This window comes from Dyella sp. 01L423, assembly GCF_056399945.1.
Map to the genome: position 1 here is coordinate 170185 of NZ_JBFTSI010000002.1, position 55801 is coordinate 225985.

59 protein-coding genes, 2 tRNA genes and 1 other RNA gene (2 of these 62 running past the window's edge) are annotated in these 55801 nt (G+C 64.4%); 54 read left to right on the forward strand and 8 right to left on the reverse strand.

Going from position 1 to position 55801, the window contains the following annotated elements; genetic code table 11:
• The 10 genes from AC1DMY_RS07370 to lpxK form a co-directional block, all read left to right on the forward strand.
• Window positions 1–679 carry the 3' portion of a succinate dehydrogenase iron-sulfur subunit gene (locus AC1DMY_RS07370; RefSeq protein WP_109125947.1) on the forward strand. The gene continues 104 nt to the left of window position 1, outside the view, so the window shows 679 of its 783 coding nt (coding positions 105–783); its start codon lies off the left edge, out of view; the stop codon is at window positions 677–679.
• 201 nt (window positions 680–880) lie between these two features.
• Window positions 881–1129, forward strand: coding sequence for an FAD assembly factor SdhE (locus AC1DMY_RS07375; protein WP_114823390.1), 249 nt, complete (start codon window positions 881–883; stop codon window positions 1127–1129).
• On the forward strand, window positions 1101–1556 hold the full coding sequence (locus AC1DMY_RS07380; protein ID WP_477164336.1) for a protein YgfX: 456 nt from the start codon (window positions 1101–1103) through the stop codon (window positions 1554–1556). The genes AC1DMY_RS07375 and AC1DMY_RS07380 overlap by 29 nt, the downstream gene beginning before the upstream one ends.
• A gap of 70 nt (window positions 1557–1626) precedes the next feature.
• Window positions 1627–2874 carry a lipoprotein-releasing ABC transporter permease subunit gene (locus AC1DMY_RS07385; protein ID WP_477164337.1) on the forward strand — a complete coding sequence of 416 codons (1248 nt, stop codon included), beginning with the start codon at window positions 1627–1629 and terminating at the stop codon, window positions 2872–2874.
• Window positions 2867–3577: a lipoprotein-releasing ABC transporter ATP-binding protein LolD gene (lolD, locus tag AC1DMY_RS07390; RefSeq protein ID WP_477164338.1), complete on the forward strand. Its 711-nt coding sequence runs from the start codon at window positions 2867–2869 to the stop codon at window positions 3575–3577. Before AC1DMY_RS07385 ends, lolD begins: the two co-directional genes overlap by 8 nt.
• A 111-nt stretch (window positions 3578–3688) precedes the next feature.
• Window positions 3689–5986, forward strand: a complete 2298-nt coding sequence (locus tag AC1DMY_RS07395) for a DNA internalization-related competence protein ComEC/Rec2 (protein WP_477164339.1) — start codon at window positions 3689–3691, stop codon at window positions 5984–5986.
• 148 nt (window positions 5987–6134) lie between these two features.
• Window positions 6135–6785, forward strand: coding sequence for a MotA/TolQ/ExbB proton channel family protein (locus tag AC1DMY_RS07400; RefSeq protein WP_477165000.1), 651 nt, complete (start codon window positions 6135–6137; stop codon window positions 6783–6785).
• 3 nt (window positions 6786–6788) lie between these two features.
• The gene (locus AC1DMY_RS07405; RefSeq protein WP_477164340.1) at window positions 6789–7220 is read left to right on the forward strand and encodes an ExbD/TolR family protein; all 432 of its coding nucleotides are present in this window, start codon (window positions 6789–6791) and stop codon (window positions 7218–7220) included.
• Window positions 7217–8989 (forward strand): lipid A export permease/ATP-binding protein MsbA, encoded by a 1773-nt coding sequence (gene msbA / locus AC1DMY_RS07410; RefSeq protein WP_477164341.1) that lies wholly within the window; start codon window positions 7217–7219, stop codon window positions 8987–8989. Before AC1DMY_RS07405 ends, msbA begins: the two co-directional genes overlap by 4 nt.
• 9 nt (window positions 8990–8998) lie before the next feature.
• On the forward strand, window positions 8999–9976 hold the full coding sequence (lpxK, locus tag AC1DMY_RS07415; RefSeq protein ID WP_477164342.1) for a tetraacyldisaccharide 4'-kinase: 978 nt from the start codon (window positions 8999–9001) through the stop codon (window positions 9974–9976).
• A 62-nt stretch (window positions 9977–10038) separates the two neighbouring features.
• Here lpxK and AC1DMY_RS07420 read toward each other — a convergent pair whose 3' ends face one another.
• The gene (locus tag AC1DMY_RS07420; RefSeq protein ID WP_477164343.1) at window positions 10039–10515 is read right to left on the reverse strand and encodes a glycine zipper 2TM domain-containing protein; all 477 of its coding nucleotides are present in this window, start codon (window positions 10513–10515) and stop codon (window positions 10039–10041) included.
• 165 nt (window positions 10516–10680) lie between these two features.
• Between AC1DMY_RS07420 and AC1DMY_RS07425 the strand changes: the two genes are divergently transcribed.
• A complete protein-coding gene (locus tag AC1DMY_RS07425; RefSeq protein ID WP_477164344.1) occupies window positions 10681–11079 on the forward strand; it encodes a DUF6165 family protein in 399 nt (132 codons plus the stop codon).
• Between the two features lie 92 nt (window positions 11080–11171).
• Here AC1DMY_RS07425 and AC1DMY_RS07430 read toward each other — a convergent pair whose 3' ends face one another.
• The gene (locus AC1DMY_RS07430; RefSeq protein ID WP_477164345.1) at window positions 11172–12215 is read right to left on the reverse strand and encodes a glycosyltransferase family 9 protein; all 1044 of its coding nucleotides are present in this window, start codon (window positions 12213–12215) and stop codon (window positions 11172–11174) included.
• A 56-nt stretch (window positions 12216–12271) separates the two neighbouring features.
• Between AC1DMY_RS07430 and AC1DMY_RS07435 the strand changes: the two genes are divergently transcribed.
• From AC1DMY_RS07435 to AC1DMY_RS07480, 10 genes are all read left to right on the forward strand, one after another.
• Window positions 12272–12997 (forward strand): 3-deoxy-D-manno-octulosonic acid kinase, encoded by a 726-nt coding sequence (locus tag AC1DMY_RS07435; protein ID WP_477164346.1) that lies wholly within the window; start codon window positions 12272–12274, stop codon window positions 12995–12997.
• Window positions 12994–13752, forward strand: coding sequence for an MBL fold metallo-hydrolase (locus AC1DMY_RS07440; RefSeq protein ID WP_477164347.1), 759 nt, complete (start codon window positions 12994–12996; stop codon window positions 13750–13752). Before AC1DMY_RS07435 ends, AC1DMY_RS07440 begins: the two co-directional genes overlap by 4 nt.
• Before the next feature lie 24 nt (window positions 13753–13776).
• Window positions 13777–14280, forward strand: a complete 504-nt coding sequence (locus tag AC1DMY_RS07445; protein WP_477164348.1) for a DinB family protein — start codon at window positions 13777–13779, stop codon at window positions 14278–14280.
• Window positions 14281–14381: 101 nt separating this feature from the next.
• Window positions 14382–14474, forward strand: a tRNA-Ser gene (locus AC1DMY_RS07450).
• 60 nt (window positions 14475–14534) lie between these two features.
• Window positions 14535–14631, forward strand: an RNA gene (ffs, locus tag AC1DMY_RS07455) — signal recognition particle sRNA small type.
• 134 nt (window positions 14632–14765) lie between these two features.
• The gene (dnaX, locus tag AC1DMY_RS07460; RefSeq protein ID WP_477164349.1) at window positions 14766–16448 is read left to right on the forward strand and encodes a DNA polymerase III subunit gamma/tau; all 1683 of its coding nucleotides are present in this window, start codon (window positions 14766–14768) and stop codon (window positions 16446–16448) included.
• A 20-nt stretch (window positions 16449–16468) separates the two neighbouring features.
• Window positions 16469–16792 carry a YbaB/EbfC family nucleoid-associated protein gene (locus tag AC1DMY_RS07465; RefSeq protein WP_046970131.1) on the forward strand — a complete coding sequence of 108 codons (324 nt, stop codon included), beginning with the start codon at window positions 16469–16471 and terminating at the stop codon, window positions 16790–16792.
• Window positions 16793–16928: 136 nt separating this feature from the next.
• Window positions 16929–17522, forward strand: a complete 594-nt coding sequence (gene recR / locus AC1DMY_RS07470; RefSeq protein WP_477164350.1) for a recombination mediator RecR — start codon at window positions 16929–16931, stop codon at window positions 17520–17522.
• 4 nt (window positions 17523–17526) lie between these two features.
• The gene (locus tag AC1DMY_RS07475) at window positions 17527–17934 is read left to right on the forward strand and encodes a GNAT family N-acetyltransferase (protein WP_477164351.1); all 408 of its coding nucleotides are present in this window, start codon (window positions 17527–17529) and stop codon (window positions 17932–17934) included.
• A 17-nt stretch (window positions 17935–17951) separates the two neighbouring features.
• Window positions 17952–18296 carry a histidine triad nucleotide-binding protein gene (locus tag AC1DMY_RS07480; RefSeq protein WP_477164352.1) on the forward strand — a complete coding sequence of 115 codons (345 nt, stop codon included), beginning with the start codon at window positions 17952–17954 and terminating at the stop codon, window positions 18294–18296.
• A 61-nt stretch (window positions 18297–18357) separates the two neighbouring features.
• Here the strand turns inward: AC1DMY_RS07480 and AC1DMY_RS07485 are convergent, their stop codons facing one another.
• From AC1DMY_RS07485 to AC1DMY_RS07500, 4 genes are read right to left on the reverse strand one after another with little or no spacing between them, the layout of a single operon-like run.
• On the reverse strand, window positions 18358–18975 hold the full coding sequence (locus AC1DMY_RS07485) for a Slp family lipoprotein (RefSeq protein ID WP_477164353.1): 618 nt from the start codon (window positions 18973–18975) through the stop codon (window positions 18358–18360).
• Window positions 18976–19022: 47 nt separating this feature from the next.
• The gene (locus AC1DMY_RS07490) at window positions 19023–20990 is read right to left on the reverse strand and encodes a transglutaminase TgpA family protein (protein WP_477164354.1); all 1968 of its coding nucleotides are present in this window, start codon (window positions 20988–20990) and stop codon (window positions 19023–19025) included.
• On the reverse strand, window positions 20990–21946 hold the full coding sequence (locus AC1DMY_RS07495) for a DUF58 domain-containing protein (protein ID WP_477164355.1): 957 nt from the start codon (window positions 21944–21946) through the stop codon (window positions 20990–20992). The genes AC1DMY_RS07490 and AC1DMY_RS07495 overlap by 1 nt, the downstream gene beginning before the upstream one ends.
• Entirely contained in the window at window positions 21946–22887 is a 942-nt protein-coding gene (locus tag AC1DMY_RS07500) for an AAA family ATPase (RefSeq protein WP_046970138.1), read from the reverse strand. Before AC1DMY_RS07500 ends, AC1DMY_RS07495 begins: the two co-directional genes overlap by 1 nt.
• 41 nt (window positions 22888–22928) lie before the next feature.
• Here AC1DMY_RS07500 and AC1DMY_RS07505 point away from each other — a divergent pair, with 41 nt between their 5' ends.
• Window positions 22929–24524, forward strand: coding sequence for an ArnT family glycosyltransferase (locus AC1DMY_RS07505; RefSeq protein ID WP_477164356.1), 1596 nt, complete (start codon window positions 22929–22931; stop codon window positions 24522–24524).
• Between the two features lies 1 nt (window position 24525).
• Here the strand turns inward: AC1DMY_RS07505 and AC1DMY_RS07510 are convergent, their stop codons facing one another.
• Both AC1DMY_RS07510 and AC1DMY_RS07515 read right to left on the reverse strand, forming a co-directional pair.
• Window positions 24526–25110 carry a Maf family protein gene (locus tag AC1DMY_RS07510; protein ID WP_477164357.1) on the reverse strand — a complete coding sequence of 195 codons (585 nt, stop codon included), beginning with the start codon at window positions 25108–25110 and terminating at the stop codon, window positions 24526–24528.
• A complete protein-coding gene (locus AC1DMY_RS07515) occupies window positions 25107–25562 on the reverse strand; it encodes a hypothetical protein (protein WP_477164358.1) in 456 nt (151 codons plus the stop codon). The genes AC1DMY_RS07510 and AC1DMY_RS07515 overlap by 4 nt, the downstream gene beginning before the upstream one ends.
• Window positions 25563–25735: 173 nt before the next feature.
• Between AC1DMY_RS07515 and AC1DMY_RS07520 the strand changes: the two genes are divergently transcribed.
• From AC1DMY_RS07520 to nusA, 32 genes are all read left to right on the forward strand, one after another.
• Window positions 25736–26215, forward strand: a complete 480-nt coding sequence (locus AC1DMY_RS07520; protein ID WP_477165001.1) for a YceD family protein — start codon at window positions 25736–25738, stop codon at window positions 26213–26215.
• Window positions 26216–26233: 18 nt separating this feature from the next.
• Entirely contained in the window at window positions 26234–26428 is a 195-nt protein-coding gene (gene rpmF, locus AC1DMY_RS07525; RefSeq protein ID WP_046970143.1) for a 50S ribosomal protein L32, read from the forward strand.
• A 146-nt stretch (window positions 26429–26574) separates the two neighbouring features.
• On the forward strand, window positions 26575–27549 hold the full coding sequence (locus AC1DMY_RS07530) for a beta-ketoacyl-ACP synthase III (protein ID WP_046970144.1): 975 nt from the start codon (window positions 26575–26577) through the stop codon (window positions 27547–27549).
• Window positions 27550–27845: 296 nt separating this feature from the next.
• Entirely contained in the window at window positions 27846–28793 is a 948-nt protein-coding gene (fabD, locus tag AC1DMY_RS07535; protein WP_477164359.1) for an ACP S-malonyltransferase, read from the forward strand.
• Between the two features lie 67 nt (window positions 28794–28860).
• A complete protein-coding gene (gene fabG, locus AC1DMY_RS07540; protein ID WP_477164360.1) occupies window positions 28861–29604 on the forward strand; it encodes a 3-oxoacyl-ACP reductase FabG in 744 nt (247 codons plus the stop codon).
• A gap of 304 nt (window positions 29605–29908) precedes the next feature.
• Entirely contained in the window at window positions 29909–30148 is a 240-nt protein-coding gene (gene acpP / locus AC1DMY_RS07545; RefSeq protein ID WP_019466215.1) for an acyl carrier protein, read from the forward strand.
• A 207-nt stretch (window positions 30149–30355) separates the two neighbouring features.
• Window positions 30356–31594: a beta-ketoacyl-ACP synthase II gene (gene fabF, locus AC1DMY_RS07550; RefSeq protein ID WP_477164361.1), complete on the forward strand. Its 1239-nt coding sequence runs from the start codon at window positions 30356–30358 to the stop codon at window positions 31592–31594.
• A gap of 5 nt (window positions 31595–31599) precedes the next feature.
• Window positions 31600–32952 carry an aminodeoxychorismate synthase component I gene (locus tag AC1DMY_RS07555; protein ID WP_477164362.1) on the forward strand — a complete coding sequence of 451 codons (1353 nt, stop codon included), beginning with the start codon at window positions 31600–31602 and terminating at the stop codon, window positions 32950–32952.
• Window positions 32952–33776 carry an aminodeoxychorismate lyase gene (gene pabC, locus AC1DMY_RS07560; RefSeq protein ID WP_477164363.1) on the forward strand — a complete coding sequence of 275 codons (825 nt, stop codon included), beginning with the start codon at window positions 32952–32954 and terminating at the stop codon, window positions 33774–33776. The genes AC1DMY_RS07555 and pabC overlap by 1 nt, the downstream gene beginning before the upstream one ends.
• The gene (gene mltG, locus AC1DMY_RS07565) at window positions 33773–34810 is read left to right on the forward strand and encodes an endolytic transglycosylase MltG (protein WP_477164364.1); all 1038 of its coding nucleotides are present in this window, start codon (window positions 33773–33775) and stop codon (window positions 34808–34810) included. The genes pabC and mltG overlap by 4 nt, the downstream gene beginning before the upstream one ends.
• Complete coding sequence (gene tmk, locus AC1DMY_RS07570; protein WP_477164365.1) at window positions 34801–35439, forward strand: dTMP kinase; 639 nt, start codon at window positions 34801–34803, stop codon at window positions 35437–35439. Before mltG ends, tmk begins: the two co-directional genes overlap by 10 nt.
• Entirely contained in the window at window positions 35436–36371 is a 936-nt protein-coding gene (holB, locus tag AC1DMY_RS07575) for a DNA polymerase III subunit delta' (protein WP_477164366.1), read from the forward strand. The genes tmk and holB overlap by 4 nt, the downstream gene beginning before the upstream one ends.
• A gap of 133 nt (window positions 36372–36504) precedes the next feature.
• Window positions 36505–38076, forward strand: a complete 1572-nt coding sequence (locus AC1DMY_RS07580; RefSeq protein WP_477164367.1) for an ArnT family glycosyltransferase — start codon at window positions 36505–36507, stop codon at window positions 38074–38076.
• A gap of 1 nt (window position 38077) precedes the next feature.
• The gene (locus AC1DMY_RS07585) at window positions 38078–39007 is read left to right on the forward strand and encodes a PIG-L deacetylase family protein (protein ID WP_477164368.1); all 930 of its coding nucleotides are present in this window, start codon (window positions 38078–38080) and stop codon (window positions 39005–39007) included.
• Between the two features lie 213 nt (window positions 39008–39220).
• Window positions 39221–39577, forward strand: coding sequence for a PilZ domain-containing protein (locus AC1DMY_RS07590; protein ID WP_046970154.1), 357 nt, complete (start codon window positions 39221–39223; stop codon window positions 39575–39577).
• Window positions 39578–39848: 271 nt separating this feature from the next.
• On the forward strand, window positions 39849–40205 hold the full coding sequence (locus AC1DMY_RS07595) for an NADH-quinone oxidoreductase subunit A (RefSeq protein ID WP_121880989.1): 357 nt from the start codon (window positions 39849–39851) through the stop codon (window positions 40203–40205).
• A complete protein-coding gene (locus AC1DMY_RS07600) occupies window positions 40196–40753 on the forward strand; it encodes a NuoB/complex I 20 kDa subunit family protein (protein ID WP_046970156.1) in 558 nt (185 codons plus the stop codon). Before AC1DMY_RS07595 ends, AC1DMY_RS07600 begins: the two co-directional genes overlap by 10 nt.
• A 17-nt stretch (window positions 40754–40770) precedes the next feature.
• On the forward strand, window positions 40771–41499 hold the full coding sequence (locus AC1DMY_RS07605) for an NADH-quinone oxidoreductase subunit C (RefSeq protein WP_477164369.1): 729 nt from the start codon (window positions 40771–40773) through the stop codon (window positions 41497–41499).
• Between the two features lie 2 nt (window positions 41500–41501).
• Window positions 41502–42755, forward strand: a complete 1254-nt coding sequence (locus AC1DMY_RS07610; protein WP_441604064.1) for an NADH-quinone oxidoreductase subunit D — start codon at window positions 41502–41504, stop codon at window positions 42753–42755.
• A gap of 18 nt (window positions 42756–42773) precedes the next feature.
• On the forward strand, window positions 42774–43301 hold the full coding sequence (nuoE, locus tag AC1DMY_RS07615) for an NADH-quinone oxidoreductase subunit NuoE (RefSeq protein WP_477164370.1): 528 nt from the start codon (window positions 42774–42776) through the stop codon (window positions 43299–43301).
• 12 nt (window positions 43302–43313) lie between these two features.
• Window positions 43314–44624, forward strand: a complete 1311-nt coding sequence (gene nuoF, locus AC1DMY_RS07620; protein WP_477164371.1) for an NADH-quinone oxidoreductase subunit NuoF — start codon at window positions 43314–43316, stop codon at window positions 44622–44624.
• On the forward strand, window positions 44621–46942 hold the full coding sequence (gene nuoG / locus AC1DMY_RS07625; protein WP_477164372.1) for an NADH-quinone oxidoreductase subunit NuoG: 2322 nt from the start codon (window positions 44621–44623) through the stop codon (window positions 46940–46942). The genes nuoF and nuoG overlap by 4 nt, the downstream gene beginning before the upstream one ends.
• A gap of 4 nt (window positions 46943–46946) precedes the next feature.
• On the forward strand, window positions 46947–47975 hold the full coding sequence (gene nuoH, locus AC1DMY_RS07630; protein WP_477164373.1) for an NADH-quinone oxidoreductase subunit NuoH: 1029 nt from the start codon (window positions 46947–46949) through the stop codon (window positions 47973–47975).
• 6 nt (window positions 47976–47981) lie between these two features.
• Entirely contained in the window at window positions 47982–48473 is a 492-nt protein-coding gene (gene nuoI / locus AC1DMY_RS07635) for an NADH-quinone oxidoreductase subunit NuoI (RefSeq protein WP_046970163.1), read from the forward strand.
• A gap of 12 nt (window positions 48474–48485) precedes the next feature.
• On the forward strand, window positions 48486–49139 hold the full coding sequence (locus AC1DMY_RS07640; protein ID WP_477164374.1) for an NADH-quinone oxidoreductase subunit J: 654 nt from the start codon (window positions 48486–48488) through the stop codon (window positions 49137–49139).
• Window positions 49136–49441 carry an NADH-quinone oxidoreductase subunit NuoK gene (gene nuoK, locus AC1DMY_RS07645; RefSeq protein WP_046970165.1) on the forward strand — a complete coding sequence of 102 codons (306 nt, stop codon included), beginning with the start codon at window positions 49136–49138 and terminating at the stop codon, window positions 49439–49441. Before AC1DMY_RS07640 ends, nuoK begins: the two co-directional genes overlap by 4 nt.
• Window positions 49442–49445: 4 nt before the next feature.
• Window positions 49446–51527 (forward strand): NADH-quinone oxidoreductase subunit L, encoded by a 2082-nt coding sequence (gene nuoL, locus AC1DMY_RS07650; RefSeq protein ID WP_477164375.1) that lies wholly within the window; start codon window positions 49446–49448, stop codon window positions 51525–51527.
• A gap of 13 nt (window positions 51528–51540) precedes the next feature.
• Complete coding sequence (locus AC1DMY_RS07655) at window positions 51541–53049, forward strand: NADH-quinone oxidoreductase subunit M (protein WP_477164376.1); 1509 nt, start codon at window positions 51541–51543, stop codon at window positions 53047–53049.
• A gap of 12 nt (window positions 53050–53061) precedes the next feature.
• Window positions 53062–54501: an NADH-quinone oxidoreductase subunit NuoN gene (gene nuoN, locus AC1DMY_RS07660; RefSeq protein WP_477164377.1), complete on the forward strand. Its 1440-nt coding sequence runs from the start codon at window positions 53062–53064 to the stop codon at window positions 54499–54501.
• 124 nt (window positions 54502–54625) lie between these two features.
• A tRNA-Met gene (locus AC1DMY_RS07665) sits at window positions 54626–54702 on the forward strand.
• A 222-nt stretch (window positions 54703–54924) separates the two neighbouring features.
• On the forward strand, window positions 54925–55440 hold the full coding sequence (locus tag AC1DMY_RS07670; protein ID WP_477164378.1) for a ribosome maturation factor RimP: 516 nt from the start codon (window positions 54925–54927) through the stop codon (window positions 55438–55440).
• A gap of 49 nt (window positions 55441–55489) precedes the next feature.
• Window positions 55490–55801 carry the 5' portion of a transcription termination factor NusA gene (nusA, locus tag AC1DMY_RS07675; RefSeq protein WP_477164379.1) on the forward strand. Its footprint extends 1194 nt past the window's final position, so the window shows 312 of its 1506 coding nt (coding positions 1–312); its start codon is at window positions 55490–55492; its stop codon lies beyond the right edge, outside the window.

The window sequence follows — 55801 nt, forward strand, 5'->3', positions numbered from 1 at the left end:
CCCGGACGATGGCCAGAACCCGCGCATCGATACGTATGAAGTCGACATGGCTTCGTGCGGCCCGATGGTTCTGGACGCGCTGCTGAAGATCAAGAACGAGATCGATTCGACGCTCACCCTGCGCCGCTCGTGCCGCGAAGGCATCTGCGGTTCGTGCGCGATGAACATCGATGGCACCAACACGCTGGCCTGCACCAAGGCCATCGAGGATTGCGCCTCGGGCGACGTGAAGATCTACCCGCTGCCGCATATGCCGGTGGTGAAGGATCTGGTGCCCGACCTCACGCACTTCTACGCCCAGTTCGCCTCGATCAAGCCATGGCTGCGTACGCAGAGCCCGGCGCCGGCCGACAAGGAGCGCCTGCAGTCGCCGGAAGACCGCAAGAAGCTCGACGGTCTGTACGAGTGCATCCTGTGCGCCTGCTGCTCGACCAGCTGCCCGAGCTACTGGTGGAACGGCGACCGCTACCTCGGTCCCGCCATCCTGCTGCAGGCTTATCGCTGGATCATCGACAGCCGCGATGAGGACACCGGTGCGCGTTTGGACGATCTGGAAGATCCGTTCAAGCTGTATCGCTGCCACACGATCATGAACTGCGCCCGCACCTGCCCGAAGGGTTTGAACCCGGCGAAGGCGATTGCGGAGATCAAGAAGTTGATCGTCGAGCGTCGGACCTGATGAAAACCTCAAATCCTTCGTCATTCCCGCGAAAGCGGGAATCCAGTGCCTTCGGTCACAGAAGCAAAGGCGCTGGATCCCTGCTTTCGAAGGGATGACGGGGGAAAGACGACGGTTCTCAAGATTCTCTACTGCTATTGTTACCTCTTCCTGGGGCTCTGCCCAAGGAAGAGGTACTTACGCTAGGAGGCGCCGCGTTTTATGGACGAAGCCCGCATCAAACGCCTCCGCTGGCGCACCCGCCGCGGCACCCGCGAGCTCGATGCCCTATTTGGCGGCTGGCTCGACGAACGCTTTGCCAGCGCCGACGAAGCCCAGCGCCAGGCCTTCGATGAACTGCTCGACGTGCAGGACCCGGACCTTTGGGACTGGGTGATGGGACACGCCAAGGCGACGCGTCCGGACTGGCAGGCGATCATCGATGACATCCGCGCCCGCCATCGGCTTTGAATACCGGCCCTCGCGCTGGCTGGGCCGTCTGCTCTTCCTGGTTTCAGTCCTCGCCACGCTCGCCGTATGGATAAGCGCTGCGCCGTGGCTGGCCAAGCTCGCCATCAGCGTCGCGATAGGAGTGGCTCTCTGGCGGGCGCTGCTGCGCTGGACTGGCGTACCGGTGCAGGCAGCTGGCTGGGGGCGTGATGGCCGCTGGAGCCTCAGATTACGGGGCGACCAGGACTGCACTGCGACCCTGGCGTCGTATCGCGTGATCGGCACGCAAGCCGTATGGCTGCGGCTGTCGCAGGCCGACCGGGGCCACGCCACGCTGCTGCTGGCGCCCGACAATAGCGATGCCGATATCCGCCGCCGGCTGCGCATGCGTCTGGCCCAGGTCGAGGCCTCGGGCACTTATGCAACTGGCCGCGGTCCTACGGTTTAGCCGCGTTACAGGCGATAATCGTCAGCATTCGGGCGGCCAGCCCCTTCGATACCCATAAGCGACTGCCCTAATGTTCCGACCGCTAGAGCTTTTTATTGGCCTGCGTTACACCCGCGCCAAGCGTCGCAATCAATTCATCTCCTTCATCTCGACCGTCTCCATTGTCTGCATCGCCATCAGCGTGACCGCGCTGATCACGGTGATGTCGGTGATGAACGGCTTCGACGACGAGTTGCGCTCGCGCATCCTCGGCGCCATTTCGCATGCCACGGTTTCCGGCATGCCGGGCGAAGCCGTGCAGGATTGGCCGCGCGCGGTGAAGATTGCTGGCGCCAACAAACACGTGCTTGGCGCCGCGCCCTATGTGGAAAGCGAGGCCTTCCTGCAGGCGCGCCGTTCCACCGGCGGCTTGCTGCGCGGCATCGAGCCGGCGCAGGAGCCCAAAGTCTCCGACCTCGACCAGCACATGGTCGAAGGCAAGCTCACCGAGCTGACGCCCGGCAGCTGGCACATCGTGCTGGGCCGTGAGCTGGCGATGCAGCTGGGCGTGGCGGTGGGCGACAAGGTCATCGTCGCCGTGCCGGCGTTCCAGTCTTCGCCGATCACCGGCAGCGTGCCGAACCTGCGCACCTTCACCGTGTCGGGCGTGTTCGAGATGGGCATGCAGGAGTTCGACTCCGGGCTAGCGCTGGTCAACATGACCGACGCCGAGCGGCTCAATCGCCTGGGTGGCCCCACCGGTATCCGCCTGAAGCTCGACGACATGTTCAATGCACGCGAGGTCGCGCGCGAACTGGCCGACCAGCTGGGGCAGGTCTACCGCGTGGACACGTGGATGGACAGCCACGCCAACTTCTTCTCCGCCATTTCGATGGAGAAGAAGGTGATGTTCATCATCCTCTCGCTGATCATCCTGGTGGCGGTGATCAACCTCATCTCGATGCTGATGATGCTGGTGACCGACAAGCAGGCCGATATCGCCATCCTGCGCACACTCGGGTCGACACCACGCAGCATCATGGGCATGTTCATGGTGCAAGGCGTGCTGGTGGGCTTCGTGGGCATTGGTTTCGGCGTGGGCCTGGGTTCGCTGCTGTCCTGGAAACTGCCCGGCATGGTGAAGTGGATCGAACACGTCACCGGCGTCACCTTCCTCTCGCCGGACGTCTATTACATCAGCGAGCTGCCGAGCAAACTGCTGGCGAGCGACGTGGGTTGGGTGGCGCTGATCACCTTCCTGTTCTCCTTGCTGGCCACCCTTTATCCCGCTTGGCGTGCGTCGCGCACCCAGCCCGCGCAGGCGCTGCGTTATGAATAAGCCGAATCCTCCCGCCAATGACGTGGTGATGCGCGCAAGCCATATCGCCAAGACGTACGAAGAAGGCGATCTGAAAACCGATGTGCTGTCCGACGTGAGCTTCACCCTGAAGCGCAGCGAGACGCTGGCCATCGTGGGTGCATCCGGTTCGGGCAAGAGCACGCTGCTGCATATCCTCGGCGGCCTGGACACGCTGACGCGTGGCGAAGTGGAAGTGGACGGGCGCAACCTGTCCAGCCTTTCCGATGCGGAGCGCGGCCGCGTGCGCAACCGCTCGATGGGTTTCATCTACCAGTTCCACCATTTGCTGCCGGAATTCACCGCGTTGGAGAATGTGTGCATGCCGCTGTTGATCCGCGGCGTGTCCATCAGCGAAGCGGAACGCCAGGCAGCGGCGCTGCTGGGTCGGGTAGGCCTGGGCCAGCGCTTGCATCACAAGCCGTCCGAACTCTCGGGCGGCGAGCGCCAGCGCAGTGCGGTGGCGCGCGCGCTGGTGACGCGTCCGGCCGTGGTGCTGGGCGATGAGCCCACCGGCAATCTCGACGAAACCAACGCGGCACAGGTCTACGACCTGATGATCGAACTCAATCGCGAGATCGGCACCAGCTTCATCCTGGTCACGCACGACAATCGCCTCGCCAAGCGCATGGATCGCACGCTCGAACTGCACAACGGCAGCCTCGTGGAAAAGATCCACGCCTGACGACCGAGGCCGCCGCAAGGCGGCCTTTGTGTTTCAGGCCTACAGGTTTTTCGGCGACGTCGTTGCTTCGCACGCATTAACCTGATCCCCTCCGCACGGAAGGGGACGGCATTGCGCAAGGACGGCGCGCTGGTACCGGCAATCATGTTGCTGCTTGGCGTGCTTGCCGTGCAGTGGCTGGTGGTGTTGCCGCCGGCCTGGATCTGCGGCGCACTAGCTGTATTTGCGTGCATCGCGCTTCGTCTAGGCGCCTATGGGCGGGCGTTGGCCTGGTGTTTGTTCGGTGTCGCGTGGGCATGCTGGCGCGGCGGCGCCGCCATGGATGCGCGCCTGCCGCGCGAGCGGGAAGGGCAGGACATCACCGTCGTGGGTCGTGTCGCCGATCTGCCGGTCGTCGGCAACGACACCACCGGTTTTTTGCTCAACATCGAACATGCCGCACTCGGCGAAGCGCCGTTGCTCTTGCACGGCCGCGTGCGCGTGAATTGGTACCGCGACGTTCCGGAGATACAGCCATGTAGCCGCTGGCAACTCAGCTTGCGCCTCAAGCGTCCACGCGGGCTGGTCAATCCCGGCGGCGCCGACGGCGAACGCAGCGCGCTCGAACGCCACATCGTGGCGGTGGGCTATGTGCGCGAGGGTGCGGACAATACGCCGCTGGAAAGCGCGGGTTTCTGCATCAACAGCATACGGGCTGCGATCAGTCGCGCGATTGCCGCGCGCGTTGGCGATCCGCACGATGCGGCCTTGCTGCAGACGTTTTCCGTGGGCGATACGCGTGGTTTGAGTCAGCATGATTGGGAAGTCGCGCGGGCCAACGGCATCCCCCACTTGATCGCCATTTTGGGTTTTCACGTGGGCGTGTCTGCCTTGTTCGGCGTGTGGTTTGCGCGTCTCGTCTATCTGTTGATGCCGCGCTGCGGATGGCGATTTCCCCGAGTGCAAGCGCGAGCCATGGCGGCGATGGCAACGGCAGGGGTGTACAGCGCATTGGCGGGCTTTGGCCTGCCGACTGTGCGCACTTTGCTGATGATTGCCATTGTGGCGCTGGCCCGTTGTTCCCGGCGTCATCCGACGGGCGCGCAGACGCTCTCGCTCGCGCTGATGGCCGTGCTGTTGGTTGATCCTCTGTCGGTGCTGTCGGCAGGATTCTGGCTGTCGTTTATCGGCGTGGCGTTCCTGATGGTGAGCATGTCGATGCGCGGCAAGGGACTGCGCGGCTTTCTGCACGAGTTGTCCGCCGGGCAGCTGGTGATGACGCTGTCGCTGTTGCCGTTGACGATGTGGTTCTTCGGCGAATCGTCCCTCGTTGGTGCGCTATCGAACCTGATCGCCGTTCCGTTCGTGAGCTTCGTCATCGTGCCCGCCGCATTGATCGGCATGATTGCGCTGGGGATCTGTCCGCCGCTGGCGCAGCCGGTGTTTGTCGTTGCGGGGTGGCTGGCGCATGCGCAATGGTGGCTGCTCGAGCGGATGGCGACCTGGCCGGGTGCGCATTGGTATCTGCCCGAAGTCAGCGCATGGGCGCTGGTGCTGGCGACCTTGGGCGCGCTGTGGTTGTTCGCGCCGCGCGGCATGCCCATGCGATGGCTCGCCGGTGTGTTGTTCCTGCCACTGCTGTTTCCGCAGCGAACGCTGCCCACGCAGGGCGGCTTCCAGCTGTGGATGCTGGACGTGGGGCAGGGCCTGTCGGTGGTGATTCGCACCGAGCATCACGCACTCGTCTACGACGCGGGTGCGCGCTATCCGTCGGATTTCGATCTGGGCGAGGCAGCAGTGCTTCCTTCGCTGCGTGCGCTGGGCATCGAACATCTCGATCTGCTCATCGCCAGTCACGCCGATAACGATCATGCGGGCGGCATCCCGGCCGTGGCAGCAGCGTTTCCCGCGGAGGAACGCCTCTCGGGTGAGCCCGAACGACTCTCCATCGCGATGGCGGCGTGCGAGGCCGGCAAGACGTGGCAATGGGATGGCGTGAGCTTGCGAGTGCTGCCCTCGGGCGCGGCCGGTGGTCCGGCGAACGACCGCTCCTGCGTTCTGCTGGTGGAGGGGCGGGGCGGCCGCGCGCTGCTGACCGGCGACATCACGGCGGCCGTTGAACCGACGGTGGCCGCATCGCTGCCGCCGGGACCTGCGCTGGTGATGACGGTGCCTCACCACGGCAGCAAGACATCATCAAGTGCCAGTTTCATCCAGGCGATAGCGCCCGCGCTGGCCCTGGATTCGGCAGGCTGGCACAACCGCTTCCACCACCCCAGCCCGATCGTCATCAAGCGCTACGACGAGGCCGGCGTGCCGTGGCTGAACACCGCGACCGCCGGGGCCATCCAGGTCGACGCGCCGCCGGATCGGCCGCCCCATGTCGCAGCCACCTGGCGGCAACGCCAGTCTCGCTACTGGCGCGAATAAGCCTGGGACCTTGCCGGAAGCCATCGGAGGCCCCAAAAAGGCGACTTTCGCAACTGCCACCGGTGCCGCGGAACCGCGGGACGAGACTGTTATGATGCGTCCCTCCTGACTGGCGAAGTGGCTCGGAGTCGTTGTGCTGGATATCTTGATGGCTGGTGGCTGGGCGATGCTGCCCATCCTGATCTGTTCGGCGGTCGCCCTGGCGATCGTGCTGGAGCGTTGCTGGACCCTGCGCCGCAAGTCGGTGCTGCCGCCCGGCCTGGGCGAGGAAGTGCGCAACTGGGCGCGCTCGGGTCAGCTCGATCCGAGCCACCTCACCACGCTCGCCAATGGTTCGCCGCTGGGCGAGCTGCTGGCCTCTGCGCTGGCTGTGCGCAACCGCCCCCGTGAGCTCATCAAGGAGCGCATCGAGGACACCGGCCGCCATGTCGTCCATCGCATGGAGCGCTATCTCAATACCTTGGGCACGATCGCCCTGATCGGCCCGCTGCTTGGCCTGCTCGGCACCGTGATCGGCCTGATCCGCATGTTCATGGAAGTGCTGCACGGTGGCGTGGGCGATCCCATGAAGATGGCCGGCGGCATCGGCGAGGCGCTGATCTGCACCGCCACCGGCCTGATCGTGGCGATTCCGGCTTACGTGCTGCATCGCTATTTCCGTTCCAAGGTGGCTGGCTACTGCGTGGATATGGAAAAGCAGGCCACCGAGTTGCTCGACGAGCTCACCGTCAACCAGCCGGCTCCTGCGCCCCGCACGCGTACGCCGCGCGCTGCCGCCGCCGAGTCGAGCGCGAGCTGACGCATGCGTATCGGCAACGACCGTCGGCAAGACGACTTCGAGATCAACGTGATCTCGCTGATCGACGTGCTGCTTACCCTGCTGATGTTCTTCGTGTTGACGACGACCTTTATCCAGCACTCGCGCCTGCAGGTGACTCTGCCCAAGGCCAGTGCGGAAGAGCGCGACATGCAGGCTCCCGCGCTCACCGTCGTGGTGGATCGCGACGGCCACTTCTTCGTGGGCAGCGATGAAGTGCATGGCGAAGGCGTCGAACCGCTCAAGCAGGCTATTGGCAATGTGGTTGGCGACGATCGCGAGCGCCAGGTCACCATCCGCGCGGACGCGATGACCCCGCATCAGAACGTTGTCACCGCCATGGACGCGCTGGGCCAGCTTGGCTTCACCAAGTTGTCCATCGCCACGACCCCCAGCCAGGCGGATAGCGCTCAGTGAGCAACGGCAAGGTAAAGATCTGGGACGCGCATACGCGCCAGATCTACAAGCGCCTGTTCGGTTACACCAGGCGCTTCTGGGTGGTGGGTGTGATCGCCATCATCGGCATGATCGTCGACGGCGGCGGCCTGGCGGTATTCACCAAGCTGCTGAAGCCGATGATCGACAAGCTGTTTGTCGACAAGGATCCGGTGCTGATTTTCTGGATGCCGATCTGGATCGTGCTGATTTTCCTGGTACGCGGCATCGGCACCTTCGCCAGCAGCTACGGCGTGTCCTACATCGGCCGCAACGTGGTCAACGCGATGCAGCGCGACGTGTTTGGCGCGTATCTGCGCCTGCCGGCGACGTTCTTCGGCCAGGAGCATTCCGGGCACCAGGTTTCGCGCATCACCTATACCAGCGAACAGGTGGCGTCCGCCTCCACCGATTCGGTCAAAGTGGTGGTGACCGAAGGCGTTACCGTGATCGGCTTCATCTACGTGATGTTGAGCACCAGTGCCTACCTCACGCTGGCGCTGTTCGTGATGGTGCCCCTGATCATGCTCATCGCTAGCATTGTCAGCCGTCGCTATCGTGCGATCAGCCGTCGCATCCAGGGCATGATGGGTTCGGTGACCGGCACGGTGGAAGAATCGGTCGAGGCGCATCGCGAGATCCGCATTTACGGCGGCCAGGAGCAGGCGGCTGCGCGTTTCAGGGATGTCACCGACAGCACGCGTCGACTGAATCTCAAGATTGCTTCCACCAATGCGCAGTCGAGCACCGCGATCCAGACCGTGGCGGCGCTGGCGCTTGCGGTAATGGTGTTTCTGGCGACGCGGCCGTTCGAAATCCAGCACATGACCGCCGGTGTGTTCATCACCGTGCTGACCGCCATGGGCGGCTTGATGCCGTCGCTGAAGCGGCTGGCGAATATCCAGTCGAACATCCAGAGCGGCATTTCCGCGGCCGAAAACCTGTTCGAGATCATCGATACGGCGCCCGAGGTTGATGTGGGCACGCGCGTACTGGAGCGCGCCCAGGGCGACATCCGCTTCGAGAACGTGGGGTTGGTGTATCCGCGCGGCGAGTTCGAAGCCTTGCGTGGCATCAACCTGCACTGCGCGCCGGGCACGGTCACCGCCTTGGTGGGGCGATCGGGCAGTGGCAAGAGCAGCCTGGTCAGCCTGCTGCCTCGCTTCAACGCGCCGACGACGGGACACATCCTGCTCGACGGCGACGACTACGAGAGCATCACGCTGGCCTCCTTGCGCCGGCAAATTGCCTGGGTGGGGCAGAGCGTCGTGTTGTTCGACGGCACCGTGGCGGAAAACATTGCGTATGGCGAACTCGCCGGTGCGAGCGAGGCCGACATCATCGCCGCCGCGCAGGCAGCCAATGCGTGGGAATTCATCCAGAAGATGCCGCAAGGCATCCATAGCGTGATCGGGCAGGGCGGCAATCTGCTTTCCGGCGGCCAGCGCCAGCGCCTGGCCATCGCACGCGCGATCCTCAAGAACGCACCCATCCTCGTGCTGGACGAAGCGACCAGCGCGCTGGATACCGAATCCGAGCGCCTGATCCAGCAGGCACTGCAGGGGCTGATGAAGGACCGCACCACGCTGGTCATCGCCCATCGTCTGTCGACCATCGAACACGCCGACCAGATTGCCGTGATGGACCAGGGCCGCATCGTCGAGCGTGGCACGCACGCGGACCTGCTGGCCTTGAACGGCCACTACGCCGCGCTGCATCGCATGCAGTTCCACAGCCAGGCCAGTGACTGAGGCCATGGCATGACGACGGCCGAACGTCTCGAATCGGCTTGGTACGGCACAGCGCGTGCACCTTGGTGGACCGGGCCATTGTCGCTGCTCTACGGCGCGCTCACCGCGCTGCGGCGCGCGCTGTATCGCATGGGCGTGCTGCGCAGCGTGCAGCTGACGGTGCCGGTGATCGTCATCGGCAACTTGAGCGTGGGCGGCACTGGCAAGACCCCCTTGACCATTGCCCTGGCCGAAGGGCTGCGCGAGCGCGGCTACACGCCTGGCGTGGTGAGTCGCGGCTACGGCGGCACCCAAAAACTTCCTCTGTTGCTGGATGCGTCGGCCACGCCCGCACAGGTCGGCGATGAGCCATGCCTGATCCGCGCCAGCGGTGTGCCGGTGGCCGTGGGACGCGACCGACCCGCGGCGGCGAAGCTGTTGATCGACGCCGGTTGCGACGTCGTGATCGCCGATGACGGCCTGCAGCACTATGCGCTGGCGCGCGACCTGGAGATCTGCGTGATCGACGGTGTGCGCCGCTTCGGCAATGGCCGCCTGTTGCCGGCCGGTCCCCTGCGCGAGCCTATGTCGCGTCTGCAGCAGGTCAGCTACCGCGTCTGCAACGGCGGTGCGGTGGCGCCCGGCGACATCCCGATGGAACTGCACGGCGGCATGGTTCGCGCTCTGGTCGACGATCACGCCCAGCCGCTGGCGGATTTCGCCGGCCAGGCCGTGCATGCGGTCGCCGCGATCGGAAATCCGGCGCGCTTTTTCGCCAGCCTACGTGCGCACGGTTTGCAAGTGACCGAGCATCCGTTTCCAGATCACCATGCGTTTGTGCCGAACGATCTTCCGTTCGACGGCAAGCCAGTGCTGATGACGGAAAAGGATGCCGTGAAATGCAGATCCTTCGCTCAGGCCCATTGGTGGTCGGTGCCGGTGCGGGCGGTACTGCCGACAGCGTTCTTCGACGACATCGGTGCGCGCCTGCGCGGCCAAGAGCGCTGACGTCAGACACAAAAAAAGCCGGCCTTCGCAGGCCGGCTTTTTTGTTTGCATCGTGCAGCGACTTACTGGATGCGGGTGATATTGCCCTGCGGGTCGATCTGCACCAGATCGCCGGTGCGGATCGCGCTGGCGTCAGGCACCGTCACATTGGCATAGGAGCCATTGCCCATGCGGATGCGCAAGCTGTAGCTGGCGTTCGGGCGGCCGCTGTTGGCGCCGATGCGGTTGCCCGCGTAGCCGCCGCCGACGGCGCCGGCCACGGTGGCCAGGGTGTTGCCCTTGCCCTTGCCGACCTGGTTGCCCAGCACGCCACCGGCGATGCCGCCGATGATGGTGCCGGCCATGCTGTGGTCATTGCCCTGGGTGATGTTCTGGTCGATCGCTTCTACCGTGCCGCACTGGTCACAGCGGATATAGATGCCGTCGTTGCGGACCAGTACGCCGTTGCGCGCCGGCTGCTGGGACTGGGCGCTGGCGGCAAACGGGCTGATAGCCAGCAGGGCTGCCAGGGACAACACGGCGATACGGGGGGTGAACATGGACTCTCTCTCTCCATTGGGTGGGCGTTGCGTGGCCAGTCTAGCGAGGCAGGCTGAATGGCGGACTGAATGAATCGACCAAGACCCTCTATCATGTGCACTTTTCCGCCCGCCCGCCGTGACCCCTGCGGCACGTTGCGCAAGCCCTGCACCTTCGGAGCTGTCATGAGCCTTATCCAAGTCCCGGTTTCTTACGGCGAGCTGATCGACAAGATCACCATCCTGGAAATCAAATCCAAGCAGATCACCGACGCCGCCAAGCTGGCCAACGTGCGCACCGAGCTTGATCTGCTCAACACCACCTGGGCAAGCCATCCGGCCTCGCAGACTGACATCACCGCCGAACGCGCCCGCCTACTGGCCGTGAACGAGTCGCTGTGGGACATCGAAGACCGCATCCGCCTGAAGGAAAAGGCCCAGGCCTTCGACGCCGAATTCATCGAACTGGCCCGCGCGGTGTACTTCGAGAACGACGACCGCGCTGCGGTGAAGCGCGAGATCAATATCAAGCTGGGCTCGCAGCTGGTGGAAGAAAAGTCGTACCAGGATTACAAGGCGAAGTAACTCGCCTCACCCCCTTGTGGGAGCGCACCCTGTGCGCGACTGTCGCAACGTGCCAGTCGCGCACAGGGTGCGCTCCCACAGGGAAGATCGACTCAGAAGAGGCCTAGGTGCTCTGCGCACGCTTCGAATCGATCGATCACCTCATCGACGGCGATCAGATCCATCACGCCGGGCTTCTCGATCTTCGTGCCCCACGGTATCTCGCTGGCGGGTTTGCCGAGAAAGGCGAGTGAGGCTTCGTTGTATTTGTCCACGCACCAGCGGCGGTCGGAATAAGGACCCGAACGATTCGGGTTGCTGGCGGCGTGCAGGCCCAGCACTTTGCAGCCCACCGTGTTGGCCATGTGCATGGGGCCGGAGTCGGGGGTGAGCAGGATGGGGGCGCGCACCAACATGGCCATCATCTTCTTCAGCGTGTCCTTGCCGGTGAGGTCGAGCGGTGCATGGCGGCAGGCGGCGAGCACGGCGTCGGCCATGCTCCGTTCGAGTGCGGATGGGCCGCCCACCAGCACGACGCGCCAGTTTTTCTCAGCCGCGTGATCCATCACGGCGGCGTAGCGCTCGGGGCGCCAGTTGCGCACCGCGTGGCTGGAGGTTGGGCTGACCAGCAGCGTCGGCTGCTCGCCGGGTAGCTGTTCGGCGGCCCAGGCATGGGCGTCCTCGGGGATGGGAATATCCCAGCGTACCTGCGTCTGCTTGAGACCCAAGGGTTCGCAAAAGCTGCCCATCGCATCCAGCACGTGTTCGCCGGTGCGGGCGGGTATGCGCTCGCCGATCACCAGGCCGTGACCATCCTTGGCGCGTGCCTGGTCGTAGCCGATGCGGCGATCGGCTTTGATGAACAGGCTCAGCAGGTTGGAGCGCAGCGCCACCTGCATCTGCAGCAGGGCGTCAAAGCGTTGCCCTTTCAATTCCGTGCCGACGGCACGCATGCCGGCAATGCCCGCGCCCTTGTCGAAAGTGACGAAGTCGACCCCGGGCAGGTCGCCCACCAGCTTGCGTTCGAGCTTGCCCACGATCCAGCTCAGCTTGGCTCGTGGCCACGCCGCCTGGAGGGTGCGCACCAGCGGTACGACGTGGGTCACGTCGCCGATGGCGGAGGTTCGCAGCAGGCAGATCGAGGCAGGCGTGGGCATTAGGCTAGAATCATCGGACTTAGGGCTCGGGGCGTGCGTCTGAAGCGTAGAGGGCGATGCAGGAACGAATTCGCGAGAGCTCCGCTGGTGTGATTCTGTTCGACGCCGCGGTGTCCCCACAAGTCGAAGACGATTGGTTCGAGCCCGAAGCATGGCGCGAACGTGGTGGCTTGCGCCAGCAAGCGGGTGGCCGCGGTGGCGTGGCCATCATCGACACTTCGGTGGGTGAATGCGTGCTGCGGCACTATCGACGCGGCGGCATGGTGGCCAAGCTGATGGGCGACCGCTACTTCTGGCGCGGCGCGCAGCACACGCGTTGCTTCGCCGAATTCCGCCTGCTGGGCTTTATCGCCTCGCGCGGATTGCCCAGCGCACAGCCGGTCGCCTGCCGTTACCAGCGTCGTGGCTGGTTCTATACCGCCGACCTGATCACCCGCCGCATCGCCCATGCGCAGACGCTGGCCGAGTGTCTGGCGGCCGGGCAGCTGGACGGTGAAATGGCTGAGCTGGTCGGCGCGCTGGTGGCGCGCTTCCATCGCGCCGGCATCTGGCATGCCGATCTCAACGCCCACAATGTGCTGGTGACGAGCGATGAGCTTTACCTCATCGACTTCGACCGCGGCTGCCTGCGCGAGCCCGCCGAGAGCTGGCAGCAGGCCAATCTGCTGCGCCTGCGCCGTTCGCTGCTGAAGCTTGGGGCGGCGGCGCAAGGCGAGGCCGCGTTCGACGAGCAGTTGTGGAAACCCCTGATCTATCGCTACGAGCGTACGCTGAGAGCATGAACTGGTCCCTGCATTTCCTGGGTGTGGGTGCGGCGCACGCCGTGGAACTGGGTTCCTCGGCCGTCGTGCTTGAGCGCGACGGCAAGCCGCTGTTGCTGATCGACTGCGGCCCGGACACGTTGGATCGCTATGTCGCCGCGTATGGCGAGCCGCCGCGTGCGCTCTACATCACGCATACGCATATGGACCACATCGGCGGCATGGAGCGGCTGTTCTTCCGCCTGTGGTTCGACGAGCAGTGGCGGGGACGCACGCAGGTGTTCGTGCACGCCGGGCTGCTGCCCTGGCTGCAGGCGCGGGTGGCGGACTATCCGAACGTGCTGGCCGAAGGCGGCGTCAATTTCTGGGAAGCCTTTCGGCTGGTGCCGTGCACGCGCGGCTTCTGGCTGGACGGGCTGTGGTTCGACGTATTCGGCACGCGCCATCACATGGCGGGCACCTCCTACGGCGTGGCCCTGGCGGGCAGTTTTGCCTATACCGGCGATACGCGCCCGATCCCCGAAGTGCTTGCCCGCGTCGCGGCCGGCACGGAACTCATTGCCCATGATTGCGGTCTAGTAGGCAACCCCTCCCATACCGGCATTGACGACATCGAGCGCGAGTATCCGCAAGCATGGCGTTCTCGACTGCGGCTGTATCACTACGGCAGCGAGGCCGATGGACAGGCACTGGCGGCGCGCGGTTACACCGTGGCTCGCACAGGCGAACGTGTTGCCTTGCCTGCGCCGATGCCGCCGCGTCCCGAAGCCGGTTGACTCCACTGCAGGACCCTCCAATCCATGTCCACGCCACACCTGCGCAAGCTGCTGCGTTATCGAGCCTGGGCCGACGAGCTGATCTATGACGCCGTGGCCGCCCTGCCGGAAGGCGCGTCCACCGCGCCGCGCGCCACCATCTTCGGAAACATGTTGCGCACCCTCAGTCATAGCTGGGTGGTCGACGATATCTTCCAGGCTCACCTGCAAGGGCGTGTTCACGGCTACACGAGTCGCAACACGCCCGAGCCGCTGCCGTTTGACGAGCTGAGGGTGCGCCAGAACGCCATGAATACCTGGTATCTGGAGTACGCCAGCGCACTCACGCCGCAACAGGCCGCCGAGGTCGTCACTTTCGAGTTCATCGGCGGTGTGGAAGGGCGGATGAGCCGCGAGGACATGGTGCTGCACGTGGTCAATCACGCCACTTATCACCGAGGTTTTGTCGCGGATATGTTCTACCAGGTGCCTGTCAAGCCGCCGGCGACCGACCTGCCGGTTTTCCTCCGGGACGTGCCCCAGGAATGAGCAAGGTGGCGGGCGGCTATCTTGTGTGAACGCCCCCGTCCCGTTATCCTCTCGCTTCTTTGCCGGGGCCAATGGGCTGTGGCAAGGGGTTTCACCATTGCGGAGAGGTGTCCGAGTGGTTGAAGGAGCACGCCTGGAAAGTGTGTATACGGCTTATCCCCGTATCGCGGGTTCGAATCCCGCCCTCTCCGCCAGTGAGTGAAACCTAGCGCCGGCCTTGAGCTGACGCACAAAGTACGTCTCTATGGTGGCCCTGTCGGTCCCCCCGCGACGATAGTTCGTAAATTCCGCCAGGCCCGGAAGGGAGCAACGGTAGCGAATGATTCGGGTGCCGGGGTGTGGCTGGCAGGGCCGCCGCCTTTTCAGGCCCTCGATCCTCCAATCCCCCTCGATCCCGTCGCGTCATACTGCTGGATGAGCCGGCCGTTACTGACTTGCTGTCCGCGACTTGGCACAATCGACTTTCGCCCAAAGATAGGCACGGTATGTCTTATCAGGTACTCGCTCGCAAGTGGCGCCCCCGCAAGTTCGCCGAACTGGTCGGGCAGGAGCACGTGGTGCGCGCGCTCACCAATGCGCTCGACACCGGTCGCATGCACCACGCTTATCTGTTCACCGGTACCCGCGGCGTGGGCAAGACCACGATCGCGCGCATTTTTGCCAAGTCGCTGAACTGCGAACGCGGCGAATCGGCCGATCCCTGCGGAGAGTGTGCGGTCTGCACGGCGGTGGACCAGGGCCGCTTCGTTGACCTGCTGGAAATCGACGCGGCCAGCAACACCGGCGTGGACGACGTGCGCGAAGTGATCGAGAACGCGCAGTACGCACCGGCGCGCGGCCGCTTCAAGGTTTACCTGGTCGACGAAGTGCACATGCTCTCCAAGCCGGCGTTCAACGCCTTGCTGAAGACGCTGGAAGAGCCGCCGCCGCACGTCAAATTCCTGCTCGCCACCACCGACCCGCAGAAGCTGCCGGTGACGGTGCTGTCGCGCTGCCTGAAATTCAACCTCAAGCGCCTGCTGCCGGAACAGATCTCCGGCCAGATGCGCCACATCCTCGGCGCGGAAAACATCGCGTACGAAGACGCGGCCATTGCCGAACTCGCGCGCGGCGCGGATGGTTCGCTGCGCGACGGTCTCTCGCTGCTCGACCAGGCCATTGCTTACGGCGGCGGTTCGCTGCGTATCGACGATGTGCGCGCCATGCTGGGCAGCGTTGCGCGCGGACAGGTGCTTGGCCTGCTGCAGGCGCTGGCCGCCGGCGACGGCGAAGCGCTGATGGCCGAGTGCACGCGCATTGCCTCGTTCTCACCGGATTTCGGCGGTGTGCTGGACGATCTCGCCAGCGTCCTGCATCGCATCCAGCTGATCCAGCTGGTGCCGGGCTATCGACCGGAAGAGAACGGCAACGACGATAGTGCGCTGGTTGATCTGGCGCGGCAGCTGGCGCCGGAAGACGTACAGCTGTACTACCAGATCGCCACCAGCGGTCGCCGCGATCTGGCCCTGGCGCCCGACGCGCGTACGGGTTTCGAAATGGCTCTGTTGCGCATGCTGGCGTTTCGCCCCGCCGATGCGGGGGGAGCACCGGCTGAACGGCCGTCGGCAGGCGCCGCCGCGCGTACGGCCACGCCGCCGCGTGCCGCCGCTCCAGTCGCCAACGAACGCATGCACATGGCCAGCGTGGCCGAGCCGTCGCCTGCACGCGCTACGCCGCCGCCTGTGGCTGCACCGGTGGCCGCCGCTCCGGCGCCGCGCGCCCCGCTGGCCGTCGATGCACGCGGCTTGCCGCATTGGGAAAGCCTGATCGAGCAAGCCAATCTGCGCGGACCGCTGGGGCAGCTTGCCCAGAATGCCGTGCTGCGAGATCGCGAAGGCCACACCCTCGTGCTCGCCCTGCAACCCATGCACATGCATTTGGCGGTCGAGCCCATGATCGGCCAGATGGAAGAACGCGTCGGCCAGGCGCTGGGCGAACGCATCAAGCTGCGTTTCGTCGAAGAACACGGCGCCGCCGGCCAGACCCCTGCGGCACGCGCCGCCACCGCCCGCGTCGCAGCCCAGTCGGCTGCCGAGCAGGCCATCGAGGAAGATCCCCTGGTGCAGTCGCTCAAGCGTGAATTCGGCGCGCGAGTGGTGCCACAGTCGATCAAGCCGTTTGAACACTGAACGAGATAGCGGAGTTACCCATGAGAGGACAGATCGGTCAGCTGATGCAGCAGGCCCAGCGCATGCAGGAAGAAATGAAGCGCGCGCAGGAAGAGATCGCCAAGCTCGAAGTTACCGGCAGCGCCGGCGGTGGCCTGGTCACCGTGCTGATGACCGGCGTGCATGAAGTGCGCCGCGTGCAGATCGACCGCAAGCTGTTTGCCGATGATCCGGAAATGGCCGAAGACCTGGTGGCTGCCGCGATCAACGACGCGGTGAACAAGGTGGCGGACGTCAGCAAGAACAAGCTCGGCGGCGTGACCTCGGGCATGAATCTGCCGCCCGGCTTCAAGATGCCGTTCTGACGCACTCTTCTGTGGGAGCGCACCCTGTGCGCGACAGCCTACGGAGCGGGGATGCCGTCGCGACAACCGATGACTGGTTTAACGCTGCATCTCCGCGGCCGCGCACAAGGTGCGCTCCTACAGTGACTTTGGAATCATGAGCAAGCTCCTCACCGACCTCATCGAAGCGCTGCGTTGCCTACCCGGTGTGGGCGGCAAGAGTGCGCAGCGTATGGCCTTCCATTTGCTGGAGCGCGACCGCGAACGCGGCCAGCGTCTGGCTCAGGTGATGGAGCAGGCCATGCGCGAGATCGGCAACTGTTCCCGCTGCCGCAATTTCAGCGAGACGCCGGTGTGCAACCTCTGCTCCAGCAGCAGCCGCGATCGCCAGGTGTTGTGCGTGGTGGAGTCGCCCACCGAATTGGCCGCCATCGAACAGGCCACCGGCTTTCGCGGCCAGTACTTCGTGCTGCTGGGTCGTTTGTCGCCGCTCGATGGCCTGGGCCCTGAAGAGCTCGGTCTCGATCGCCTGGCCGAGCGCCTGGGCGAAGGCGAGATCGAGGAAATGATCATCGCCACCAACCCCACCGTGGAAGGCGAAGCCACGGCGCACTATCTGGCGCAGCTTGCGCGTGCGGCGAACGTGCGGCCGACGCGTTTGGCCCACGGCGTGCCGCTGGGTGGCGAACTGGAATACGTCGATCGCGGCACCCTGGCCCACGCTTTTGGCAGTCGCCAGGCGCTGGACTGAGGCGATGACGCCTGCGCTCAGCCTGGAAATTCCAGGCAACCAGGAATACCGCGCGCTGCGCAGCGCGGCCGGCCTGAGCATGATGTCGGAAGAGGGCGCTGCGCTCGGTCTTCCGGCCAGCTGGTGCTCGGTCTGCGTGCGCCACGAGGGCGAATTGATCGGGATGGGGCGCGTCGTTGGCGATGGCGGCCTGTTTCTGTTCGTGGTCGATATCGCCGTGGCGCCGGCGTGGCAGGGTCAAGGCCTGGGGCGACGCATCATGCAGGCGCTGATGGATGAAGTGCATGCGCGCGCGCCGCTGCGCACCATGGTGGCGCTAATTGCTGACGGCACGGCGCACGAGCTGTACGCAAAATTCGGATTCAAGCTGGTGGCGCCGGGCGCGCAGGGTATGCTGTTGCGGTTGTCATAAAGGCTAAGGAACCAGACATGGGCGACACTATCTTCGGCAAGATCATCCGTCGTGAAATCCCCGCCGATATCGTCTATGAGGACGATGAGGTGCTGGCGTTCCGCGATCTCAATCCGCAAGCACCGGTGCATGTGTTGTTCGTGCCCAAGAAGCCGATCGCCACGCTCGATGGCGCCACGGCGGCCGACGCGGAGTTGCTGGGCAAACTGCTGCTGGCTGCTGCCGCGTACGCGCGTCGCGAAGGCCTGGCCGATGAAGGCTATCGCACGGTGATCAACTGCAATGAGCATGGCGGCCAGACGGTGTTCCACCTGCACGTGCACCTGCTGGGCGGGCGCCAGATGCACTGGCCGCCGGGCTGAGCCGGCACGGCTTCGGGCACAAAAAAACGCCGGCGATAGCCGGCGTTTTCTTTAGACGCGATCAGTGGTGCGGCGCCGGGGGCGGACGCACGATCACGCGCGTGCGGTAGTAGCCGCCGTAGTAGCCGCCGTAGCCGCCGTAATAACCACCCCAGCCGCCCCACGGACCCCAACCCGGACCCCAGTAGGGACCCCAGAACGGGTCGTAGTAGCCCGGGCCGTAGTTCACGATCACGCGCTTGGGCCACAGGTAGACCACGTTGGCTTCGATGCGCGGATAGGCGTAGTTGTACTCGCCGATCTTCTCCGACATCGTGCCCTGGATAACGCCGGTGACGGTGATGTCGCGGCCAGCGGTAAACACTTCCGGATCGTAGAAGCCGGCGCGGCACGCCACGAAGCGGCCCTGCGTTTGGCCATCCGTGCTCGCCGACTCCGGGCGCGCCTGATCATCCAGCGGGCGCTGCAGCACGTAGAAGCAGGTTTCCTGCGGACCGGGTTTGGTCTCGATGATCTGGCCGCCCCAGCGAACCTGGGCGCCGGCGGCTCCATTGCCTTCCTGCTGGGCGGCAACAGAATTGACTTGGGTGAACGTGCCCTGCAGCGGTTGCGGCACCGTTGCGCAGGCCGCCAGCGTGGCCACGGCGGTCGCGAGAATCAACGGCTTGTACATGGACATGACGCTTCTCCATCGTGTGGTGGATGCGGCGCATCCACGGTTCAATATCATTTGACCACGCGACGCGGTCGAAAGTCCCGCGCCGCCTGTCGAAAGTTTTTAAGCAAGTCAGCTGGCGGTTCGTCGTGCGCGTAACGCAGTTCCAGATACGTCCTCATCAGGTGTTCCAGCTGGTCGCGTTGGCTGGGGAGGGCCCGCGCGGCGCGGCTGAAGTAGTGCTGCGGTCCTTCGCTGTGGCGACGGGTTACGCCCGCCGCGGCCAGCCGTTTTTCCAGCAACCGCATGCTTGTATGTGCTCGATCCGCTTCCGGACGTTGCCACATGGCCCATAGCAAACCGCCTACAGCAAATAGCGAACCGCCCACGGCAAGCAGCAAACCCAGGATGCCGACGTTGGTGTCCTGCACACCGAACGGCGTCAGCAGGCCGCGCTGCCGCAGCGTGTCAAAGCCGATAACGCCTTGGTTCCACCACTGGTTGACGATGTCCCAACGGTTGCGCCACGACAGCCACCACTGGTTGGGGGCCCAGTCAGCTGCCGTGGCATTGGCTGCCGCGGATCCCTGGCTCACCCGTTCCGGACGCACGGCAGCGGTGGGGTCCATGCGCACCCAGCCACGTCCCGGCAACCAGACTTCGCTCCATGCGTGGGCATCGGCTTGGCGCACGAGCAGGTAGTTGCCCATGCTGTTCCAGTAGCCGCCCTGATAGCCGGTGACGACGCGGGCGGGGATGCCGGCCGCACGCATCAGCACCACGAAGGACGACGCATAGTGCTCGCAGAAGCCTTCGTGCGTACCGAACAGGAAATCATCGACCGTGTTGTGCCCCAGCGGAGCGGGCGCCAGCGTGTAGCTGAAGCCGCCGTCATGGAACAGCGTCATGGCGGCTTGGACAATCGCCCCGTCGTTGCTGCCGTATTGCGTACGCCATCGTTGCCCCAGTGCGCGCGCCTGCGGATCGAATCCCTGCGGCAATTGCAGGGCACGGCGCCGTTCGCGTTCGCTGAGCTGCCCTTGCATGCGGTAGCTGGGAGCCGAGCGCAGCGAGTAGACCAGGGGATCGTTGACCGGACGATCGGCACGCATTTCGCGGTCCGCGCTCATGCTTGCCTGGGCAGGCGCCTCCAGCGGCACGTCGAGCGCGGGCAGCACGCGTTGGCCAGTGGCCTCCAAGGCCACGGTGTATTGAGTGACCGGGCCGTGTTCGACCGTTGCCGGGCTGCCATGGCGCTCACTGCCGCTCCAGGTGCGGCCGTCATAATTCAAAAGGACGTAGGCGCGAAAGTAGCGCTGCTGATTGGGCGGCGGCGTACCGACGAAGGCCACGCGCATGGCGGGTCGTTCGTCCTCGAAGAGTGCGGCGAAGTCGCCGGGCGACATATCCTCACTCAAGCCGGTACGGCCTTGCGTGCTATTGGGTGCGCCCCATAGCGGCGAGCTCAAGCGGGGAACGAAGACAAACGCCAGCAAGGCCAGCGGTAGCGAGGCAGCCAGCAGTTTGAGCGCGGGCAGCAACTCGCGCGGAAGACTGCTGGCGGGCCGCGCCGGCTGCAGCGCGCGCAACGTCGCCAAGGCAGGCAGCAAGCCAAGCGCCACCAGCACGGTGGCCACCATGCCTTGATCGAACAGCAGGGCCGTCATCAGCGCAAAGCAAGAGAACGCTGCGCCAACGCGGGCATCCCGCGGTGTCTCCGTTTCGAACAGCTTGAGCACCAGCAGGCCGGCCACCAGCGCTGCGCCAGGCTCGCGTCCAAACAGCGTGCTGTAGTGGGAAATCACCGCCGCGGTCAGCAGCGCCAGCAGCGATAGTTTCAGATAGGCCGGCGCACGGCCCGGCCGCTGGCGGCGCTGCCACCAGCGCAGGCCGAGCATCACTGCCAGCGCGAGCGTGAACCACGCCGGCAGGTGAGGGGCATGCACGCCGAGCACCACGGTGACGGTGATGCACAACAGGTCGAATGGGCGCCGATCCAGCGGCGCCTGGTGTTTGTGCCGGAACAGGGAAAGACGCATCACGGCATCCGGGCCAGCGCATTCATGCAGTGGCTGTAGTGACTGCGGCCATGTCCCAGCCCGATCTCTTCAGTGGGCAGCCACAAACTGGTGGGCCGTCCGACCGTCTCCGCTTCGCCCAGCCAGCGGGCCAGGCGTTCGATGCGTGCCTCCGGACTCAATTGAGCGAGCTGGCGCCAATCGAGGTGCCACTCCTCCTGCGCTTCGGGTTGCTCGAAATCTTTCACCAGCAAGCTGTCGTGGCGCGCGCTGTGCTTCCACGAGATATGCCGCTGCGGGTCGCCCGCGCGATAGGCGCGCAAGGCTGCAATATCCTCGCCCTGGTGCAGGCGTTGCCGCTGGCTGGCATCGCCGGGCAGCAGCGGCGGTGGGCCGCCGGTTTCAGGGTGCGGCCACACGAGCACTGCCTGGTCGGGATGAATCCAGCTCCACGCGTGGAACAGCCCGAGCGGCCAGTTGCTCCACAGCTTGATGCGAGGCATGGGGCGCCAGCCACGACGCTGGGTATCCAGCTGCAGGGACACCAGGGTTTCACCGTGCGCCTCCACCGCGAAGGCTTCGGCCTGTTCGTTCATGTCCGCGTGCACCGAGACATGCGCGTGCCGGCTGCCGCCGAAGACCAGGGTGATCGCCATGGGCTCGCCCGCGATGGCCTGGCCTTGCCGGATGCCGGTGAGTTTGAGCCCATTGAGGCTGCGAAACGCGATCAGCATGCTCGCGGATGTAGCCGAGCCCAGCAGACAGGTGAGCATCAACGCGGCGTTGTTGGTGTAGTTCAGCGCACCCACCAGCATGATCAGCAGCAGCACGGTAAAGGCCGCGCCAAAGGCGGTCGGCACGATGTAGACGCGCCGCCGATGCAGGACGATCGGCAAGGGTTCGGTGCGCTTGTATCGAGTGAGTGCAGGCAGGCGTCGTTCTGCCCAGGTCTGGACGCGACGAATCGCGGCGAGCATTAATCCACCGCGACGTCGGCAAGCAGGCTGCGTGCGAGGCTGTCACCGCTCGCGCCCCGGGTGGTGACCAGGCGATGCGCTGCCAGCGGCACGAACAGCGCCTGGATATCCTCCGGCAATACATGCTGACGTCCGCTCAGCATGGCCCACGCGCGTGCGGCGCTCAGCAGCGCAAGACCGGCTCGCGGCGACAGGCCCACGCGGACGTCCGCATGGCGTCGACTGGCGGCCAGCAGGGCCTGCAGGTAATCCAGCAACGCCGAGCTCGCCGTCACCGATTGCGCTCGCCGCGCCAGTTCGGCCAGGCCTGCCACATCCAGTTGCGGCGTCAGTTGAGCAAGCAGGTCGCGTCGATCGCTGCCGGTGAGCAGCGCGCGTTCCGCGGCGGCGTCGGGGTAGTCCAGCGAGACGCGCAACATGAAACGGTCCAGCTGGGAGTCCGGCAGCGGGAAAGTGCCGGCCAGATCGAGCGGATTTTGCGTGGCCACCACGAAGAAGGGCTGCGGCAGGATATGCGTCTGGCCGTCCACCGTGACCTGGCCTTCCGCCATCGACTCGAGCAGGGCGCTCTGCGTCTTGGGCGTGGCGCGATTGATTTCGTCGGCCAGCAGCAGTCCGGTGAAGATGGGGCCGGGATGGAAACGGAACTGCCCCGTCTCGCGCTCGTAGACGCTCACCCCGATAATGTCCGAGGGCAGCAGGTCGCTGGTGAACTGCACGCGCTGGAAATCCAGTTCAAAACTGGCGGCCAGGGCATGGGCCAGCGTGGTCTTGCCAACGCCGGGCACGTCTTCCAGTAGAAGATGGCCGCCAGCGAGCAGGCAGGTGAAGGCGAGCTTGACCTGGCGCGGCTTGCCCAGCAGCACGCGGTTGACCTGGGCCATGCTGGCCTCCAGCCGCGTGCGTAGTGATTCTTCGTGTAGCGGAGTAATGGCGGACATGGGTTTCTGGCAGCGGGGAAGGGTGATGCGGAACAGAGCTCATGCGTGACACCCCCAGTGTAGCCGCGGGTTTCTCGCGCTGGCGAGCAATGTTCGTGATCGCTTTCGCAGTGCTCTGCGTGGTCAAGATCATGCTTGCTGCAAGCCTGTCACCGTTTGGTGACGAGGCCTTCTACTGGCAAGAGAGCCGCCGCCTTGCCTGGGGCTACAGCGACTTGCCGCCCCTCACTGCATTGCTGATCCGCTTTGGCGAGACCGTCGCCGGGCACGGCGTGTTCGGCATGCGCTGGCCTTTCCTGCTGATCGGCAGCTGCCTGCCATGGCTGATGCGTGCCTTTGCCCGCGAGGCGTTCGACGAACGCGCCGGCTGGCAGGCCGGCTTGCTGTGCCTGGCCTTGCCGCTGGCGGGCAGTCTGGGTGTGCTCGCCTTGCCGGACGTGCCGCTGACGGTGGCGATCATGGCAGCCTTGCTGGGCCTGATGCGGGCGCTGGATCGCGACTACCTGCGCGACTGGCTGCTGCTCGGCCTGTCATTGGGCGTGTGCTGGCTGACCCATTACCGGGCCGCCATGCCGATGCTGGCCGGTCTGCTGTTTTGCGTGATGACCCCGCGGGGGCGGGCGCAGTGGCGCCGCCCGGGATTATGGCTGGCCTTGGCAGTGGCTGCGCTGGGCTTGATCCCGCTGGCCATTTCCAACTGGCAGCAACACGGCGCGGGGATGGCCTTCCAACTGGTCGAGCGCAATCCCTGGCAATTCCATGTCGACGCCCTGGTGCAGCCGCTGGAGCAGGCGGTGGCCTGCACGCCGTTGTTGTACCTGCTGCTGTTGTGGGCGGCGTGGGTGTGCTGGCGTCGTCGTGGCGAGGGACGACCGTGGGACGTCATCGCGATCGTGTCCAGCTGCTTCATCGTCGTCTATTTCGCGCTGGGCCTGTTTGCCGACGACGTCCGCTTCCGGGCGCACTGGCCCTTGCCCGGCTATCTGCCGCTGTTGGCCGCATTGCCTGTTTTGCTGCGCGAACGGCGGCCGTGGCGGCAGTCGTGGTTGACGGCTGCGTTCGTGCTGGCGGCGGTGGGGCTGCTTGGCGGTCTCGCTTATCTCGGCCTGGCAGCGAGCGATAACGGAGCGCGTGTGTTGGCGGGCCTCAAGGCATTCCCGGCCCGTTTCGTCGGCTGGCGCGAAAGCGGCGACATGGCGCACGAACTGCTCGCCTCGCATCCTGGCGTGCTGGTTGCCGACAACTTCATGCTGGCGGCGGAAATCGATTTCCAGTTGGGTGGCAGCGTGCCGGTCTATGTGCTCGACAGTCCACTCAACATCAAGCACGGGCGCGCGCCGCAGCTGGCCTGGTGGGAATTGGATGAAGCCGCCCTGCGCCGACGGCATGGCGGCGAACTCATGCTGCTCGCGGTGGATGAAAAAGCGCTGCGCGTGCATGAGCGAGCGGATTGGTTGCGTACGCTGTGTGGTCGCATCAACCAGTCGGCACCGCTGACGCGGCTGGATCTGTTCGACGGGCGCCGCCGGATCGCTTTCTATGCAGGAACGGTTCCGCCATCGCTGCCTGTCGAGGCGACGGCGAGCGATGCCTGCCCGATCTGGCGAATCGCTGCGGCGAACGACGAACATCCCTGAGTCAGGGCAGCGCGATTCCTGCTTCGCGCAGCATGCGTGCCAGTGCAATCAGCGGCAGGCCAATCAAAGCCGATGGATCCTGGTTGTCGATGCGCTCGAACAGGCTGATGCCCAGTCCTTCGCACTTGAAGCTGCCGGCGCAATCGAGCGGCTGCTCGCGATCGATGTAGCGATCGATCTCGTCCACGGCCAGGCTGCGAAACATCACCACGGTGTGGTCGACATGCACGCGATCCTCACCCGAGCGAGTGTCGTGGAGGCACAGCGCCGTATGGAAATGCACTTCGCGACCGGAGCTCGCCAGCAGTTGTGCGCGTGCGCGTTCGGATGTGCCGGGTTTGTCGAGCACCGTGCCGCCCAGTTCGGCGACCTGGTCGGAACCAATCACCAGCGCATCGTCCAGTCCCTCTGCCGCCGCCCGGGCTTTGGCGATGGCAAGCCGAGTGGCGCGATCGCGCGGCGTTTCATCGGGCAGGGCGGTTTCGTCGGTGCCGGGAGCGCGTTGTTCGAAATCGGCGACGATGCGGCGCAGCAGTTCGGCCCGATAGCGCGAGGTCGAGCCCAACACCAGGGTGGGCAGGCTCATGCGTCGTGCTCACGGCGCAGGTGTTCCCGCATGGCGCTGTCCAGGTCGTGCTGGGCGCGATCCAGAGCGGCCAGCAGCGGTTGGAGCCGCGAGCGGGTATCATTCATGGATGCGACGGCCTTATCGAGCTCCTCTTGCGAGGCTTTCGGAGCCGCGTCGCGGATCCAGATACGTTGTTGCAACAGGGAGCGCAGGCCCGCGTCGATCGCGTGGCGCGCTTCCTGTTCGCTGCTGGCGGGCAGATCCGGGTTGAGCGACATGACGGCGTGGGCCTGCTGCAGGCCGGCTCGGCAGGTCTTGAGATCCGCTTCCACCTTGTCGGCCAGTTCCAGCAGCTGAAGCAGGCTCAGCGTCCGGCGATCGGCACGACGCCGATAGGCCAGGATGGCCCCGACCAAGGCAGCGGCAAGGATCAATAGCGCAGCGATGCCGAGCGTCAGGTAGGGGTTCACGGGCGGCCAGCTCGCAAGAGAAGTGGGCAAAGTCTGCCGTACCGGGGCCGTTCAGGCAAAATTGGCGAAGTCAGGGCTCGCGGACCGGTTAGCCCGTTGACTTCAATGGGTTGTAATCCTATGATTTCGGGTCTATGTCCGTGACACTGCCAGAGTCCGTGGACGCTTGGCGCATGGTCTCGGCGCGGCGTTCGTTCCAGGGGGAGTTCCCCGTAGTCGCCATGAAGCGATTGGGCGAGACCTTGGCCGGTACGGAAGGGACGGCGAAGTACGAGCTGGATTTTGGCCGGGACGAGTTTGGTACGGCGTACCTCGATGTCCGGGTCCAGGCTCCGCTCACGCTGACCTGCCAGCGCAGCCTTGAGCCATTTGTATTGCCCTTGACGGTCGATAGCCGGCTGGGATTGATCCGCTCCGAGCGCGATGAAGCGGCCCTGCCGCCCAACGTCGAGCCGCTGCTGATTGCCGACGACAGCAAGCTGAACTTGCTGGAAGTCATCGAAGACGAATTGTTGTTGGCGCTGCCGCTGGTCCCGGTCAATCCGGACAGCACATTGCCTGAAGACGTAGTAGGCCCCACGCCGGAGGAAGTCTCCAGCGAAGGGCGTTCCGATAACCCGTTCGCGGTTTTGCGCGAACTCAAGAAAAACTGATTTAGCTGGAGATTCGCCATGGCCGTTGCCAAGAGCCGCAAGACCCCGTCCACCCGCGGCATGCGTCGTTCGCACGATGCGCTGAAGACCGTGCAGCTGTCGACCGATCCGACCAGCGGCGAGGTGCATCTGCGCCACCACGTCACCAAGGACGGCTACTACCGCGGCAAGAAGGTCATCCAGACCGCCGGCGCGGTGGTCGAAGAGGATTGATCGTTCCCGCAAGGGATACGGTTTCGCATGGCGGCGCGATTTCGCGCCGCTTTGCGTTTATGCGATCACCCACGTAACGTTGGCGGTTTGGAAGCTGGCTTGAGCCTTTGAGGCCGCTTCGTCCCAACCCGTCGCATGGAAAGTTAATGGCCCAGATTTACGCCCGCATCACCGGCACCGGCAGCGCACTGCCTGAGCGAGTGGTGACCAACGCCGATCTAGAGAAGATCGTCGAGACCAGTGACGAATGGATTGTCAGCCGCACCGGCATTCAACGCCGCCATATCGCCGCTGAGGGCCAGACCACCGGCGACCTGGCCACCGAGGCCGCGGAACGCGCCCTGGAAGCTGCCGGCGTCAAGGCGTCGGAGCTTGATCTGATCGTGCTCGGCACGACCACGCCGGACATCATTTTTCCGTCCACCGCCTGTCTCGTGCAGCACCGTCTGGGCGCCAACGGCTGCGCGGCGTTCGACGTCAATGCGGCCTGCTCGGGCTTCGTCTACGCGCTGGGCATTGCCGACAAGTTCATCCGCAGCGGCCAGTCCAAGAAAGTGCTGGTGATCGGCGCGGAAACGCTGACCCGCATGGTCGACTGGACCGAGCGCGAAACCTGCGTGCTGTTCGGCGACGGCGCCGGCGCCGTGGTGCTGGAAGCCTCGGAAGAGCCGGGCATCTACGCCACGCTGTTGCATGCCGACGGCGGCTTCAAGCATCTGCTGTACAACCCCGTGGGCGTCTCGGTCGGTTTCAAGGACGAGCCCAACCACGGCGTGCGCATCAACATGGCTGGCCGCGAAGTATTCAAGGTCGCCGTGAAGACGCTCGACTCGCTGGTCGACGAAACGCTGCAGGCCGCTGGCATGGACGAATCGCAGATCGACTGGCTGATCCCGCACCAGGCCAACCTGCGCATCATCGAGGCAACCGCCAAGCGTCTGAAGATGCCGATGGAGCAGGTGATCGTGACCGTGCAGGAGCACGCCAACACGTCGTCGGGCTCGGTGCCGCTGGCGCTGGATTACGCCGTGCGTTCGGGCAAGGTCAAGCGTGGCCAGAACCTGTTGCTGGAAGCGTTTGGCGGTGGATTCACGTGGGCGTCGGCACTGCTGCGCTATTGATTACCTCAAGTTCGATGAAAGGCCGCCTTCGGGCGGCTTTTTTTTTGCCCGTCATTCCGGCGCAGGCCTGAATCCAGTGACGGAGAGTTAGGGTTATCACGAGCGCCGCCACAGGCTCTTGCGACAACCAGGCGATACGGCCACTGGATGACCAGCTTCGCTGTTGCAAGGCGCCTCCGGCCTGCGCCGGAATGACGGGAAAGTAAGGTGATCGGCCCCCGTGTGACCAAATACAGCTGCGTATGGCGCTGATTACTGGCACCATTCCGTTTTTCGATTTCAGAAAACCCTCATCCATGACCGATACCGCCGCCACGCTCGCCTTCGTTTTCCCTGGCCAGGGTTCGCAATCCGTTGGCATGCTGGCCGAGCTGGCCGCTGCGCATGCGGAAGTGAAGGCCACGTTCGACGAAGCATCGCAGGGCGCGGGCATCGACCTGTGGGCGCTCAGCCAGCACGGTCCGGAAGAAGACCTCAACCGCACCGAGAACACGCAGCCGGCGCTGCTCGCCGCCAGCGTGGCGGTATGGCGCGTGTGGCAGAAACTCGGTGGCGTTACGCCGGCGCAGATGTCCGGCCACAGCCTGGGTGAGTACAGCGCCTTGGTGTGCGCGGGCGCGCTGTCGCTGCATGACGCCGCGGCGCTGGTCGCAGAGCGCGGCCGCCTGATGCAGGCAGCGGTGCCGCCGGGCGTGGGTGCGATGGCGGCCATCCTCGGTGGCGACGATGCGCAGATTGCTGCCGTGTGCGAGGAAGTCGCGCAGGGCCAGGTCGTGTCCCCGGCCAACTTCAATTCGCCCGGTCAGCTCGTTATCGCAGGCAATGCCGAAGCGGTGGATCGCGCGCTGGCCAAGCTGGCGGAGCAGGGCGTGAAGAAGGCCATCAAGCTGGCTGTGTCGGTACCTTCGCATTGCGCGCTGATGCGCGATGCGGCCGATCGCCTGGGCGAGCGCATGACGTCGATCCACTGGACGCTGCCGTCCGTGCCGGTGGTGCAGAACGCCGAAGCGCGCAGCTACGACACGCTGGAAGACATTCGCGGCGCGCTGCAGCGCCAGCTGTACCTGCCGGTGCGCTGGACGCAATGCGTGCAGGCCCTGGTCGCAGGCGGTGCGACGCGCATCGCTGAAGCGGGTCCGGGCAAGGTGCTGGCCGGCCTGATCAAGCGTATCGACAAGAGCGTGGAAGCGCGCGCCATCGGTACGCCGGCCGAGCTGGAAGCCGCCCGCGCCGAGTGGGCCTGATTCCCGGTACTTTCCCGATTCATGCGGCTGGACGGATTGCCGTTTAGCCTTCCAAAGGAAATAACAGATGAGCAAGACACTGCAAGGTGAAATCGTCCTCGTCACGGGCGCCAGCCGCGGCATCGGTGCGGCGATTGCCGACGAACTGGCGGCGCAGGGCGCCACGGTCATCGGCACCGCCACCAGCGACAGCGGTGCGGCGGCGATCGGCGAGCGTCTTGCCGCGCACGGCGGCCACGGCCGCATGCTCAACGTGACGGATGGCGCTTCCATCGATGCGCTGATCGACGGCATCGCCAAGGAATTCGGCCCGGTCTCGATCCTGGTCAACAATGCCGGCATCACGCGCGACCAGCTCTTGATGCGCATGCGCGACGAAGACTGGCAGGCCATCCTCGACACCAATCTCACCTCGGTGTATCGCGCTTCCAAGGCCGTGATGCGCGGCATGATGAAGGCACGCAAGGGCCGCATCATCTCGATCGCCTCGGTGGTCGGCGTCACCGGCAATCCGGGCCAGGCCAACTATGCGGCTGCCAAGGCCGGCATCATTGCGTTCTCCAAGTCGCTGGCGCGCGAGATCGGTTCGCGCGGCATCACCGTGAATGTGGTGGCGCCGGGCTTCATCGATACCGACATGACACGCGCACTGCCGGAAGACGCCCGTACGGCGCTGCTGGGCCAGATTGCGCTGGGTCACCTGGGTCAAGCCGTCGATATCGCGAAGGCCGTGGGCTTCCTGGCATCCCCGTCGGCGGCTTACATCACCGGCGAGACGCTGCATGTGAACGGCGGTATGTACATGCCGTAAGCCCTCAAGAAAGGGCGGCAAGCCCTTCTGTGGGCCCCCAATTGTTTGAAACGGCCGAATTGCCCTCCATCTATGGGGACGGGCAGTTCGGTGCGCCGGCGCGGGCCGGCTTAACACGGAGTTGTCGCAAGCTACATCGTTTTAGGCGACAATTGCTTCTTTCGCGCCGGCCCCGTGGCCTGCGTATCACCATTGCTGGCGGATCATGGCGGCCTTGCGGCTTAACCACTACAATCCGCCGGCCATATGTCGGGCTTATGTCCGGCGTTGATCAGGTAACTACTCCTTGGGAGGTATTGGCAACATGAGCACCATCGAAGAGCGCGTCAAGAAAATCGTCATCGAGCAGCTGGGCGTGAAGGAAGAGGAAGTCACGGCGAACGCTTCGTTCGTGGACGATCTGGGCGCTGATTCGCTGGACACCGTCGAGCTGGTCATGGCCCTCGAGGAAGAGTTCGAGACCGAGATTCCGGACGAAGAGGCCGAGAAGATCACCACGGTGCAGCAGGCTGTTGACTACATCAAGGCCCACACCAAGGAGTGATCGCTCTGCTGCGACGACGCCATGCGTCTGTCCACTAGCGATACCGGAAGCTGCGCCACATTGGCGCAGTTTTCGTTTCTGCATTTTGCAACGTCCGATCCCGTATGGTGCGCACGGCGCACTGCGCGGCCCGGATGACGTGGCCACGAATGACGCAGATTGCCTGCCGCCATCGATAGAGCCACGGATACACAAGGGAAGATCAGCATGAGCAAACGACGTGTGGTTGTAACCGGGCTGGGCATCATTTCCCCGGTCGGCAACGAAGTCGCGACCGCCTGGGACAATATCCTCAAGGGCGTCAGCGGCATCGGTGAGGTTACCCATTTCGACGCCACCGCCTATGCCACGCGCATCGCCGGTCAGGTACGTGATTTCGATCCGGCGCAGTGGATCGCCCAGAAAGAAATCAAGAAGATGGATCCGTTCATCCATTACGGCATTGCCGCGGGCACGCAAGCCCTGCGCGATTCCGGCCTGGAAGTGACGGAAGCAAACGCACCGCGTATCGGCGTGGCCGTGGCTGCCGGTATCGGCGGCCTGCATACCATCGAACATACGTCGATCGAGCTGCACGATAAGGGACCGCGTCGCGTGTCGCCGTTCTTCGTGCCCTCGTCGATCATCAACATGGTGTCCGGTCACCTGTCGATCATGTACGGCCTGAAGGGCCCGAACATCGCCTGCGTCACCGCCTGCACCACCGGCACGCACAACATCGGCCTGGCCATGCGCATGATCCAGTACGGCGATGCCGACGTGATGATCGCTGGCGGCGCCGAATTCGCCACCACCGGCACGGCGATGGCGGGCTTCTGCTCGGCCAAGGCCATGTCCACCCGCAACGACGAGCCGACCAAGGCCAGCCGTCCGTGGGACAAGGACCGCGACGGCTTCGTGCTGTCCGACGGCGCCGGCGTGCTGGTGCTGGAAGAGTACGAACACGCCAAGGCTCGCGGCGCGAAGATCTACGCGGAGCTGGTCGGTTTCGGCATGAGCGGCGACGCGTTCCACATCACTGCCCCGAGCGAAGGTGGCGAAGGTGCGGCGCGCAGCATGGACACCGCACTCAAGGACGGCCATCTGAACCCGACCGACGTGCAGTACGTCAACGCGCACGGCACCTCCACGCCGCTGGGCGACCTGGGTGAAGTGCTGGCCGCCAAGCGCGTGTTCGGCGATCACGCCTACAAGCTGGCGATGAGCTCGACCAAATCGGCTACGGGTCACCTGCTGGGTGCCGCTGGTGGCGTGGAAGCGATCTTCACCATCCTCGCCTTGCGCGACCAGGTGCTGCCGCCGACCATCAACCTGGACGAGCCGGGCGAAGGCTGCGACCTTGATTTCGTGCCGCACACCGCGCGCGAAGCGAAGTTCGACGTGGCCATCTCCAACTCGTTCGGCTTCGGCGGCACCAACGGCACGTTGGCATTCCGTCGCATTTGAGCGACGTGACAACGTTTGTTCGGCGTACCTTGCACGGCCGGCGCGATCTCCTCGCGCCGGCCGCTGCATTTCCGGAGCGCTATCCGGGCCTGCTGCAGAGCGTGACCCACGGTACGCCGCAATCGCGCTACGACATTCTGTTCGCGTTTCCGCAGGAAGCGCTGACCCTGCTCGCCGATGGGCAGCTCATCGACCGTAGTGGCGAGTCGCTGCAGCGCGGCTTTCTTGAGGCGCTGGACGACGCATGGCGTGCGGTTCGATCGCCGCGTGATGGCACCAGCGACTTGCCGTTCCACGGCGGTTGGCTGCTGTTTCTCGCCTATGAACTGGTTGGCGAGATCGAGGCGCGCCTGCGGCTTCGTCCGTCGACGGAGCTGCCGACCGCAGTTGCTTTGCGTTGTCCGGCAGCGGTGATCGTCGATCACGCGCGCGGATCCACGGTGCTGGTGGCGGAGCAAGGACAACAAGCCTTGCTCGATGTCATGGAGGCTGATCTCTCCGCGCCGATGGAACTGGCTGCGTTGCCTGCACCCGATGCTTGCAGCGAGGATGAGCCTGCGCTGTTCCTCGATGGCGTGGCGCGCATCCACGAACATCTGCACGCCGGCGACATCTTTCAGGTGAATCTCTCGCGGGCCTGGCATGCGCATTACGCCAAGCCAGTCTCGCCTGCGCAGTTGTATCTATCGTTGCGGCAAGCCAACCCGGCGCCGTTCGCGGGTTTGTTCCAGCAGCCCGGGTGGGCGGTGGTGAGTTCGTCGCCGGAACGCCTGGTCGAAGTGCGCGATGGCCTGGCGCAGACGCGCCCGATTGCCGGCACGCGGCCGCGCATACCGGGCGACGACGACACTGCGCGGATTCGCGAGCTCAGCACGCACCCGAAGGAGCGCGCCGAGCACGTCATGCTGATCGATCTCGAACGCAATGACCTGGGGCGCGTCTGCGTGCCGGGCACGGTCGAGGTCAACGAGCTGATGGTGGTGGAGAGTTACGCCCATGTGCACCACATCGTGTCGAACGTGCGCGGTCGCTTGCGCGAGAAGGTGACGCCGGGCGAAGTGATTGCCGCTACGTTTCCGGGCGGCACCATCACCGGCTGTCCCAAGGTGCGCTGCATGGAAATCATTGCGGCGCTGGAAAATGCGCCGCGCGGCGCCTACACCGGTGCACTCGGCTACCTGGATCGCAACGGCGATCTCGATCTCAATATCCTGATACGCACGTTCACGCTGGCCGGTTCCGACGTCACGCTGCGCGCGGGCGCCGGCATCGTGGCCGATTCGGTGGCCGATAGAGAGCTGGATGAAACACGTGCCAAGGCGCGCGGCCTGCTGCGTGCGCTGGGAGTGCAGGGCTGATGGCAGACCGCGTGCTCATCAACGGTGCGCCGTCGGTCACCGTCTCCGCGTTTGATCGCGGCTTGTCCTACGGCGACGGCTTGTTCGAAACCATTCGTTTCGTCGATGGCGTGGCGCCATTGTGGTCGCGACACATGGACCGGTTGCGCGAGAGCTGCATCCGCTTGCGCTTGCCTGCGCCCGATGCGCCGCAGCTCGCACGCGAAGCCGCGGTTGTGATCGAGGGCATGCACGATGCCGTCGTCCGCATCACGCTCACGCGGGGTCTCGGCGAGCGCGGATATGCGCCGCCCCAAGCAGTCGCGCCCACCCGCGTCGTGGCCGGTTTCGAGGCGCCGCCCATGACGGGCGATGCTTATCGCTCGGGCCTGCACGTGCGTTGGTGCGACACTCGGCTGGCCGCGCAGCCGCTGCTGGCGGGCATGAAGCACCTCAACCGGCTGGAGCAGGTGCTGGCGCGCGGCGAGTGGTCCGATCCCGCGGTGGGCGAAGGGCTGCTGTGCGATGCCGAGGGGCAGCTGATCTCGGGCACCATGAGCAATCTGTTCGCCGTGCTCGATGGCGCCCTGGTCACGCCGGCGCTGGATCGCTGCGGCGTGGCGGGGGTGGCTCGCGCTGAGATACTCGCCAGCCGGCCAGGTGTGCGCGTCCAGAACCTGCGCCCCACGGAGCTGGCCCGCGCCAGTGAGGTCTTCCTCAGTTCCAGCGTACGCGGCATCCTGCCTGTTCAGGCCGTGGGCGATACCGTGTATGTTGCCGGGCCGGTCACCCGCGCTTTGCAGCAGCACTGGCGCGGCCTGGGTTTCCCGATGGAGCAGGCATGAGTGGACACAAGATGCAGGGGCGGGCGATCTGGCGCAGCCTGATCGTGCTGGTGCTGCTGGCGGTAGCCGGCGGCGTCGCCTACGGATGGATGGACTATCAGCGTTTCGTCGGCACGCCCTTGGCGGTGTCGCCGCAGACGCCCAGTGTCGATGTGGCCAAGGGCAGCAGCCTGCGTGATGTGGTCGGCCAATTGCGCGAGCAGCACGTGACGAATTCGCACCCGCTGTACTGGCGTGTGCTGGCCGAGCAATTGCGCGTGGCCGGTCGCCTGCATGCCGGCGAATACGCGCTGACTGCCGGCATGACGCCGCGCGAGCTGTTGCTCAATATGGCTGCAGGGAAGGTCTTGCAGCGCAATTTCACCATCGTCGATGGCTGGAACTTCCGCGAACTGCGCCAGGCCCTGGCCAAGGCGGACCGGCTCAAACAGGACGGCGCCGCTCTCGATGACGCCGCGTTGATGGCGAAGATCGGCGCGCCGGGCGAAATGCCCGAGGGACGTTTTCTTCCCGAGACCTACGCCTATGTGAAGGGTGACAGTGATCTGGACATCCTGCGCCGCGCGCATGCCGCGATGGCGAAGATGCTCGACAGCTTGTGGCCCCAGCGTGACAAGGATGTGCCCTTGGCAACGCCGTATGACGCGCTGATCCTTGCCTCCATCGTGGAGAAGGAAACCGGCCGCGCCGACGAACGAGCGCGCATCGCCGGTGTGTTCGTGCGCCGGCTGCAGGAGCATATGCTGCTGCAGACCGATCCCACCGTGATCTATGGCATGGGCGAGTCCTACACCGGCAACATCCACAAGTCGGACCTGACCACCGATACGCCGTACAACACCTATACCCGGGCCGGCCTGCCGCCGACGCCGATCGCCATGGCTGGCAAGCCTGCCATCGAGGCGGCGCTGCATCCGGCAGCGGGGTCGGAGCTTTACTTTGTTGCGCGTGGCGACGGCACGCACGTGTTCTCCAGTACGCTGGACGAACACAATCACAACGTGGCCTGTTTTCAGCTGAAGCGATGCCAATGACACGAGGCAAGTTGATCACGCTCGAGGGTGGCGAGGGCGCCGGCAAGAGCACGCTGCTCGCCGGCCTTCAGCAGCACTTGCGCGCGCAGGGCGTGGACCTCGTGCAAACGCGCGAACCCGGCGGCACGCCCCTGGGCGAGGCGGTGCGCGCCATCGTGCTTGACCCGGTGCATCGCGGCATGGGCGCCGAATCCGAATTGCTTTTGATGTTCGCCTCGCGTGCGCAGCTGGTGCGCGAATGCATCGAGCCTGCGCTGGCGGCGGGGCAGTGGGTGCTGTGCGATCGTTTCACCGATGCGAGCTACGCCTACCAGGGTGGTGGTCGCGGTGTGCCGGATGAGCGAATTGCCACGCTGGAGCAATGGGCGACACACGGTTTGACGCCCGACCTGACCTTGTTGCTGGATCTGCCCGTGGCGACCGGACGCGCCCGTGCCGCCGGCCGCGGCGAAGCGGATCGCATCGAAGTGGAAGGCGATACGTTTTTTGAGCGCGTGCGCGCGGCGTATCGTGCGCGTGCCGCCGCAGAGCCGGCGCGCTTCCGCATCATCGATGCCACGCTGGCGCCGCCGGAAGTGCTGGCTGCCGCCATCGATGCCATGCGTCACCTGTTTGGAGCTCCGGCATGAGCGTGATGCCCTGGCAAGACGAGCATTGGGAGCGCTTGCAGGCCCGGCGTGAGCGCAACGCGATGCCGCATGCGCTCTTGCTGTGCGGGCCGGAGGGCCTGGGCAAGCGCGACTTCATGCGTCGCTTTGCCGAGGGCCTGTTGTGCCAGCACCCGCAACACGGCGAACCCTGCGGCCAGTGCCGCAGCTGCCTGTTGTTTGCGGCGGGTACGCATCCGGATTTCGCCACACTGAGTTTTGGTCTGCGCAAGGATGGCGTACAGCGCAGTGAGATCGTGGTCGACCAGGTGCGCGAACTGTCCGCCCGTCTTGCCATGTCGAGCCAATTCGGTGGCTGGCAGATCGTGTGCATCGATCCGGCCGACGCCATGAATACGGCGGCGGCCAATGCCTTGCTCAAGACGCTGGAAGAACCCTCGCCGCAGACCTTGCTGCTACTGGTGGCCGATGCGCCATGGCGCTTGCCGCAAACCATCCGCAGTCGTTGCCAGCGCATTGAATTTCACTTGCCGTCGCGCGAGCAGGCGCTGGACTGGCTGCAGCAGCAAGGCGTCAAGGATGCTGCCGCTGCGCTCGATGCGGCGGCCGGGAATCCCGGCCTGGCACGTGCATGGGCGGAGCAGGGCGCGCTCGCGCGTCGGCAGGAGGTCCGCAAGGATCTTGGTGCACTGGCGGCCGGTCGTGGCGAGGCCATGGAAGTGGCGCGTCGCTGGCTCGACAATGAGCCGCAACAGCGCCTGTGGTTTGCGGCGCAGGCAGTGGCGGAAGAATTGAAATTGCGCGCCACAGCCGGGCAGGGGCCGCTCGCAAGCCAGCTGGATGCCGAAGGCCTCGACCAGTGGTATATGGCGGCCAATCGCACGCGCGAATCGCTGCGCGGCCCCTTGCGTGGCGATCTGCTCTTGCTGGAATTGCTCGCCCGCTGGCATTGAGCCGACCGTGACAACCTGATGACCAGCGCCGCGTTTCCCCCAGGGAAAGGCCGCTGACAGGCCGCCTGCCTACGCTGCTCCGATGAAGTTGTCCTCCCAACGCCAGCTCCCCATTTGGCCGTGGATTTCGCTCTTGTTCCTGCTGGTCCTTCGACTGGCATGGCTTAATGCGTACACGCTCAACTCCGACGAAGCGCAGCACGCGCACGTGGCTTGGGCGTGGACGCAGGGGTTGCTGCCTTACCGCGATGTGTTCGACAACCATGGCCCGCTGTTCGGATGGTTGCACTCACCGTTGCTGAAGTGGTTGGACAACCGCCCCGACGTGCTGACCTGGCTGCGCCTGGCCATGCAGTTTTGGTATGTGATCGCCCTGGGTTCGGCGGGCTGGATGGCGCAGCGCCTCTACGGCTGGCGCGTCGCTGCCGTGGTCGTGCTGGTGGCCGGTCTATTCCCGCGGTTCTTCGTCGTCAGTGGACAGTTCCGCACCGACGACATGTGGATGGCGATGTGGCTGCTCGGCCTGGCTTTCGTGGCGGGCGCGCCGCCGCGCCTGTGGCGTTACTTCGTGGCCGGCCTGGCCATGGGCTGTGCACTGTCGGTATCGCAGAAAACTCTGGTGCTGCTGGTCACTACCGTCGTTGCGGCTGGCGTGGTGCGGATGATGCGCCCATCGCATGCGCCACGTGCGGGCGTGCGCTGCTGGATTGCCGCGTTGGTGGGTGTGTTGCTGGTGCCCGCGATCTGGACGATCTGGTTGGGAACGCATGGTTTGCTGGAAGACGCGTGGTATGGACTGGCCGAGTACAACATCGGCGGCGCCAATAAACGACATGCGGCCCAGCAAGGTTTGTGGTTTCTGATTTTTGCGGCCGTGCTGGTCGTCCTGTGCATACGCGAAGCGCGCCAGCGCTCGGAGGGCGGTTTCGACTGGACCGTGTTCTTTGCCCTGCAGGGCGGTCTGTACCTGCTGCTGATCTGGTTTATCTGGCCGCTCATCACCAAGCAGGATTTCCTGCCTGTATTGCCGACGCTCGCGATCGCCTCTGCCGGCCTGGCAGCGACCTGGCAATGGCTGAACTCGCGCCCGCGACTGCGCGGCGTGTTGTTGCTGGTTTTGCTGGTGGCGGAAATGGCGGCCGTCATTGCCGATGCGCCGCCGTGGCAGGACGATCTCGCCGCGCAACGCAATGAACTGTCGACCGTGCTTCGCTACACCAATGAAACCGACACGGTGATGGATCCCAAGGGCGACTCGATATTTCGCATGCGCCCTTACTATCCCGTGCTGGAGAGCCTGGCCATGCGGCGCCTGCGCCGTGGGCAGATGGCCGACACGATCGTCGACGACCTGATCAATCACCGGACCATGCTGGTGGTGTTGCGCCGCCTGCCGCCGTCGAGCGCACGCTTCGTGATGCTCAATTATGTGGAGGCTGGCGGAGACATCTGGATCGCGGGCCGTATGCTTGCCGATCATCAGCCCCAGCAGACGATAGACGTGAATGTACCCGGAGACTACGTGGTGACCGATGGACACCAGCGCCTCAGCGGTAGCCTCGATGGCGCCGCACCGGCGGACCACTGGTTCCTGAGCCGCGGCACCCACCACCTGGTGGTCGGCGGCGGCACGCCCGTGGCCTTTGTGTGGTCGCAGGCCTTTGATCGCGGCTGGCGTCCCGCGCCTCCTGTCACGGGAGGCTGATATGAGCTTGAGCCTGAATGCCCGGACGCGACTGCTGGTCGTCGCGCCGCACCCGGATGACGAATCGATCGCGACCGGAGAGCTGATCCTGCAGGTGCGCCAGGCCGGCGGTGAGGTGCGGATCCTCCTGCTTACCAATGGCGACAACAATCCCTGGCCTCAACGCTGGGTCGAACGCCGGCTGCGCATCGGCGCTGACGAGCGCCGCCGCTGGGGCGAGCGCCGCCGTGCCGAGGTCACCCAGGCCCTGGCTCAGTTGGGTGTGACTGGCGAGGCGTTGCAGCCCTTGGGTTGGCCGGACATGGGCATCACCAGCCGGCTTTGCGATCAGCCCGATGCCAGCGTCGAGATGGTGAGCCAGCAACTGGAGGCGTTTGGTCCCAACCTGGTCGCCTTGCCCGCGCTGGGCGATCACCACCCCGACCACGGCGCCGCCCATGTCCTGACCCGCCTGGCCGTGGCCCGCTCCAACGGTGAGACGCCGCGCATGCTGGCCTACCTCGTGCACGGGCAGGAAATCACCGGCAAGGGCCGGGTGAAGCTGGATTCTTCGGTCGGTATCCATGCCACCAAGATGGCTGCGCTGGCCTGTCATCGAAGCCAGATGGCCTTGAGCGGCAAGCGGATGCGCCGTCTTGCGGACCGTGGCGAGCGGTACCAATCGGTGCGGGGGACGCCGGTTCCCGCCGAATCGGCCGTGCTGCCGTGGCAGCCATCTCCCTTGCTCCAGCGCTGGTTGCACCTGACCCTGATCGACGAGCGGGGCGTTCGCCAGTGGCCGTGGCGCCAGGCGCCGTTGACCATGGACGGGCAGGGCCGTTACGTCTTGCACGGCCTGGACCCGGCCGCCGCGGGGCCGCGCTTCCTCAAGCTGCACATGAATCTGCCGTCGCCCTGGATCTTCGACCGCTGGGGCTGGTGCGAGCTCTGAGAGCCCGTTCAAAGTCTTGACCGTGCGTCCTTTTCCTCGCCGTCATTCCGGCCTGCGCCGGAATGGCGGCGAGGGGATGGGTGGCGCTTGGCAAGACTTAAGACCCGGGCACCGCGCCCCGTCACATTCCGTCGACATCTCGCTTGTCGCAATGGTGGGTCGCTCGCTACGATGCGGCGAGGGGCGCCGCATCAGCGGTGTACAGGAGCAGTCATGAATCCGGCCATTGCCGCCCGCCAGGGCATCATTTCGTTGAAGATCAAGGACACGGCGTCGCTCTACAACGCCTATATGCCTTATCTGAAGCACGGCGGCCTGTTCGCACCCACCGCCCAGAAGTACGCGCTGGGCGACGAGGTGGTGCTGCTGATCAACCTCACCGATGAGGGCGAGCGCCTGTCGGTGGCCGGCAAGGTGGTCTGGGTGACCCCGGTCGGCGCGCAGGGCAACCGTACGGCCGGCATCGGCGTGCAGTTCAACGAATCGTCCGATGGCGAAGTGGCGCGTACCAGGATCGAGAACATCCTGGCCGGACTGACCGGATCCGAGCGTCCCACGCACACGATGTAAGACCTTGGTCGCAATGGCTTGCGACCGCTGGAAGAAACCCCTGCAAATCTCCTTCCAAATAGCCGTCAAGGCTTGTTGTTGTTAAGCGCACTGATACAATGTCGCGATCCCTCGATTCAGATCGAGGGAAGTCGGACGCTCGCTGCCCCCAATGCACGTGATCGTGGCGCCTAGCCCTTGGCCCTCGCGGGTCATGCCGAACCCAAGTTCCGCGGACCGTTTCCCCGACGGTCACTGATGCGCCAATGAAGGCGCGGAGGTACGTTTCATCGTGCTTGCCCAATACTGGCCCATTCTGCTTTTCATCGGCGTTGCCGCCGGCTTAGGCGTGGTGCTTCTGGTCATCGGCCTGCTGGCCGGCCCGCGCCGCCCCGAGTCCGAGAAGCTCTCGCCGTACGAGTGCGGCTTCGAAGCCTTTGAAGATGCGCGCATGCGTTTTGACGTGCGCTATTACCTGCTGGCGATCCTGTTCATCATCTTCGACCTGGAAATTGCGTTTCTGTTTCCGTGGGCCGTGGTGTTCACCAAGATCGGCCTGATTGCCCTGGTCGAGATGGCGCTGTTCCTGCTGCTGCTGGTCATCGGCTTTGCTTACGTGTGGAAGAAGGGAGCACTGGAATGGGAGTGATCTCGTCGCTTGACCGGGTGATGCACAACCCGCAGCCGTTGAACCTGGTGGACGACATCCTGCGTCCGGCCGAAGACAACCCCGTCATGCAGCGTGGCTTTGCCACGACCAGCGTCGACGCCCTGATGAACTGGGCGCGCACTGGTTCGATGTGGCCGATGACCTTTGGTCTGGCCTGCTGCGCCGTGGAAATGATGCATGCCGGCGCCGCGCGCCTGGACCTGGACCGCTACGGCGTGGTGTTCCGCCCCAGTCCGCGCCAGTCCGACGTGATGATCGTGGCCGGTACGCTGGTCAACAAGATGGCTCCGGCGTTGCGCAAGGTCTATGACCAGATGCCCGACCCCAAGTGGGTCATCTCGATGGGTAGCTGCGCCAACGGTGGCGGCTACTACCACTACTCGTATTCCGTGGTGCGTGGCTGCGACCGCATCGTGCCGGTGGACATCTACGTGCCGGGCTGCCCGCCGACGGCCGAAGCGCTGATCCACGGCATCCTGCAGTTGCAGAAGAAGATCCGCCGCACCAACACCATCGCGCGTTCCTGACAAAGGCGCAGCAGAGCATGACTGATACCTCTTTCAACTCGCTGGCCGAGCGTCTGTCCGCGCGATTCGGCGAGATGCTGACGATCAGCGTCGTCCGCAACGAAGTCACCGCTGAAGTGGCCGCCGCCGACCTGCTCGCGGTGGCTACGGCGCTGCGTGACGAAGCAGCGTTCCGCTTCGGCGTGCCGATCGACGTCTGCGGCATCGATTACCTCGGCTACGGCCAGACCGAGTGGGATACCGAAACCGTGTCCGGTACGGGTTTCTCGCGCGGTGTGGAAGGCGAGGCGATGGGCCGCTTCAAGTGGGCTGATCGCCCGCACGCCGACTCCTCGCCGCGCCGCTTCGCCTCCATCGTTCACCTGCTCTCGTTGGAGAACAACCAGCGCCTGCGCCTGCGCGTGTTCTGCGACGACGACTCGCTGCCGATCGTGCCCTCGCTGACCGGCATCTGGCCGGGCGTGAACTGGTTTGAGCGCGAGTCGTTCGACCTGTACGGCATCATTTACGACGGTCACCCCGATCTGCGCCGCATCCTCACCGACTACGGCTTCGTGGGTCATCCGTTCCGCAAGGACTTCCCGCTGATCGGCAATGTCGAGGTGCGTTACGACCCCGAGCAGAAGCGCGTGGTGTACGAACCCGTGTCGATCGAGCCGCGCGTGCTGGTGCCGCGCGTCATCCGTGACGACGCCGACCTGCAGCAGGCCAAGGCTGAAGCGGCCGATAACTGGCGGAATAACTGATCATGCAAGAGATCCGCAACTACACCATGAACTTCGGCCCGCAGCACCCCGCTGCGCACGGCGTGCTGCGCCTGGTGCTGGAGATGGACGGCGAAACCGTGGTCCGCGCCGATCCGCATATCGGTCTGCTCCATCGCGGCACCGAGAAGCTGGCCGAGTCCAAGCCGTTCAATCAGTCGATCGGCTACATGGATCGCCTCGACTACGTGTCGATGATGTGCAACGAGCACGCCTACGTGCGCTCCATCGAAACCCTGATGGGTATCGAAGTGCCGGAGCGTGCGCAGTACATCCGCACCATGTTCGACGAAATCACCCGCATCCTGAATCACCTGATGTGGATCGGTTCCAATGCGCTCGATCTGGGCGCGATGGCGGTGTTCCTGTACGCGTTCCGTGAGCGCGAGGAACTGATGGACGTCTACGAGGCGGTGTCGGGCGCGCGCATGCACGCGACCTACTACCGTCCGGGCGGCGTCTACCGCGACCTGCCGAACCACATGTCGCAGTACCGCGAGTCGCCCTGGCACAAGGGCAAGGACCTCAAGCGCCTGAACTCCTGGCGCGAAGGTTCGATGCTCGACTATCTGGAAGCGTTCACCAGCGACTTCCCGACCAAGGTGGATGAGTACGAAGAACTGCTCACCAACAACCGTATCTGGAAGCAGCGCACGGTCGGCATCGGCGTGATCCCGCCGGAAAAGGCGCAAGCCTGGGGCATGACCGGCGTGATGCTGCGCGGTTCGGGCATCGAGTGGGATCTGCGCAAGAAGCAGCCGTACGCCAAGTACGCCGAGGTGGATTTCGACATCCCGGTGGGCGTGGGCGGCGACTGCTACGACCGTTACCTGGTGCGCGTGGAAGAAATGCGCCAGTCCAACCGCATCATCCAGCAGTGCGTGAAGTGGCTGAAGGCCAACCCGGGTCCTGTCATCGTGCAGAACTACAAGGTGGCGCCGCCGCATCGCGAAAGCATGAAGGAGGACATGGAAGCACTGATCCATCACTTCAAGCTGTTCACGGAAGGCTATGGCGTGCCTGCGGGCGAAACCTATGCCGCCGTGGAAGCACCCAAGGGTGAATTCGGTTGCTACCTGGTATCCGATGGTGCGAACAAGCCGTTCCGCGTGCATCTGCGCGCGCCGGGCTTCGCCCACCTGTCCTCGATGGACGTCACCGTGCGCGGCCACATGCTGGCCGACGTGGTGGCGATGATCGGTACTTATGACCTCGTGTTCGGCGAAGTCGATCGCTGAGCCCGGAGGAAATCACACATGAAAGCCACCGGAAATTACGCGCAGGTCAAGAACGTCGACCCGCTCGTCGTATTGAACGAACACACTCGTCATCACATTGAAGAGTGGGTTGCCCGCTTTCCTCCCGATCGCAAGCGTTCGGCGCTGATCCAGGCGCTGTTTGCCGCGCAGGAGCAGAACGAAGGCTTCCTCACCGACGAGCTGATCACCGCCGTTGCCAAGTACCTCGAACTGCCCGCCGTGTGGGCGTACGAGGTGGCCAGCTTCTACTCGATGCTCGAGACCAAGCCGGTCGGCCGCAACAACGTGGCCATCTGCACCAACGTCTCGTGCTGGCTCAATGGCGCCGATGATCTGGTGAAACATTGCGAGCAGAAGCTCGGCATCAAGCTGGGCGAAAGCACCGCCGATGGCCGCGTCTATCTGAAGCGCGAAGAAGAATGCATCGCCGCCTGCGCCAGCGCGCCGGCGATGACCGTCAATGGTCACTACCACGAGCGACTCTCGATCCAGAAGATCGATGAAATCCTCGATGGTTTGAAATAAGGGCAGGGCGCAATGGCTTACGGACCCGCACCCCAAGAACACCAGGTCGTCTACACCACGCTGCATTTCGACAAGCCGTGGGCGATGGACAGCTACACCCAGGTCGGTGGTTATGAAGCGTGGAAGAAGATCCTCGCCGAGAAGCCCGATCCGACCGCTCTGATCGACGAGATCAAGAAGAGCAATCTGCGCGGCCGTGGCGGCGCAGGCTTCCCGACCGGCCTGAAGTGGTCCTTCATGCCCAAGGGCAACATGCAGAAGTACATCCTCTGCAACTCCGACGAATCGGAGCCGGGCACCTGCAAGGACCGCGACATCCTGCGCTTCAACCCGCATGCGGTGATCGAAGGCATGGCGATCGCGTGCTATTGCACGGGCTCGACCGTGGCCTACAACTACCTGCGTGGTGAATTCCATCACGAGCCATTCGAGCATTTCGAAGAGGCACTGAAGGAAGCGTACGCCGCCGGTCTGCTGGGCAAGAACATCCAGGGCACCGGCCTTGATGTGGACATCTATGGCGCTCTGGGCGCCGGTGCCTACATCTGCGGCGAAGAAACCGCGCTGATGGAATCGCTGGAAGGCAAGAAGGGCCAGCCGCGCTTCAAGCCGCCGTTCCCGGCCAACTTCGGCCTGTACGGCAAGCCCAGCACGATCAACAACACCGAGACCTATGCTTCGGTGCCGGCGATCCTGCGCAAGGGCGCCGACTGGTTCCTGGCGCAGAGCAAGACCAAGAACGGCGGTCCGAAGATCTTCTCGGTCTCCGGTTGCGTGCAGAAGGGCGGCAACTTCGAAGTGCCGCTGGGCACGACGTTCGACGAGCTGCTGGAAATGGCTGGTGGCCTGCGTCCGGGCCGTACGCTCAAGGGTGCGATTCCCGGTGGCGTGTCGATGCCGGTGCTGCGCGCCGAGCAGTTGAAGGGCCTGCCGTTCGACTACGACACGCTGCGTGACCTGAAGACGGGCCTGGGCTCGGGCGCCATCGTGGTGCTCGATGACACCGTCTGCACGGTGCGCTTCACCCGCCGCATCTCGCAGTTCTTCCACAAGGAAAGCTGCGGCCAGTGCACGCCGTGCCGCGAAGGCACCGGCTGGATGCACCGCGTGCTCGATCGCATCGTGGAAGGCAACGGCACCATGGAAGACCTGCATCGCCTCAAGGCCATTGCCGGCCAGATCGAAGGCCACACCATCTGCGCATTCGGCGAAGCCGCGGCGTGGCCGGTGCAGGGCTTCCTGCGCCAGTTCTGGGATGAATTTGAGTACTACGTTGTCAACGGTCGCTCCATCGTCGACGACAAGCTTGGAGCCGCCGCATGAGTGCGCAGCCCGCTACGCCCAATCTGGACCTCATCAACATCGAGGTCGATGGCAAGCCCACGCAGATCCGCAAGGGCGCCATGATCATCGAGGCGGCTGATGCCATCGGCATCAACATTCCTCGTTTCTGCTATCACCGCAAACTGCCGATCGCCGCCAACTGCCGCATGTGCCTGGTGGAAGTGGAAATGGGCGGCAAGCCCATGCCCAAGCCGCAGCCGGCCTGCGCCACCCCGGTGGCCGAAGGCATGAAGGTCACCACGCGCTCCGACTCCGCCCTGAAGTTCCAGAAGGACGTGATGGAGTTCCTGCTGATCAACCACCCGCTGGATTGCCCGATCTGCGATCAGGGTGGCGAGTGCGAATTGCAGGACGTCGCGCTGGGTTATGGCCGCAGCGTGTCGCGTTACACCGAGCGCAAGCGCACCATCGCCGATGAAAACCTCGGGCCGCTGGTCGCCACCGAGATGACCCGCTGCATCCAGTGCACGCGCTGCGTGCGCTTCACCAGCGAGATCGCCGGTACGTACGAGCTCGGCGGCATGAGCCGCGGCGACAACCTGCAGATCGGCACCTACATCGGCAAGACCATCGAGACGGAACTGTCGGGCAACATCATCGACGTCTGCCCGGTGGGCGCGCTCACCAACAAGCCGTTCCAGTTCCAGGCACGCGCCTGGGAACTGATCGCCAAGCCGTCCGTCGCCTATCACGATGCGCTGGGCTCCAACCTGTGGCTGCACACGCGCCGCGGTGAGGTGCTGCGCACGGTGCCGCGCGACAACGAATCGATCAACGAGTGCTGGCTGTCCGACCGCGACCGCTACAGCCATCAGGGCCTGTACGCCGCCGATCGCGTCGGCGCGCCGCAGGTCAAGCGCAACGGCCAGTGGGTCACCACCACCTGGGACGATGCACTGAGCGCCGCCGTGGAATCGCTGAAGGCGGTGCCGGGCAGCGAGCTGGGCGTGCTGGTGCATCCTGCCACCACCAACGAAGAAGGCGACCTGCTGGTGCGCCTGGCCCGTGGCCTGGGCAGTGCGCATATCGATCACCGCGTGCGTCAGCTGGACTTCGCCGACAACGCGATTGCCACGGCATTCGCCAAGCCGGTCGCCGAGCTGGACAAAGTCAAGGCGGCGCTGCTGGTCGGTTCGGATCTGCGTTACGAGATGCCGCTGCTCAATCACCGCATCCATCAGGCGGTGAAGAAGGGCGCCAAGGTTTACGCCGTCAATCCGGCGAGCTTCAACTTCAACTACAAGCTGGCCGGCGAAGCCATCGTGGCGCCGCAGGCGCTGGTCGAAGCGCTGCTGTCGCTGGCCAAGGGTGTGGTTGAAGCGGGCGCCACCGCGCCGGCCGCACTGGCCGATGCGATCAACGCTGCTTCGTGCGATGCGGGCGACAAGGACGCGATTGCCGATCTCAAGAGCGGCAGCGCAGTCGTCATCCTCGGCGAAGCCGCCGTCACCCATCCGCAGGCCTCGTGGCTGCGTGCGGTGGCGCAGTTCATCGCGCAGGCGACGGGTGCCGGTTACAACGAACTGCCGGTCGGTGCGAACGCTGTGGGCCTGGGTCGCGTCGGCGTGCTGCCGGGCAATGGCGGCCTCGATGCTCAGGCCATGCTGGCCCAGCCGCGCAAGGCTTACGTGCTGTACGGCGTCGAGCCGCAGGACGTGGCCGATGGCGCTGCCTTGCTGAAGGCGCTCAAGGGCGCGCAGAAGGTGGTGGCGTTCACTGCCTATGCCAGCGACGCGCTGCGTGAAGTGGCCGAAGTGATCCTGCCGATCGGCCTGCTGCCGGAAATCGACGGCACCCTGGTCAATGTCGATGGTCTGGCCCAGTGCGTGGCCGCCGGTGCGAAGGCGCCGGGCGATGCGCGTCCGGGCTGGAAGGTGCTGCGTGCACTGGGCGGCGTGATGAAACTCGCCGGTTTCGAGTTCGACGACCTGGCCGGCCTGCGTGAAGGCATCAGCGAGCGTGCGCATCAGCCGCGTGCCGAGTTGTCTTCGCGTCCGGCGGCGGGTGGCCTGAGCCGCCTTGCCACCTGGCCGATCTACCGGTCCGATGCCGTGCTTCGTCGTGCGACCGCACTCAGCAAGCACCCGCTCAACCGTGCGCCGGCCGTCCGCATCAATGCGGACGAAGCCAAACGCCAGGGTCTGGGCGAGGGTGATGCGGTGCGCGTGGCCGATGCGGTGCTGCCGCTGGCGATCGATGCGACCGTGCCCGATGGCGCGGCCTGGATCGAAGCCGCACACGACGACACTGTCTCGCTGCCGCCTTACGGCGCAGCCCTCACCCTGAGCAAGGCGTAAGCACATGGGCGAACAGATTTTCAACCAGGTGGTCATGCCGGTCATCTACATCCTGTGCATCGTCCTGCCGTTGGTTATCACGGTGGCGTTGTACGTGTGGTGGGAGCGCAAGGTGCTCGGCTGGATGCACGTGCGCATGGGGCCCAACAAGGTCGGCCCGTTCGGCCTGCTGCAGGCCTTCGCGGACGTGACCAAGCTGCTGATCAAGGAAGTGATTCTTCCGACCAGCGCGAACAAGGCCCTGTATTACATGGCGCCGTTGCTCGCCCTGATCCCGGCGCTGGCGGCATGGGCGGTGATCCCCTTCAACGACAAGCTGGTGCTGGCCAACGTCAACGCCGGTCTGTTGTACCTGCTGGCGATGACCTCGCTGGGCGTGTACGGCATCATCCTGGCCGGCTGGGCGTCCAACTCGCGCTACGCGCTGCTGGGTGCGATGCGTTCGGCCGCTCAGGTGATCTCATACGAACTGGCGATGGGCCTGTGCCTGGTCTGCGTGCTGGTGCTGGCCGGTTCCTTGAACCTCACCGACATCGTGCATGCGCAGGCCGGCAGCAAGGGCATCCTCGACTGGTTCATGTGGCCGCTGCTGCCGGTATTCATCATCTACTTCATCTCGGGCGTGGCCGAAACCAACCGCGCGCCGTTCGACGTGGCGGAAGGCGAATCGGAAATCGTCGCGGGCTTCCACGTGGAGTATTCGGGTTCGGCCTTCGCGCTGTTCTTCCTGGCCGAATACGCCAACATGATCCTGATCAGCTTCCTGGCGCCGATCCTGTTCATGGGCGGCTGGCTGTCGCCGTTGCCCGCTTCGTGGGGCATCGTGGGGCAGGCGAGCGTGCTGTGGCTGTTCGTCAAGGTGTTCGTTTTTGCCTTCATGTTCCTGTGGTTCCGCGCCAGCTTCCCGCGTTACCGCTATGACCAGATCATGCGTCTGGGCTGGAAGGTATTCATTCCCATCACCATCGTCTGGGTCCTCGTCGCCGGCTGCATGAAGTTTTTCGGCTGGGTCACCGTCGGCACGGGAGGCTGAAGAAACATGTCCCGCGTAACTCACTATTTCAAAAGCCTGCTGCTCATCGAGCTGTTCAAGGGCTTGGGTCTGACCATGCGTTACATGTTCAGCCCCAAGTACACCATGCGCTATCCGATGGAGCACATCCCCAAGTCCAACCGCTTCCGCGGCCTGCATGCCCTGCGCCGCTACGCCAACGGCGAAGAGCGTTGCATCGCGTGCAAGCTGTGCGAGGCGGTGTGCCCGGCGCTCGCCATCACCATCGACTCCGCCCCGCGCGAGAGCGACGGCCAGCGCCGCACCACGCGCTACGACATCGACCTGTTCAAGTGCATCTTCTGCGGTTTCTGCGAAGAGAGCTGCCCGGTCGATTCGATCGTCGAAACGCATATCCATGAGTACCACTTCGAGCAGCGTGGCGAGAACGTGGTGACCAAGCCGCAGCTGCTCGCCATCGGCGATCGCTTCGAGCAGGACATCGCGGCTGCCCGCGCTCAAGACGCCGCGTATCGCTGAGGACGGGACATCATGATCGATCCGAATATGTTCCAACTCGTGTGTTTCTACGCCTTCGCGGCCGTCACCGTGGTGGCGGCGCTGGGCGTGATCACGCTGCGAAACACGGTGCATGCCGTGCTGTCGCTCGTGCTCACCTTCTTCAGCACCGCCTGCATCTGGCTGCTGGCCGAAGCGGAATTCCTCGCCATCGCCCTGATCGTGGTTTACGTGGGCGCGGTGATGGTGCTGTTCCTGTTCGTGGTGATGATGCTGGACATCAAGCAGGAGCACGTGCGCGAGGGCTTCATCAAGTACCTGCCGGTCGGCATCATCGTGGCCCTGGTCATGCTGGGCGAAATGCTGGCGCTGATCGGCGTGCGTGCGATGCACCAGGCCGTGATGGGCGCCGATCCGGCCACCGTGGCTGGCATGTCCAACACCGCCTGGCTGGGCACTGCGCTTTACACGCAGTTCCTGCTGCCGTTCGAAGTGGCCGCACTGATCCTCACCGTGGGTGTGGTGGCCGCCGTGGTACTGACCCTGCGCCAGCGCACCGGCGTGCGTCACCAGCAGGCCTCGCAGCAGGTCCGCGTCAACCCGCGTGACCGCGTTCGCGTGGTGAAGATGGCCGCGGAAGTTCCCGTCGCGCCCCAGCCGGCACCGGGCAAGGAGACCACCCCATGATCACGCTTTCGCACTTCATCGTGCTCGGCGCCGTGCTGTTCTGCATCGCGCTGGCCAGTCTCTTCATCAACCGCAAGAACGTCATCGTGCTGCTGATGTCGATCGAGCTGATGCTGCTGGCGGTGAACATCAACTTCGTCGCGTTCTCCCGTTTCCTGGGCGACGTGGCAGGGCAGGTGTTCGTGTTCTTCATCCTCACCGTGGCTGCGGCGGAAACCGCCATCGGCCTGGCGATCCTGGTCCTGCTGTTCCGCAACCGCAGCACCATCAATGTCGCCGAAATCGACAGCATGAAGGGCTGACCCGATGGAATTGTCTACCTCCATTCTGCTGACCATCGCCCTGGCACCGCTCGTCGGCTGCCTGCTGGCGGGCTTCTTTGGTCGCTTCATCGGTCGCGCCGGTTCGCACAGCGTGACCATCCTGGGCGTGGCCATTGCCTGCGGCCTGTCGTTCTACGTGCTGTACCAGCTCACCTCGGGCGGCGCGCCGATCTATAACCAGAACATCTACACCTGGTTCGAGATCGGTAACTACAGCGCCCACGTCGGCTTCATGATCGATCGCCTGACCGCCATGATGATGGTGGTGGTGACCTTCGTGTCGCTGCTGGTGCACATCTACACCATCGGCTACATGGCCGACGATCCGGGCTACCAGCGCTTCTTCAGCTACATCTCGCTGTTCACCTTCTCGATGTTGATGCTCGTGATGAGCAACAACTTCATGCAGCTGTTCTTTGGCTGGGAAGCAGTGGGCCTGGTGTCGTACCTGCTGATCGGCTTCTGGTACAAGCGCCCGACGGCGATCTTCGCCAACCTCAAGGCGTTCCTGGTCAACCGCGTGGGTGACTTCGGCTTCCTGCTGGGCATCGCCGGCGTGCTTTATTTCCTCGGCACGCTGGACTACACCACGGCATTTGCCGCGGCGCCGAGCCTGGTGGGCAAGACCCTGCAGATCACCCAGAACACGCATTGGGATGCCGCGACCGTCATCTGCATCTGCCTGTTCATCGGCGCGATGGGCAAGTCCGCCCAGGTGCCGCTGCATGTGTGGCTGCCCGATTCGATGGAAGGTCCCACCCCGATCTCGGCGCTGATCCACGCCGCGACCATGGTGACCGCCGGCATCTTCATGGTGGCGCGCATGTCGCCCATCTTCGAACTGTCGGAGACCGCCCTCAGCTTCGTGATGATCATCGGCGCCACCGGCGCGCTGTTCACCGGCCTGATCGGCATCGTGCAGAACGACATCAAGCGCGTCGTCGCGTACTCCACGCTGTCGCAGCTGGGCTACATGACGGTGGCGCTGGGCGTGTCGGCCTATGCCGGCGCCGTGTTCCACCTGATGACGCATGCCTTCTTCAAGGCGCTGCTGTTCCTCGGTGCTGGCTCGGTGATCATCGCCATGCACCATGAGCAGGACATGCGCTACATGGGCGGCCTGCGCAAGTACATGCCGATCACCTGGATCACCATGTGGATCGGTTCGCTGGCGCTGTGCGGCGTGCCGTTCTTCGCGGGCTTCTATTCCAAGGACGCGATCATCGAAGCCGTGGGCGAGTCGCATCGCTGGGGCGCCACCTACGCGTACTTCTGCGTGATGGCCGGCGCCTTCGTGACCGCGCTGTACACCTTCCGCCAGATGTACCTGACCTTCCACGGCAAGGAGCGCTTCGTGGTGGTGCACGATCATGGCCACGGTCATGATCACGCTCACGGCCACGACGACCATGCCGCGCACGACGAGCACCATCATGTCTCGCACAAGGATGACCACGGTCACCATGAGCAGGGCATCATGCACGAGACACCGAAGGAGTCGCCGTGGGTGGTGACGCTGCCGCTGATCCTGCTGGCGATCCCGTCGATCATCGTGGGCTTCATCGCCATCCAGCCGATGCTGTACGGCGAGTGGTTCGGTTCGGCCATCCACGTCAACGAAGCGAACAACGTCCTGGGCGAGCTGGCCAAGGAGTTCCACGGTTCGCTGGGCATGGCGCTGCACGGCTTCACCCAGCTGCCGTTCCTGCTGGTGCTGACCGCGTTTGCGATCCAGACCTACATCTACCTGTTCAACCCGTCCGTGGCCGATCGCATCAAGAACGCGCTCAAGCCGATCTACAACCTGCTCAACCACAAGTACTGGTTTGACGCGGTGTATTTCATCGTCTTTGCGCGCGGCGGCATGGCGCTGGGTCGTGCCCTGTGGAAGGGCGGCGATGCGGCGGTTATCGACGGCGTGCTGGTCAATGGTTCGGCGGGTCTGGTCGACCGTATTGCAGGTGGTATGCGTCGCCTGCAGTCCGGCTATCTCTATCACTACGCCTTCGCGATGATTCTCGGCCTTATCCTGCTGCTTGGCGGGTATTGGCTGGTCGGGCAATAAGGGAACCTGCTCCATGTTCAATCATTTGCTCAGCCTGCTGATCTGGCTCCCCGTAGTGGGCGCCATCCCGGTGTTGCTCGCCGGCTCCGGTCGACCCAACGCTGCGCGTTGGATCGCCCTGGCGGTCGCCGTCCTCACCTTCGTGCTCAGCCTCTACATGCTGCCGCTGTACAACGCGGCAGACGCCACCAAGCAGCTCGCCGAAAGCCACGTATGGATCGCCTCGCTGGGCGTCCACTACAACCTGGCGGTCGACGGCATTTCGGTGGCCCTGATCCTGCTGACCAGCTTTGTCGGCATCCTGGTGATCGTGGGCGCGTGGGAGGTCATCCAGACCAATCCGCACCAGTACATGGCCGCCATGCTGGTGCTCGAAGGCCTGATGATCGGCGTGTTCTGCGCCACCGACGCGTTGCTGTTCTACGTGTTCTTCGAGGCCATGCTGATCCCGATGTTCATCCTCATCGGTGTCTGGGGTGGTCCGCGTCGCGTGTACGCCACGCTGAAGTTCTTCATCTACACGTTCTTCGGCTCCATCTTCATGCTGGTGGGCCTGATCTACCTGTACCTGAAGGCCGGCTCGTTCGACCTCGCCACGCTGGCGGCGCTGCCGCTGAGCATGAAGGAGCAGACCTGGCTGTTCTTCGCCTTCCTCATCGCCTTCGCGGTGAAGGTGCCGATGGTGCCGGTGCATACGTGGTTGCCGGATGCCCACGTGGAAGCGCCGACCGGTGGTTCGGTGGTGCTGGCCGCGGTGATGCTGAAGATCGGTGGCTACGGTTTCCTGCGCTTCTCGCTGCCGATCACGCCGGACGCCGCCGATGCGTACGCCTGGGTGGTGATCGGACTGAGCCTGGTCGCGGTGGTCTACATCGGCTATATCGCGCTGGTGCAGGAGGACATGAAGAAGCTGGTGGCGTATTCGTCCGTGGCACACATGGGCTTCGTGACGCTGGGCATCTTCATCGCCTTCATGCTGGTGCGCGGCAGCAACAATCTCGATGCCGCCAAGCTCGGCATGCAGGGTGCGATGGTGCAGATGATTTCGCACGGCTTCGTCTCGGGCGCGATGTTCTCGTGCATCGGCGTGCTGTACGACCGCATGCATACGCGCCAGATCAAGGATTACGGCGGCGTCATCAACGTGATGCCGTGGTTCGGCTTCTTCTACGTGGTGTTCGCCATGGCCAACAGCGGCCTGCCGGGTACCAGCGGTTTCGTGGGCGAATTCCAGGTGATCCTGGCCAGCTTCCAGGCCAATCCGTTGATCGCGTTCTTTGCCGCGTTCACCCTGATCATCGGTGCCGCGTACACGCTGTACATGGTCAAGCGCGTGCTGTGGGGTGACATCACCAACCCGCATGTGGCGGAAATGAAGGACCTCAACGGACGCGAATGGTTTGTGCTCGGCGCGTTCGCCGCAGCCGTGTTCGCCCTGGGCATCTGGCCGCAGCCGCTGATCCATCTGATGGATTCGTCGGTCACGCAGCTGGTGACCCAGCTTGGCAATCACAAGATCTAAGCAGGACTGATCATGCCGAATTTCAATGACATACTGATCCTGTTGCCGGAGTTCTATCTGGTGGCGGCAGCGTGCTTGCTGCTGTTGCTGGATGCCTTCATGAAGCCCGAGCAGCGCCCGGTGCTGCACTGGCTGTCGATCGCCGTCCTGCTGGTGGCCATCTACCTGGTCGTTGCCGGCCAGCCCAGCCAGACGGTCACCGCGTTCAACGGGATGTTCATCCGCGACGGTGTCTCGGAGATCCTCAAGGTCTTCTCCTTGCTCACCACGGTGCTGGTGTTTGTCTACGCGAAGCCCTATCTGCAGGACCGCAAGCTGTTCGTGGGCGAGTTCTACACGCTGACCATCTTCGCGGTGATCGGCATCATGCTGCTGGTGTCCGCCGGCAACCTGATCATGGTGTACCTGGGTCTGGAACTGCTGACGCTGTCCTCGTACGCGCTGGTCGCCCTCAACCGTGATTCGCGCCTGTCGTCCGAAGCGGCCATCAAGTACTTCGTGCTGGGTGCGCTGGCCTCGGGCATGCTGCTGTACGGCATGTCGATGGTCTACGGCGCCACCGGCACGCTCGACCTCGCGCGCCTGCACATGGCCGCCGGTCAGACGGGCATGCCGCATCTGCTGGTGTTCGGCCTGATCTTCATGATCGTGGGCATCGGCTTCAAGCTCGGCGCCGCGCCGTTCCATATGTGGATCCCGGACGTGTACCAGGGTTCGCCGACGGCAGTGACGGTCTTCATTGGTTCCGCGCAGAAGCTGGCTGCGTTCGGCATGGCCTACCGCTTGCTGGCCTCGGGCCTGGGCGACCTGTCCCAGCACTGGCAGCTCATGCTGGCGTGCCTGGCCGTGCTGTCGCTGGCGATCGGCAACATCGTCGCCATCGTGCAGACCAACCTCAAGCGCTTGCTGGCCTATTCGACCATCTCGCACATGGGTTATCTGCTGGTCGGCCTGGTCAATGCCGGTCCGGAAGGCTATGCCGCGTCGCTGTTCTATGCGATCAGCTACGCGATCACCAGCGCCGCAGCGTTCGGCATGATCCTGGCGCTGGCGCGCGCCGGTTTCGAGTGCGAAGAGATCGACGATCTCAAGGGCCTCAATCAGCGCTCGCCGTGGGCGGCGTTCCTGATGATGCTGGTGATGTTCTCGCTGGCCGGCGTGCCGCCGCTGTTCGGCTTCTTCGGCAAGCTGCTGGTGTTCCAGGCGGCCATCCACGCCGGGTACCTGTGGCTGGCCCTGGTCGGCGCCGTGTTCGCCATCATCGGCCTCTACTACTACCTGCGCGTGGTCAAGGTGATGTACTTCGACAAGCCGGTGGAGGGCACCGAAGTGCACCTGCAGAAGGATGTCTCGGTACGCCTGGTACTGTCGTTGAATGTGCTGGCGCTGCTGGTGCTTGGCATCGTCTGGGGTCCGCTGTTCGGCTGGTGCCAGAGCGTTTTCGTCGGTTGATGCTTGCTTGATTTTGGAGCGCCACGGCCGCATCTCCGTGACGCTTTCTTGTCGATGAAGTGAAATTAGTTAGCGAAAAGGCTTGCAAGAATTCGGCCATCTCGCTAATCTTTGCGGACTCTGATGCGGGGTGGAGCAGTCTGGCAGCTCGTCGGGCTCATAACCCGAAGGTCGTAGGTTCGAATCCTACCCCCGCTACCAGATCTTTCTTAGAACAAGAAAGCCTCCTCGTGAGGCTTTTTTGTTGGGCGCAAGGAAGCGTCGCACGTGCGTCACAAGCCGCTTAGATGCTGGCTGCGCCCAAGGTGCCCCGAAAGAGTCTGGATGGGTCGGGACATCGGCGAGACGCTCTTATTCAAGAGCATGGAATGGGCCGCTTGAGCCCATTTTTTGTTTCTGACGATCGGTAACGGTAGGGCAATCATGGATACGCAGGCACTGGCTCAACGCTTTACGGAAGTTCTGGCCGATCTGGGCCTGGAATGCATCGGCGTGGAGTTCAACCCGTCGCAGGGGCAGAGTACCCTGCGTGTCTTCCTCGATATTGAAGGCCGCGAGATCAACGTCGAAGATTGCGAGGCGGCCAGTCGCGAACTGTCGGCCTTGCTCGATGTGGAAGATCCGATCCCGGGTAACTACGTGTTGGAAGTGTCCTCGCCCGGCATCGATCGCCCGCTGTTCACCGCGGCGCAGTTCGCCAAGGTGGCGGGTGCGGAAGTGAAGATTTTGCTCAAGGCGCCCATGGAAGGACGTCGCCGCTTGCGCGGCAAGGTGATCTCGGTCGAAGGCGAGCGGATCTCGCTGGAAGCCGAAGGCAAGACCTTCGAGTTCGACCATGACGCGGTGGAAAGCGCGCGTGTGGTGCCCGACTGGGTGGCGCTCGGTTATGTGCCGCAGCCCAAGCCGGGTAAAGCCCCGGGCAAGAAGGCCGCGAAGTAAATCAACTTAAAACCGATGGGGCGCCGGCGGCGTCTACGGAGTTGCTGCAATGAGCAAAGAACTTTTGCTGGTGGTTGACGCGGTTGCCAATGAAAAAGGCGTGCCGCGTGAAGTGATTTTCCAGGCCATGGAAGCGGCACTCGCGTCCGCCGCCAAAAAGCGCTATCCGGATGAAGATCCGGACGTGCGCGTGGTCATCGATCGCCACTCCGGCGATTACGAAACGTTCCGTCGCTGGGAAATCATCGCCGACGACGGTGAAATGGAATCGCCGTACCACCAGGTGCGCCTGATGGACGCCGTCGACGAGCGCGAAGGCGCCGAGGTCGGCGAATACATCGAGCAGCAGGTCGAGAACGCC

Coding starts and splice junctions, on each gene's coding strand:
- AC1DMY_RS07520 (WP_477165001.1), top strand. CDS start 25,736: ATGGTCTCGGCGCGGCGTTCGTTCCAGGGGGAGTTCCCCGTAGTCGCC.
- AC1DMY_RS07610 (WP_441604064.1), top strand. CDS start 41,502: ATGCAAGAGATCCGCAACTACACCATGAACTTCGGCCCGCAGCACCCC.
- nuoI (WP_046970163.1), top strand. CDS start 47,982: ATGTCCCGCGTAACTCACTATTTCAAAAGCCTGCTGCTCATCGAGCTG.
- AC1DMY_RS07440 (WP_477164347.1), top strand. CDS start 12,994: ATGAACTGGTCCCTGCATTTCCTGGGTGTGGGTGCGGCGCACGCCGTG.
- nuoE (WP_477164370.1), top strand. CDS start 42,774: ATGAAAGCCACCGGAAATTACGCGCAGGTCAAGAACGTCGACCCGCTC.
- AC1DMY_RS07480 (WP_477164352.1), top strand. CDS start 17,952: ATGGGCGACACTATCTTCGGCAAGATCATCCGTCGTGAAATCCCCGCC.
- AC1DMY_RS07530 (WP_046970144.1), top strand. CDS start 26,575: ATGGCCCAGATTTACGCCCGCATCACCGGCACCGGCAGCGCACTGCCT.
- AC1DMY_RS07420 (WP_477164343.1), bottom strand. CDS start 10,515: ATGTTCACCCCCCGTATCGCCGTGTTGTCCCTGGCAGCCCTGCTGGCT.
- fabG (WP_477164360.1), top strand. CDS start 28,861: ATGAGCAAGACACTGCAAGGTGAAATCGTCCTCGTCACGGGCGCCAGC.
- AC1DMY_RS07465 (WP_046970131.1), top strand. CDS start 16,469: ATGAGAGGACAGATCGGTCAGCTGATGCAGCAGGCCCAGCGCATGCAG.
- fabD (WP_477164359.1), top strand. CDS start 27,846: ATGACCGATACCGCCGCCACGCTCGCCTTCGTTTTCCCTGGCCAGGGT.
- fabF (WP_477164361.1), top strand. CDS start 30,356: ATGAGCAAACGACGTGTGGTTGTAACCGGGCTGGGCATCATTTCCCCG.
- rpmF (WP_046970143.1), top strand. CDS start 26,234: ATGGCCGTTGCCAAGAGCCGCAAGACCCCGTCCACCCGCGGCATGCGT.
- nuoG (WP_477164372.1), top strand. CDS start 44,621: ATGAGTGCGCAGCCCGCTACGCCCAATCTGGACCTCATCAACATCGAG.
- AC1DMY_RS07385 (WP_477164337.1), top strand. CDS start 1,627: ATGTTCCGACCGCTAGAGCTTTTTATTGGCCTGCGTTACACCCGCGCC.
- mltG (WP_477164364.1), top strand. CDS start 33,773: ATGAGTGGACACAAGATGCAGGGGCGGGCGATCTGGCGCAGCCTGATC.
- AC1DMY_RS07500 (WP_046970138.1), bottom strand. CDS start 22,887: ATGTCCGCCATTACTCCGCTACACGAAGAATCACTACGCACGCGGCTG.
- dnaX (WP_477164349.1), top strand. CDS start 14,766: ATGTCTTATCAGGTACTCGCTCGCAAGTGGCGCCCCCGCAAGTTCGCC.
- AC1DMY_RS07670 (WP_477164378.1), top strand. CDS start 54,925: ATGGATACGCAGGCACTGGCTCAACGCTTTACGGAAGTTCTGGCCGAT.
- AC1DMY_RS07485 (WP_477164353.1), bottom strand. CDS start 18,975: ATGTCCATGTACAAGCCGTTGATTCTCGCGACCGCCGTGGCCACGCTG.
- nuoH (WP_477164373.1), top strand. CDS start 46,947: ATGGGCGAACAGATTTTCAACCAGGTGGTCATGCCGGTCATCTACATC.
- AC1DMY_RS07590 (WP_046970154.1), top strand. CDS start 39,221: ATGAATCCGGCCATTGCCGCCCGCCAGGGCATCATTTCGTTGAAGATC.
- recR (WP_477164350.1), top strand. CDS start 16,929: ATGAGCAAGCTCCTCACCGACCTCATCGAAGCGCTGCGTTGCCTACCC.
- AC1DMY_RS07400 (WP_477165000.1), top strand. CDS start 6,135: ATGGCTGGTGGCTGGGCGATGCTGCCCATCCTGATCTGTTCGGCGGTC.
- acpP (WP_019466215.1), top strand. CDS start 29,909: ATGAGCACCATCGAAGAGCGCGTCAAGAAAATCGTCATCGAGCAGCTG.
- AC1DMY_RS07475 (WP_477164351.1), top strand. CDS start 17,527: ATGACGCCTGCGCTCAGCCTGGAAATTCCAGGCAACCAGGAATACCGC.
- AC1DMY_RS07435 (WP_477164346.1), top strand. CDS start 12,272: ATGCAGGAACGAATTCGCGAGAGCTCCGCTGGTGTGATTCTGTTCGAC.
- AC1DMY_RS07600 (WP_046970156.1), top strand. CDS start 40,196: ATGGGAGTGATCTCGTCGCTTGACCGGGTGATGCACAACCCGCAGCCG.
- AC1DMY_RS07375 (WP_114823390.1), top strand. CDS start 881: ATGGACGAAGCCCGCATCAAACGCCTCCGCTGGCGCACCCGCCGCGGC.
- AC1DMY_RS07585 (WP_477164368.1), top strand. CDS start 38,078: ATGAGCTTGAGCCTGAATGCCCGGACGCGACTGCTGGTCGTCGCGCCG.
- AC1DMY_RS07380 (WP_477164336.1), top strand. CDS start 1,101: ATGACATCCGCGCCCGCCATCGGCTTTGAATACCGGCCCTCGCGCTGG.
- holB (WP_477164366.1), top strand. CDS start 35,436: ATGAGCGTGATGCCCTGGCAAGACGAGCATTGGGAGCGCTTGCAGGCC.
- AC1DMY_RS07505 (WP_477164356.1), top strand. CDS start 22,929: ATGCGTGACACCCCCAGTGTAGCCGCGGGTTTCTCGCGCTGGCGAGCA.
- lpxK (WP_477164342.1), top strand. CDS start 8,999: ATGACGACGGCCGAACGTCTCGAATCGGCTTGGTACGGCACAGCGCGT.
- AC1DMY_RS07425 (WP_477164344.1), top strand. CDS start 10,681: ATGAGCCTTATCCAAGTCCCGGTTTCTTACGGCGAGCTGATCGACAAG.
- AC1DMY_RS07605 (WP_477164369.1), top strand. CDS start 40,771: ATGACTGATACCTCTTTCAACTCGCTGGCCGAGCGTCTGTCCGCGCGA.
- AC1DMY_RS07430 (WP_477164345.1), bottom strand. CDS start 12,215: ATGCCCACGCCTGCCTCGATCTGCCTGCTGCGAACCTCCGCCATCGGC.
- nuoN (WP_477164377.1), top strand. CDS start 53,062: ATGCCGAATTTCAATGACATACTGATCCTGTTGCCGGAGTTCTATCTG.
- tmk (WP_477164365.1), top strand. CDS start 34,801: ATGCCAATGACACGAGGCAAGTTGATCACGCTCGAGGGTGGCGAGGGC.
- AC1DMY_RS07405 (WP_477164340.1), top strand. CDS start 6,789: ATGCGTATCGGCAACGACCGTCGGCAAGACGACTTCGAGATCAACGTG.
- AC1DMY_RS07655 (WP_477164376.1), top strand. CDS start 51,541: ATGTTCAATCATTTGCTCAGCCTGCTGATCTGGCTCCCCGTAGTGGGC.
- nuoL (WP_477164375.1), top strand. CDS start 49,446: ATGGAATTGTCTACCTCCATTCTGCTGACCATCGCCCTGGCACCGCTC.
- nuoK (WP_046970165.1), top strand. CDS start 49,136: ATGATCACGCTTTCGCACTTCATCGTGCTCGGCGCCGTGCTGTTCTGC.
- AC1DMY_RS07495 (WP_477164355.1), bottom strand. CDS start 21,946: ATGCTCGCCGCGATTCGTCGCGTCCAGACCTGGGCAGAACGACGCCTG.
- AC1DMY_RS07490 (WP_477164354.1), bottom strand. CDS start 20,990: ATGCGTCTTTCCCTGTTCCGGCACAAACACCAGGCGCCGCTGGATCGG.
- pabC (WP_477164363.1), top strand. CDS start 32,952: ATGGCAGACCGCGTGCTCATCAACGGTGCGCCGTCGGTCACCGTCTCC.
- AC1DMY_RS07510 (WP_477164357.1), bottom strand. CDS start 25,110: ATGAGCCTGCCCACCCTGGTGTTGGGCTCGACCTCGCGCTATCGGGCC.
- AC1DMY_RS07445 (WP_477164348.1), top strand. CDS start 13,777: ATGTCCACGCCACACCTGCGCAAGCTGCTGCGTTATCGAGCCTGGGCC.
- nuoF (WP_477164371.1), top strand. CDS start 43,314: ATGGCTTACGGACCCGCACCCCAAGAACACCAGGTCGTCTACACCACG.
- AC1DMY_RS07640 (WP_477164374.1), top strand. CDS start 48,486: ATGATCGATCCGAATATGTTCCAACTCGTGTGTTTCTACGCCTTCGCG.
- lolD (WP_477164338.1), top strand. CDS start 2,867: ATGAATAAGCCGAATCCTCCCGCCAATGACGTGGTGATGCGCGCAAGC.